The 56,189-nt window shown below is 62.1% G+C and carries 52 protein-coding genes, 1 tRNA gene and 1 riboswitch (2 of these 54 only partly in view); of the genes, 37 read left to right on the forward strand and 16 right to left on the reverse strand.

Annotated elements, in window-relative coordinates; translation table 11 throughout:
• Together AC0L2F_RS05260 and AC0L2F_RS05265 are read left to right on the forward strand one after the other, a co-directional pair.
• Positions 1–1,189: the 3' portion of a sensor histidine kinase gene (locus AC0L2F_RS05260; protein WP_473247724.1), read on the forward strand. 905 nt of this gene lie to the left of the window's left edge; 1,189 of the gene's 2,094 nt are visible here — the last part of the coding sequence; its start codon lies beyond the left edge, outside the window; its stop codon occupies positions 1,187–1,189.
• Positions 1,161–1,835, forward strand: coding sequence for a response regulator (locus tag AC0L2F_RS05265; protein ID WP_473247725.1), 675 nt, complete (start codon positions 1,161–1,163; stop codon positions 1,833–1,835). Before AC0L2F_RS05260 ends, AC0L2F_RS05265 begins: the two co-directional genes overlap by 29 nt.
• A 692-nt stretch (positions 1,836–2,527) precedes the next feature.
• On the opposite strand, the gene AC0L2F_RS05270 is transcribed toward AC0L2F_RS05265, so the two are convergent.
• The gene (locus tag AC0L2F_RS05270) at positions 2,528–2,758 is read right to left on the reverse strand and encodes a hypothetical protein (RefSeq protein WP_085351187.1); all 231 of its coding nucleotides are present in this window, start codon (positions 2,756–2,758) and stop codon (positions 2,528–2,530) included.
• 325 nt (positions 2,759–3,083) lie between these two features.
• On the opposite strand from AC0L2F_RS05270, the gene AC0L2F_RS05275 reads away from it, so the two are divergent.
• Positions 3,084–4,334 (forward strand): cation:proton antiporter, encoded by a 1,251-nt coding sequence (locus AC0L2F_RS05275; RefSeq protein WP_473247726.1) that lies wholly within the window; start codon positions 3,084–3,086, stop codon positions 4,332–4,334.
• 57 nt (positions 4,335–4,391) lie between these two features.
• Here the strand turns inward: AC0L2F_RS05275 and AC0L2F_RS05280 are convergent, their stop codons facing one another.
• Positions 4,392–6,278, reverse strand: a complete 1,887-nt coding sequence (locus tag AC0L2F_RS05280) for a chloride channel protein (RefSeq protein WP_473247727.1) — start codon at positions 6,276–6,278, stop codon at positions 4,392–4,394.
• A 31-nt stretch (positions 6,279–6,309) separates the two neighbouring features.
• On the reverse strand, positions 6,310–7,536 hold the full coding sequence (locus tag AC0L2F_RS05285) for an FAD-binding domain (protein ID WP_473247728.1): 1,227 nt from the start codon (positions 7,534–7,536) through the stop codon (positions 6,310–6,312).
• Positions 7,537–7,767: 231 nt separating this feature from the next.
• Here AC0L2F_RS05285 and AC0L2F_RS05290 point away from each other — a divergent pair, with 231 nt between their 5' ends.
• Together AC0L2F_RS05290 and AC0L2F_RS05295 are read left to right on the forward strand one after the other, a co-directional pair.
• Positions 7,768–8,808 (forward strand): AI-2E family transporter, encoded by a 1,041-nt coding sequence (locus tag AC0L2F_RS05290; protein ID WP_473247729.1) that lies wholly within the window; start codon positions 7,768–7,770, stop codon positions 8,806–8,808.
• Positions 8,809–8,976: 168 nt separating this feature from the next.
• Positions 8,977–9,486 carry a hypothetical protein gene (locus AC0L2F_RS05295; protein ID WP_473247730.1) on the forward strand — a complete coding sequence of 170 codons (510 nt, stop codon included), beginning with the start codon at positions 8,977–8,979 and terminating at the stop codon, positions 9,484–9,486.
• A gap of 200 nt (positions 9,487–9,686) precedes the next feature.
• Here AC0L2F_RS05295 and AC0L2F_RS05300 read toward each other — a convergent pair whose 3' ends face one another.
• The 4 genes from AC0L2F_RS05300 to fdhD all read right to left on the reverse strand — a co-directional run bounded on the left by AC0L2F_RS05300 (position 9,687) and on the right by fdhD (position 12,697).
• The gene (locus AC0L2F_RS05300) at positions 9,687–9,935 is read right to left on the reverse strand and encodes a zinc ribbon-containing protein (RefSeq protein ID WP_473247731.1); all 249 of its coding nucleotides are present in this window, start codon (positions 9,933–9,935) and stop codon (positions 9,687–9,689) included.
• Between the two features lie 10 nt (positions 9,936–9,945).
• Positions 9,946–10,668, reverse strand: coding sequence for a DUF4396 domain-containing protein (locus AC0L2F_RS05305; protein WP_473247732.1), 723 nt, complete (start codon positions 10,666–10,668; stop codon positions 9,946–9,948).
• A gap of 125 nt (positions 10,669–10,793) precedes the next feature.
• On the reverse strand, positions 10,794–11,570 hold the full coding sequence (locus tag AC0L2F_RS05310; protein WP_473247733.1) for a Crp/Fnr family transcriptional regulator: 777 nt from the start codon (positions 11,568–11,570) through the stop codon (positions 10,794–10,796).
• A gap of 293 nt (positions 11,571–11,863) precedes the next feature.
• Positions 11,864–12,697 carry a formate dehydrogenase accessory sulfurtransferase FdhD gene (gene fdhD, locus AC0L2F_RS05315; protein ID WP_473247734.1) on the reverse strand — a complete coding sequence of 278 codons (834 nt, stop codon included), beginning with the start codon at positions 12,695–12,697 and terminating at the stop codon, positions 11,864–11,866.
• A 317-nt stretch (positions 12,698–13,014) separates the two neighbouring features.
• Between fdhD and AC0L2F_RS05320 the strand changes: the two genes are divergently transcribed.
• The 13 genes from AC0L2F_RS05320 to AC0L2F_RS05380 are packed head-to-tail and all read left to right on the forward strand — an operon-like array spanning position 13,015 to position 27,011.
• Positions 13,015–15,309, forward strand: coding sequence for an FdhF/YdeP family oxidoreductase (locus AC0L2F_RS05320; RefSeq protein ID WP_473247807.1), 2,295 nt, complete (start codon positions 13,015–13,017; stop codon positions 15,307–15,309).
• 27 nt (positions 15,310–15,336) lie between these two features.
• The gene (locus tag AC0L2F_RS05325) at positions 15,337–15,990 is read left to right on the forward strand and encodes a cytochrome c3 family protein (RefSeq protein ID WP_473247736.1); all 654 of its coding nucleotides are present in this window, start codon (positions 15,337–15,339) and stop codon (positions 15,988–15,990) included.
• Positions 15,978–18,833 carry a 4Fe-4S dicluster domain-containing protein gene (locus tag AC0L2F_RS05330; RefSeq protein ID WP_473247737.1) on the forward strand — a complete coding sequence of 952 codons (2,856 nt, stop codon included), beginning with the start codon at positions 15,978–15,980 and terminating at the stop codon, positions 18,831–18,833. The genes AC0L2F_RS05325 and AC0L2F_RS05330 overlap by 13 nt, the downstream gene beginning before the upstream one ends.
• The gene (nrfD, locus tag AC0L2F_RS05335) at positions 18,830–20,197 is read left to right on the forward strand and encodes an NrfD/PsrC family molybdoenzyme membrane anchor subunit (protein WP_473247738.1); all 1,368 of its coding nucleotides are present in this window, start codon (positions 18,830–18,832) and stop codon (positions 20,195–20,197) included. Before AC0L2F_RS05330 ends, nrfD begins: the two co-directional genes overlap by 4 nt.
• A complete protein-coding gene (locus tag AC0L2F_RS05340) occupies positions 20,194–20,712 on the forward strand; it encodes a DUF3341 domain-containing protein (protein ID WP_473247739.1) in 519 nt (172 codons plus the stop codon). Before nrfD ends, AC0L2F_RS05340 begins: the two co-directional genes overlap by 4 nt.
• Positions 20,709–21,239, forward strand: a complete 531-nt coding sequence (locus AC0L2F_RS05345) for a c-type cytochrome (protein WP_473247740.1) — start codon at positions 20,709–20,711, stop codon at positions 21,237–21,239. Before AC0L2F_RS05340 ends, AC0L2F_RS05345 begins: the two co-directional genes overlap by 4 nt.
• A complete protein-coding gene (locus tag AC0L2F_RS05350; RefSeq protein WP_473247741.1) occupies positions 21,236–22,306 on the forward strand; it encodes a hypothetical protein in 1,071 nt (356 codons plus the stop codon). The genes AC0L2F_RS05345 and AC0L2F_RS05350 overlap by 4 nt, the downstream gene beginning before the upstream one ends.
• Positions 22,296–22,700, forward strand: coding sequence for a hypothetical protein (locus AC0L2F_RS05355; RefSeq protein ID WP_007607455.1), 405 nt, complete (start codon positions 22,296–22,298; stop codon positions 22,698–22,700). The genes AC0L2F_RS05350 and AC0L2F_RS05355 overlap by 11 nt, the downstream gene beginning before the upstream one ends.
• Positions 22,697–23,470 (forward strand): SCO family protein, encoded by a 774-nt coding sequence (locus tag AC0L2F_RS05360; protein WP_473247742.1) that lies wholly within the window; start codon positions 22,697–22,699, stop codon positions 23,468–23,470. The genes AC0L2F_RS05355 and AC0L2F_RS05360 overlap by 4 nt, the downstream gene beginning before the upstream one ends.
• Positions 23,467–24,408 carry a cytochrome c oxidase subunit II gene (gene coxB, locus AC0L2F_RS05365; protein WP_473247743.1) on the forward strand — a complete coding sequence of 314 codons (942 nt, stop codon included), beginning with the start codon at positions 23,467–23,469 and terminating at the stop codon, positions 24,406–24,408. The genes AC0L2F_RS05360 and coxB overlap by 4 nt, the downstream gene beginning before the upstream one ends.
• Positions 24,401–26,074, forward strand: a complete 1,674-nt coding sequence (locus AC0L2F_RS05370; RefSeq protein WP_354161796.1) for a cytochrome c oxidase subunit I — start codon at positions 24,401–24,403, stop codon at positions 26,072–26,074. Before coxB ends, AC0L2F_RS05370 begins: the two co-directional genes overlap by 8 nt.
• A complete protein-coding gene (locus tag AC0L2F_RS05375; protein WP_473247744.1) occupies positions 26,071–26,715 on the forward strand; it encodes a cytochrome c oxidase subunit 3 family protein in 645 nt (214 codons plus the stop codon). Before AC0L2F_RS05370 ends, AC0L2F_RS05375 begins: the two co-directional genes overlap by 4 nt.
• Entirely contained in the window at positions 26,712–27,011 is a 300-nt protein-coding gene (locus AC0L2F_RS05380; RefSeq protein WP_473247745.1) for a cytochrome C oxidase subunit IV family protein, read from the forward strand. The genes AC0L2F_RS05375 and AC0L2F_RS05380 overlap by 4 nt, the downstream gene beginning before the upstream one ends.
• Positions 27,012–27,174: 163 nt before the next feature.
• On the opposite strand, the gene AC0L2F_RS05385 is transcribed toward AC0L2F_RS05380, so the two are convergent.
• Positions 27,175–27,888, reverse strand: a complete 714-nt coding sequence (locus AC0L2F_RS05385; RefSeq protein ID WP_473247746.1) for a PRC-barrel domain-containing protein — start codon at positions 27,886–27,888, stop codon at positions 27,175–27,177.
• A gap of 370 nt (positions 27,889–28,258) precedes the next feature.
• Between AC0L2F_RS05385 and AC0L2F_RS05390 the strand changes: the two genes are divergently transcribed.
• Both AC0L2F_RS05390 and cax read left to right on the forward strand, forming a co-directional pair.
• Positions 28,259–29,071: a Crp/Fnr family transcriptional regulator gene (locus tag AC0L2F_RS05390; protein ID WP_473247747.1), complete on the forward strand. Its 813-nt coding sequence runs from the start codon at positions 28,259–28,261 to the stop codon at positions 29,069–29,071.
• Between the two features lie 251 nt (positions 29,072–29,322).
• Positions 29,323–30,438, forward strand: a complete 1,116-nt coding sequence (gene cax / locus AC0L2F_RS05395) for a calcium/proton exchanger (RefSeq protein WP_473247748.1) — start codon at positions 29,323–29,325, stop codon at positions 30,436–30,438.
• A 177-nt stretch (positions 30,439–30,615) separates the two neighbouring features.
• Here cax and AC0L2F_RS05400 read toward each other — a convergent pair whose 3' ends face one another.
• Positions 30,616–30,789 (reverse strand): DUF1328 domain-containing protein, encoded by a 174-nt coding sequence (locus tag AC0L2F_RS05400; RefSeq protein ID WP_007607434.1) that lies wholly within the window; start codon positions 30,787–30,789, stop codon positions 30,616–30,618.
• A gap of 217 nt (positions 30,790–31,006) precedes the next feature.
• A complete protein-coding gene (locus AC0L2F_RS05405; RefSeq protein WP_473247749.1) occupies positions 31,007–31,384 on the reverse strand; it encodes a response regulator in 378 nt (125 codons plus the stop codon).
• 361 nt (positions 31,385–31,745) lie between these two features.
• On the opposite strand from AC0L2F_RS05405, the gene AC0L2F_RS05410 reads away from it, so the two are divergent.
• The 3 genes from AC0L2F_RS05410 to AC0L2F_RS05420 all read left to right on the forward strand — a co-directional run bounded on the left by AC0L2F_RS05410 (position 31,746) and on the right by AC0L2F_RS05420 (position 34,324).
• On the forward strand, positions 31,746–32,030 hold the full coding sequence (locus AC0L2F_RS05410) for a BA14K family protein (protein WP_338014054.1): 285 nt from the start codon (positions 31,746–31,748) through the stop codon (positions 32,028–32,030).
• Between the two features lie 74 nt (positions 32,031–32,104).
• Positions 32,105–32,857: a PRC-barrel domain-containing protein gene (locus AC0L2F_RS05415; protein WP_473247750.1), complete on the forward strand. Its 753-nt coding sequence runs from the start codon at positions 32,105–32,107 to the stop codon at positions 32,855–32,857.
• A gap of 84 nt (positions 32,858–32,941) precedes the next feature.
• Positions 32,942–34,324: a DUF2254 domain-containing protein gene (locus AC0L2F_RS05420; RefSeq protein WP_473247751.1), complete on the forward strand. Its 1,383-nt coding sequence runs from the start codon at positions 32,942–32,944 to the stop codon at positions 34,322–34,324.
• Here the strand turns inward: AC0L2F_RS05420 and AC0L2F_RS05425 are convergent.
• Positions 34,287–34,430, reverse strand: a complete 144-nt coding sequence (locus AC0L2F_RS05425; protein ID WP_083843223.1) for a YhjD/YihY/BrkB family envelope integrity protein — start codon at positions 34,428–34,430, stop codon at positions 34,287–34,289. The genes AC0L2F_RS05420 and AC0L2F_RS05425 overlap by 38 nt on opposite strands.
• 212 nt (positions 34,431–34,642) lie before the next feature.
• On the opposite strand from AC0L2F_RS05425, the gene AC0L2F_RS05430 reads away from it, so the two are divergent.
• A complete protein-coding gene (locus AC0L2F_RS05430) occupies positions 34,643–37,045 on the forward strand; it encodes a membrane-bound PQQ-dependent dehydrogenase, glucose/quinate/shikimate family (RefSeq protein WP_473247752.1) in 2,403 nt (800 codons plus the stop codon).
• Positions 37,046–37,371: 326 nt separating this feature from the next.
• Here AC0L2F_RS05430 and AC0L2F_RS05435 read toward each other — a convergent pair.
• Positions 37,372–37,446: transfer RNA gene (locus AC0L2F_RS05435), tRNA-Gln, on the reverse strand.
• Positions 37,447–37,698: 252 nt separating this feature from the next.
• Here AC0L2F_RS05435 and AC0L2F_RS05440 point away from each other — a divergent pair.
• Positions 37,699–39,477: an acyl-CoA dehydrogenase gene (locus AC0L2F_RS05440; RefSeq protein WP_007607419.1), complete on the forward strand. Its 1,779-nt coding sequence runs from the start codon at positions 37,699–37,701 to the stop codon at positions 39,475–39,477.
• 134 nt (positions 39,478–39,611) lie between these two features.
• On the opposite strand, the gene AC0L2F_RS05445 is transcribed toward AC0L2F_RS05440, so the two are convergent.
• Complete coding sequence (locus AC0L2F_RS05445) at positions 39,612–40,853, reverse strand: MFS transporter (protein WP_473247753.1); 1,242 nt, start codon at positions 40,851–40,853, stop codon at positions 39,612–39,614.
• A gap of 245 nt (positions 40,854–41,098) precedes the next feature.
• Here AC0L2F_RS05445 and AC0L2F_RS05450 point away from each other — a divergent pair, with 245 nt between their 5' ends.
• From AC0L2F_RS05450 to AC0L2F_RS05490, 9 genes are all read left to right on the forward strand, one after another.
• Entirely contained in the window at positions 41,099–41,860 is a 762-nt protein-coding gene (locus AC0L2F_RS05450) for an enoyl-CoA hydratase-related protein (RefSeq protein ID WP_063993361.1), read from the forward strand.
• A gap of 79 nt (positions 41,861–41,939) precedes the next feature.
• Positions 41,940–43,598: a bifunctional metallophosphatase/5'-nucleotidase gene (locus tag AC0L2F_RS05455; protein ID WP_063993362.1), complete on the forward strand. Its 1,659-nt coding sequence runs from the start codon at positions 41,940–41,942 to the stop codon at positions 43,596–43,598.
• 135 nt (positions 43,599–43,733) lie between these two features.
• Positions 43,734–44,663 (forward strand): histone deacetylase family protein, encoded by a 930-nt coding sequence (locus AC0L2F_RS05460; RefSeq protein ID WP_007607412.1) that lies wholly within the window; start codon positions 43,734–43,736, stop codon positions 44,661–44,663.
• A gap of 73 nt (positions 44,664–44,736) precedes the next feature.
• Complete coding sequence (locus AC0L2F_RS05465; RefSeq protein WP_007594646.1) at positions 44,737–44,988, forward strand: exodeoxyribonuclease VII small subunit; 252 nt, start codon at positions 44,737–44,739, stop codon at positions 44,986–44,988.
• Positions 44,989–45,591: 603 nt separating this feature from the next.
• On the forward strand, positions 45,592–47,520 hold the full coding sequence (gene dxs / locus AC0L2F_RS05470; RefSeq protein WP_007607410.1) for a 1-deoxy-D-xylulose-5-phosphate synthase: 1,929 nt from the start codon (positions 45,592–45,594) through the stop codon (positions 47,518–47,520).
• A 32-nt stretch (positions 47,521–47,552) separates the two neighbouring features.
• Positions 47,553–48,107 (forward strand): nucleoside 2-deoxyribosyltransferase, encoded by a 555-nt coding sequence (locus AC0L2F_RS05475; protein ID WP_063993363.1) that lies wholly within the window; start codon positions 47,553–47,555, stop codon positions 48,105–48,107.
• 27 nt (positions 48,108–48,134) lie between these two features.
• Entirely contained in the window at positions 48,135–48,869 is a 735-nt protein-coding gene (locus AC0L2F_RS05480; RefSeq protein WP_063993364.1) for a TlyA family RNA methyltransferase, read from the forward strand.
• The gene (locus AC0L2F_RS05485) at positions 48,862–50,109 is read left to right on the forward strand and encodes a class I SAM-dependent RNA methyltransferase (RefSeq protein ID WP_473247754.1); all 1,248 of its coding nucleotides are present in this window, start codon (positions 48,862–48,864) and stop codon (positions 50,107–50,109) included. Before AC0L2F_RS05480 ends, AC0L2F_RS05485 begins: the two co-directional genes overlap by 8 nt.
• A gap of 110 nt (positions 50,110–50,219) precedes the next feature.
• Positions 50,220–51,278, forward strand: coding sequence for an Acg family FMN-binding oxidoreductase (locus AC0L2F_RS05490; protein ID WP_473247755.1), 1,059 nt, complete (start codon positions 50,220–50,222; stop codon positions 51,276–51,278).
• Between the two features lie 6 nt (positions 51,279–51,284).
• On the opposite strand, the gene AC0L2F_RS05495 is transcribed toward AC0L2F_RS05490, so the two are convergent.
• Positions 51,285–51,887, reverse strand: a complete 603-nt coding sequence (locus AC0L2F_RS05495) for a hypothetical protein (RefSeq protein ID WP_473247756.1) — start codon at positions 51,885–51,887, stop codon at positions 51,285–51,287.
• Positions 51,888–52,054: 167 nt separating this feature from the next.
• Here AC0L2F_RS05495 and AC0L2F_RS05500 point away from each other — a divergent pair, with 167 nt between their 5' ends.
• Positions 52,055–53,113, forward strand: coding sequence for a class I SAM-dependent methyltransferase (locus AC0L2F_RS05500; protein ID WP_473247757.1), 1,059 nt, complete (start codon positions 52,055–52,057; stop codon positions 53,111–53,113).
• 37 nt (positions 53,114–53,150) lie between these two features.
• Positions 53,151–53,315 carry a hypothetical protein gene (locus tag AC0L2F_RS05505; protein ID WP_473247758.1) on the forward strand — a complete coding sequence of 55 codons (165 nt, stop codon included), beginning with the start codon at positions 53,151–53,153 and terminating at the stop codon, positions 53,313–53,315.
• 12 nt (positions 53,316–53,327) lie between these two features.
• Here AC0L2F_RS05505 and AC0L2F_RS05510 read toward each other — a convergent pair whose 3' ends face one another.
• Both AC0L2F_RS05510 and AC0L2F_RS05515 read right to left on the reverse strand, forming a co-directional pair.
• Complete coding sequence (locus AC0L2F_RS05510) at positions 53,328–53,960, reverse strand: hypothetical protein (protein WP_007607396.1); 633 nt, start codon at positions 53,958–53,960, stop codon at positions 53,328–53,330.
• 176 nt (positions 53,961–54,136) lie between these two features.
• Positions 54,137–55,006, reverse strand: coding sequence for a DUF1194 domain-containing protein (locus AC0L2F_RS05515; RefSeq protein WP_473247759.1), 870 nt, complete (start codon positions 55,004–55,006; stop codon positions 54,137–54,139).
• 284 nt (positions 55,007–55,290) lie between these two features.
• Positions 55,291–55,368: riboswitch (Fluoride riboswitch) on the forward strand.
• Positions 55,369–55,491: 123 nt separating this feature from the next.
• Here AC0L2F_RS05515 and AC0L2F_RS05520 point away from each other — a divergent pair.
• A protein-coding gene (locus AC0L2F_RS05520; RefSeq protein WP_473247760.1) for an MFS transporter crosses the window boundary here: on the forward strand, positions 55,492–56,189 show its 5' portion. 514 nt of this gene lie beyond the right edge of the window; the window shows 698 of its 1,212 coding nt (coding positions 1–698); its start codon is at positions 55,492–55,494; the stop codon falls past the right edge of the window.

The raw sequence follows: 56,189 nt of genomic DNA on the forward strand, positions 1-56,189 counted from the left end.
TGGGGTATTGAGCTTCGTCTTGGCTCTGACTTTGGCCTGGTACACCATACGCGACATTTCGCTTCGCCGGCGCGAGCAAGAGGCGCAGGCGGCATTGGCACTCAGCGCAAGTGAAGAGCGACGGAGGCTGACGATCGATGCCGCAGATCTCGGCGTGTTCAGCTGTGATTTTTCGACGAGAGAAGCGCTTGTATCGCCCCGCGCACGAGAATTGCTCCAGATCGAGGGGGCGCGCTCCGAAGGCGATACGAGCGTTCCGATCGACCGGATGCTGAGCAGCATTGATCCCGCCGACCAGCAAAAGTTTGAGGCTTCGTTGCTGAGTTGCCGTTCGGGAAACGTCGCGATTGCTGATTTCCGCACTGCGGCCCCTCGTAGCAGGTGGTTACGGGCCAGCGGACGGCTGTCTCGACTCGACGAAAACAACCTAGACGTCGTGTATGGCGTCATTCTGGATATCGACGAGACCAAGCGAGCTGAGCTGGAGCGACAGCAACTGCTTCGACGTCTTTCCGAAGCGGAAGAAAATGAACGCCGTAGAATCGCAAGAGAGCTTCACGATCAGATCGGCCAGACGGTCACAGGTCTCCTTCTCGGTCTAAAGAACCTGGAGCCGCTTCTTGGCGCGAGCCCGAGACGCAAGCTCGGATTGGAGAGGCTCAATTGGCTGCAAGGACTCGCGAGAGGGATTGGGCGCGATATCCATCAAATCGCCTCTGACCTGCGCCCGACTGCCCTTGACGACCTGGGCCTTTACAAGGCGCTGGAGGCATTCTGCGCAGAGATCCAGCGCAGGTTCGGGATCAGCGTCGATTTTCAGCCTCTGGGCAGAAGAGATCGTCTCGGCCAGGACGTCGAAATCGCGGTCTACCGCGCCGTCCAGGAGGCCGTGAACAACGTGGTCAAACACGCGCAAGCTCGAAACGTCAGCGTGGTCATCGACCGACGCACAGCTGAGCTTAGGATCGTGGTCGAAGACGACGGGAACGGCTTCGACTTTCAGGAATTCTCGCAGGGTGAGAGCCGCCACGCAAAATTGGGCCTGTCCGTCATCGAGGAGCGCCTCACGCTGCTCGGTGGATCTTTGGCGATCGAATCTGAACCCGGCCACGGCACCTCTCTTTTCATGAGAATACCGGTGCCAATAGAGGAGATGGGCTATGTGCCCGATCCGGATCACGTTGACTGACGATCATCCGCTTGTTCTGGCCGGAATGAAGGCGTTGCTTCAGGATGTGCAGGACATTGAGATCGTCGGGGAAGCAACGGATGGACAGGCCGCCCTTGATGTCATTCGCAAGGCCACACCGGATATTGCCATCCTGGACATTTCACTGCCCGGTATCAGTGGCCTTGAAGTTGCTCGCACCCTGGCGACGCAGCTTCCTCAAGTTCGTCTTCTGGCGCTGACCGTGCACGAGGATCACGCCTACGTTCAACCGATGCTGCAAGCGGGAGCTCGCGGCTATCTGCTGAAGCGCTCTGCGGCCGACGAGCTCGAGCGCGCAGTTCGCGCGATCGCTGGAGGTGGTTTGTATCTGGATCCTGCAATTGCGGAGAAAGCACTTCCATCCGCGCAGGGCGCCCACTCGTCTTCCGGCGCTTCCACAGCCGGCGAGCTGACACCGCGCGAGAGTGAGGTTCTCAGATTCATCGCACAAGGCTTCAGCAACAAGGAAATTGCCAATCAGCTAAGCATCAGCATCAAGACCGTCGAAACTTACAAGGCCAGGGCGGTCGAAAAGCTCGGACTGTTCACGCGTGCCGACATCGTGCGCTACGGCGTGGCCCTTGGCTGGTTGAGCCATTCGGGAAAGAGTGCGGATCAAGTTTGAGCGGGAAATAGGTGGGCCAAACGGCCCCGCGTGGCATGAGGACGTCAGGATTATCCCGACAAGCCCCGCTCATCTCCTGACTGCCCGATGGGACGCCGTCCATTATCTTCCATGAAGCGGACGAGAGAACCAACGCGAATCGCCGGCCGGAACACCGTTCTTTCCGGCTTCTGCATTCCGCACGTATTGGACGGATCATGGTTGTTTGGAGGCATACATGAGAAATGTACTTTTCCGAGGACGTCCCGGTCGCCAGCTCTTTGCACAGTATGAGAAACTGCCCGGGCTCGCCACTCGGACGAGCTCGCGGCTAGATGCCCGCACGGCGAGAACCGCGGGCATTTGCCTCGCTTGCATCTACCTCACCTGTCTCCTGTTCTCGGCATACGCGATTGCTTGACGGCAATAGGCGTGTGGCAACCGACATCGAGGAATGACGGGGTCGGATTCATCGTCCCGATCCTTTGCAGGAACTCGTTTGATCATGGATACAGTCGTGGTGCTCCTGATCCTCGGTATGTTGTTCACGGCTCTTTGTGTCGCGGCGCTGGAGATCGCGGCACGTCGATTTTCCCGGACTCTTGAGCGTCAGCTTCCGATGTAGTGTGCCGCGCACCCATCTCACTGCGCGATGAGGATTGCTGTTATGCAAGGTGGGGGCCGCCTCGATTGACGGCCCTCCAAGTTTGCGCCTATCGGCAGACGCGCACGTGCTTGACGATACGCCGACCATGATAGCCGCGCTTGACTACGGTCCGCACGGTGCAGACCCTCCGATGATGATGATAGTGATAGCCAGCCTGCATCGTCTCGGATGTTGCCGCGGCGCCGACCGGTGGCGCCATCATCGCATTGGCAGGAACCAAGAACTGAGTGCCCGCAAGCAAAGCAGCGGCCGCAAATCCATAGGCGATTTTCTTCATAGTTTTTCCTTGTCGTACGCCCCCTCCGCACTTCTAGGTCGGTCCAATGAATGCGGAGTGAACGGCGATACTGACAATCGTCGTCGCGATCTTTCGCCGCAGATGCGGAAAATGGATAGCTGCCCCCGCCGCCGAGAGGTGCTTGGAATTGAGGCTTATCCCAATCCGCTTAGATGTCCCGCAGGAACTGCCGAAGTTGCTTTTTGCTTATTCACGTCTCAAAAGTCGCTATCTCGAACGCACTACCCTCACCGGCTAGAGCGAACAGCGGCCTTAACGGAAGGGAGTGAACAGGCACTCTCGCCAGAGCACATGGGAGCCTGCCGTGCTTTCGCTGATGGATATTGCTGCCGTACTGCTCACATTGTCTGCCGCCTTCGGCTGGCTCAATCACAAGTTCTTGCCGCTCTCCCGCAGCGTAGGTCTTCTTTTGATGAGTGTCCTGACGTCGCTGCTGATGATCGGTCTGGATGCAGCGGTTCCGACGGCTCATCTGCTAAACCAACTTGCCGACGGACTCCGACAGATCGACTTTACCGAAGTCGTCGTCAATGGAATGCTTGCATTTCTGCTGTTCGCCGGCGCGTTGCACGTAGATCTGGACACACTCAGAAGCCGCTCCATTCCGGTATTTATTCTGGCCGTTCTCGGCACCTCGATCTCGACCGTCCTCGTAGGCCTGATGTTCTGGTTCGTCTGCGGCCTTGTGAACCTACCCGTATCGTTGGCTTGGGCATTCGTGTTCGGCGCATTGATCAGCCCGACTGACCCCGTTGCTGTCCTGAGTACGCTTCGCAACACCAAAGTGCCGAAAGAGCTGCAGATCGAGACGGAAGGCGAGGCATTGTTCAACGACGGCGTCGGGATTGTTCTGTTCACGATCATGCTTCGCTTTGCGAGCACCGGAGACGGCGCTCAGGTTTCGACTGCCGATGTCGCTGAGTTACTCGTTCGCGAAGCTGGTGGCGGAATAGTGCTGGGCTTGTTGACTGGCTATGTTGCGTATCGCGCGATGCGGCTCATCGACGACTACGCCATAGAGGTACTGATCTCTCTCGCGCTCGTCACCGGAACATACGCACTTGCGTTACATCTGCACGTCAGCGGGCCGCTCTCCATGGTCGCCGCAGGCCTCCTCATCGGCGACCGAGGACCGCGATATGCGATGAGCGAGCGGACACAAGGATATCTCTTCGCGCTCTGGACCCTCGTCGACGAAATCCTCAATTCCGTCCTTTTTCTGCTTATCGGGCTCGAGACCTTGATACTGCGCTTTGATCTTCGCAGCCTTGGCCTGGCGGCAGCGTCAATTCCAGTCGTTCTCTTCGCCCGGTTTGTCTCCGTTTCAGTCCAACCGTTTTTGTTCGGATGGACTCAGCTGCTTTCCCTGCGCAACGCGCCCTTTCTCACCTGGGCGGGCGTTCGAGGCGGGATTTCAGTTGCACTCGCGCTATCAGTGCCGGATAGCCCGGCCAAGGCCGCCATGCTCGCCTCAACCTATGCGGTCGTCCTGTTCAGCATCATCATTCAAGGCTCGACTCTAGGCTGGGTGGCAAAGCGGACTGTCGGACAATAGGTCTCGTCTCCAATGACCCTCCAAGCGCAGGCGACAAGCGTCTCATTTTTGCACTGATCAATCCTCATAGCTGTCGATGACGGCATCGGCGATCACGCGTTTGGTGAGGACGCCAACGATATCGTTCACGCGTGGGCGCGAGGCAGAGCGGACAACAATTGCCGCGCCGGCCCGATGGCGCTTCAACCTGGCAAACACCAAGCTCAAAAGGTCCTGATCGCGGCAAATGACCATTCGCCGCTCGACGAATTGCTCGACCATGAGAGCTGGGTTCGATTGCGACTCCGCCCATAAGCCGGAACGTGGTGGGATCAGCCCGACAATCCGGCCTTCGCGCTCAACCACGATAGGAAGTGCATCATCGATATCTTCCGCAGCCATGGCCTGTTTTAGTGTCGTTCCTACTCCGGCGACGATAAAGCGCCTCTCCATGATGTCCTGGGCCTGCTTCACCAGATAGAGGTTGATATGCCGCTCCTTCGGAATGCGGTGCCCGCGGTGGCGCAGCTTGATCGTGTAGATCGTCTCGTTGACGAGTGCACGCCGGACGCCTGCAGCCAACGCCACCGCAACGATCACCGGAACGATGATTGCGTAATCGCGGGTCATCTCGAAGACCATCACGATCGCCGTCATGACGCCGCCCGTACCTGCACCGACGATGGCCGCCATTCCAATGATCGCGGCCGAAGATGGCGTTAGCCCTGAATGAGGCAGGATTGGATTGGTTGCAGCGGCAAAGGCGGCCCCCAGCGTGGCGCCAAGGTAAAGCGATGGCGAGAAGATCCCGCCCGACGCCCCGCAGCCGAGGCTGACCGTCGTTGCCAACAGCTTCAGCACGAACAGCAGCGCCAGTAACCCCGCCGCCGTCATCTTGTGGTCCAGTATCTCCTGAATGACGGAGTAGCCGACGCCGTCGACGTAGGAGTGGCCAAAGGCATGGGTGAGCACCACCATCATCAGGCCGATTGACGACATGCCGATGATATTTTGAACATACTCGTTGCCAGACAGCTTCGGAAACCCGTCTTCCATGAAGACGAGCAGACGGATAAACGCCCAGGCTGCCGCTCCAGACAACAAGCCAAGCAGGACAAATGCGAGAGCTTCCTGCGCATTGAAGGATGCGACCATGCTGAATTGCACATCCGGAACCGAAAAGGCCGGGTCCGGACCGATCAGGATGCGCCCGATCGTCGTCGCAGCCCCCGTGGCCACGACGACTGGGAGGAATGTCCGGTTTGAAACTTCCGGCAGAAGAATTTCCAGAGCAAACAGCACGCCGCCCAGCGGAGTATTGAAGGTTGCGGCAATGCCCGCGCCCGCGCCCGCGGACAGCAGCGTGATCCTCTGCCGGGTCGAAAGCCCGACGAATTGAGCAAAGGCTGAGCCAAGGGCTGAGCCTATCTGAATGATAGGGCCTTCGCGCCCGACGGCGGCGCCGCTTCCGATCGATATTGCGGACGCCAGCGCCTTTATCAAAGCTACCGAACCCCGAATTTTGCCGCGCTTGTAGAATATGGCGTCCATCACTTCGGGTACGCCATGTCCCTTTGCTTCTGGAGCGAACCGCCGGACGAGAAAAACGACGATGAGGCCGCCGATCACAGGCGCAAGAAGAACAAAGTCGCCGAAAGGACTGGGGCCCTCACTGACGTTTGCGTCGTAAACGACGCTCAGCCTGCCATTGTAAGACAAGTTGTGCACGAGGCCGATCAGCGCGCGAAAGCCGACGGCGCCAAGTCCGGTCATGACGCCAATCACCAAGGCGAGCGCGCAAAGCACGAGAAGGCTGACCTTCCGCTCTTCAGCAAACGGCTTGATGCTGCTGCCGATCGGGGCTTTTCGCGTGCCGTAAGTCAGGACCGAGGGCATTTGACCACTATTGCGCACAGACAACGATATGAACTCTGGTTCCGAAAGGCGGTTCCTGCCGAGAAGCACGGCGACAATCCGCGCCCATCGAGCCTCCACGTCACCGCCATTGGACGCCCTTAGTGGTTGCCCGTCGATTCATGGTGCCCATCCAACGGTAGTCAGGAAGCTCCAGTTCGTCGGCGATGTCCCGCCCAATTGCGAGCCTCGCCAGCCCCGGTATCGAGAAACTTCTGACCACGACGTTGCGGAAGAGCATTCCCACACGCGTTCTCGGCGCCAGCGCCCCGGCAAAGCGCTCCGCACCCCGCTGTTTCCGGCCTATATAGCTCTTCAGCCGCGCCTCGTATCCCGCAAACGCCTCCAAATATCGTCCACCGGACATGGCGAGTTCACCGGCCAAGACATAAGCTGAAATCATCGCCAGCGCCGATCCCTGCCCTGCCAGGAGCGAGACGCAGAAGGCGGCATCACCAATGAGCGCCACCCGACCTCGTGACCAGCTCGGCATCCTGATCTGACTGACGACGTCGAAATAGAGTTCACCGGCGCGATCCAGTTCGGCGAGCATCTGATCGCATTCCCAGCCATCTCCGCCATAGATTTCACGAAGGAGCGCCTTTTGCGAGGCCGGCGTTTCCGGCAAAACTGAGTGATGCTCGGCAAATACCAAGAGAAACAAGGTGCGATCATCACGCAGCGTGAAGCGGCCTACCATGCGGCCCGGTTGACCGTAGATCAGGTACACATCCTCGTCGCGCGGTCGATAGCCGTGAGCTTCGAAGGCAGCCACGATATACCCCAGACGCCGCTCGAAGTGAGCCTGTGGTCCAAAGACCAGATTGCGCACGGCTGAATGCAGGCCGTCTGCCCCGACGAGAAGGTCGAACCTCCGCCTGCCGCCGTGCTTCAGTTGGACTTCGACGCAATCTGGTTTCTCTTCGACGAGAATGATCTCGTCTCCGAAAATGGCTTCGACGCCGCTGGTCCGTTCGAACAGCATGCGCGAGAGGTCACTGCGCTGAAGAGTAACGTATCGTCCATTCGTCAACTCGGAGAAGACGTCGGTACCGAAGCCGGCCAGCCGACGGCCAGCTTCATCTACGATCCGAAACTCTCGGGCGTAGTAGCCGTCGCGATTGATCTCCGGCATCAATCCCATCCGTTCAGCGATGGTGTAGCCGAGCCCCCAAAAATCGATGACATAGCCTCCGCTCCGTAGAGCGGAGGCGCGCTCGAGGAGCGTCGGCTGGAAGCCGGCTGCTTTCAACCAATAGGCAAGCGCGGGTCCGGCAATTCCAACCCCGGAGATTAGAACGCTGTTCATGCCATCTCCTCAGAAACGAACGACGATCAACAACACGATGCCCGAGCTCGCTCTGGTGCTTCGGCGGTCTTCGGACGAGAATTAGTCGCTTGCGTACAAGAACATTTGAGGCCGCAACAGAGTATTACATACATCGCGACGCGATCGCCGCGATGATGTTCCGAGTAGTCGCGCCTGCGCAACTTCAATGTCGAGCTTCGGAATCTGGACTGTTCCGACAAAGGAGACGAATTGGAAGACAAGTTGACTGTTCATGTGAGGCATATCGAGCGCACCCTTCGTGTAAGCGCAATCGCTCTATTTCTCGCGCTCTCGGTCTGGCTGCTTCGAGACATACTGTTGCTCTTGTTCAGCGCCGTGGTCATCGCTTGCGTTTTGCGGGGCGCCAGCAACGCGGTCCGTCGGGTAACGCGCCTCGGGCCATACACGTCCTTGATTTCCGTCATTCTTGTGACAGGGCTCGCACTCGGTGCGCTGCTGTGGTGGCGCGGCAGCGCCATTTTCATCCAGGCCGACGAGATCAGCCAGCAACTGAGAACCCAACTGGCACGAATCTGGAGCGAACTGCAAAACAGCTCGTGGGGTTCGATTTTGGCTCAACAGTTGCAGATCGCCGGAAAGTCTCTGCGCACTGGCCTGACAGGCTACGTCACCGGCGTCGTTGGCTCCGTTCTCGGCATAGGTGGCACTCTCGTCGTGACGGCGGCGACAGCGATATTCCTCGCTGCGTCGCCCCAATTGTATCTCGAAGGCTCGCTTCGTTTGCTTCCAATGGCCTGGCGACCTCGCGGCCGAGAAGTTGCCGGAGAGCTCGGCGCTACGCTTAGGCTCTGGTTTCTTGGTCAACTCGTCGACATGCTGATCGTTGGTCTGCTCCTCGGACTGGGCCTTCTCCTCACCGGCTCGCCCTTGCCACTATCACTGGCCCTGCTGGCGGCCCTTCTGAACTTCGTGCCATACATCGGGGCACTTGCAGGCGCAGTGCCGGCGATCCTCGTGGCTCTGGCACAGTCTCCTGCCCTTGCCGCTTGGGTCGCTCTCTTGTTTTTGACGATCCAGCTGTTGGAGGGAAATGTCATCGCACCATGGATTCAGAAACGAACTGTCTCGCTGCCACCCGCCCTGACGATACTTTCCCAAACGATCCTTGGCACTCTCTTTGGTTTGATCGGACTGATCGTTGCCACGCCCTTGATCGCCGTTCTGCTCGTTGCTGTCCGCATGATCTATGTCGAAGGCTTCCTGGAGCGCGAGAGTAAACAGGCTGCCTAGTTCAGGAACACTGCTGAAAAGGTGCGGAGGCCACGGAGTTGGTACGGTGTCGTACACTCGCGTGTCTGACCGGCAATCGGCGCGACATAGTGTCCCGAACCCTTGACCCGAGAAACCAAGATTGCAGGCTGATGTTGAGACCGCATTCTGAAATTACAGGAGCCACAGATGCGGAGACTCACACTTGCCCTTTCTCTCACCGGCCTGATCGCAATTTCTCCTGTCAGCAGTAGCCAGGCTGCGCCTCTGACACCGCTCTCGGCAGCCGCGAGCTCCACGCAGCACACGTCGGCAGTGCAGGATAATCTGACCCAGGTTCGATGGCGTGGCGGCTGGGGAATCGGCGCCGGCCTGCTGGCAGGAGCCTTGATCGGCTCAGCCTTTGCGACCCCGTATTATGAGGAATATCCGCCGTACTATGGCTACAGATACCCCTACGGCTATGGTGGGTACTATCCGGCTTACTCCTATACACCTTACTGGGGCGGCTATGGTTGGAGACCGCGGCCATACGCCTGGGGCCCGCGCCCCTGGCGCTATAGCTACGGCTGGTCCGCGCCGAGACCGTGGGGATATACGGTCCGGCGCGCGCAACCTTGGCGTCATAGCTACGGCTGGGCGCCGCGGCACTATCGGCACCACCATCACGGCGTGATCCGTGCGCACCATCGGTGGTGACGCGCTGCGCGTGTAGCAAAGTGCCCGGCGCATTCAGTCATTGGAGAACCGCGCCGGGCGACGACGAATATTTCGTTGGAGAAGCCGCTAGATGGCGGAATTTCTGCAGGACGTACGTCAGCCGTTCGAAAGACTTCGAGAGGCGATCACGGTGCAAGATTGGCTGTGTTGACGTCCTGCTTCCGAGTGAAGGTTGGCACCTACGGCTCGTTCCGCCGGGTGTCGAAGCTCGTGCTTCCACAATGCGGGCATTTCGGAATCTTGTGTCCTTTTGTGACGTGAGTGGCCTGATGACATCGCTCACACCTGAAGTCTCCAGTCTCTTGGGCTGTCTCACCTGCATGCGCCGCCATGATACTTCTCCCTGTTGAGCGCGGGGCGCCCCATTTGGTCCAAGCGTCGCGAGCGAAGAGAGTTGCTAATTGTGTTCGGGGTCGCCAAAGCAGCACCCTCTTGCCCCTACATGCGTTCTTTCACGCCGGCCTCTATAAGCCACCAATTCACTGGGTAGCTCGTGAAAAAGCCCGCAAGCATCGCGATCTGCATCATGAACCAAAACTCCGGCATCGACGGCTCGAGCCTCACCCCGAACAGATTCCTGAAGATTGCGAACTGCGCGACTGACATGAAGCCGTACATGCCGATTTGCCAGGCGGTCAGGGAGAGAGTGTCTGCCTTCACGGCCTGAACAACGCCCGCGCCTGGCGACAAGTCGCGCATCGGCTTGATCGTGAAGTACTGGAACGCGACGCCGAGCACGAAGGCGAATAGGTAATCCACCACCCAGATCGCGAACATCTTCTCTGAAAACAGGCTCTTCCATCCCGCCCAGATCGCAATCACCGGAAACGCGAGCGCAAGGCTCTCGGCGATGATGTCCCCGAGTGTACATCCGGCGCCACAGTGCATGGCACCTTTCGCGACCATGACGGGAAACGGTGTCTTCCTCTTGCTGTCGGAGTGCTTGTTCTGCTCAGTCGCATCCCGGGCCGCAAGCCGGCCGAACCGGTAGTACAGCCACAACGTCAGTACGGTGCCGAACAGACCGTTCACTGGCCAGACGACATTCATGATCCACATACGCTGTGGATGGCGGGTGAGGTCGATCGCGATGATGACCGCGCAGACAAATCCGACAGCCAGACAAGCCAGCGCGATATCTCTTAGCCAAATTGGTATCATGGCTCCTCCGTTTTCTCGGAGAAGAAACGTTGTGAAGATCGCCTTCGTTCAAATCGAGATTGGTGGTTTCCCACGATCATCTCGGGGCGGAGCGCTTGGAGAATTGGCTATTCCACATTCAATTCTCACGCACGCAAGCGACGGCCGATCTGCCGATCGTACTCGCGCTGTATCAATCCAGAGCACGAACAGGCGGAATGCTCCAGCTGGGCCCGGTCGACCAGAGTTATCGCTGCTCGGGTGTTGCGGATGATGCCGGCCTGTTCGAACGTCTCGAGACATTCGCTGACACTGGCCCGACGGATCCCGAGTAATTGAGCTAAAACAGCATGCGTGATCGGCAGTTCTCCAGAGTCCATTGCGTTTGCCGCGACCAGAAGCCAGCGGGCAAGTCGCTGCTTGACGGAATGGAGCGAGTTGCAGGCTCCCACCTGTGACGTTTGAAACAAGACAAGATTGATGTAGGAGAGGATCACTCCACGGAGGGTCCCAAGATCGTCAAGCGCGGCGAGAAAAGCCGGCGTCGGAATTCGTAGTGCCGCTCCGCCCACCTGAACGACCCGACGGTGCGGCGGCATCGGATCCTCCGGCGCCAAAACGCAGGGCGCGCCGATCATTCCCTCGGAGCCCACCAGCCAAGCCTCCACGAAGCGCCCGGCCTCGACCTTGGCTGAGACCGATACGAGACCACTGCCAAGAAAGTAGACATATTCCATCGGCAAGCGCCAATGATGAAGGACCTGACGCGGCTTGAGTTCGACATGCGTCCCGATCGACTGGAGTACTGTGAGCTCGGTTTTTGGGATGCAACGCAGCAGCTTGTTCCGTGCAGCCAAGGGGCCAACGCGGCCTCCAGGCGCAATTGATGTCGGAACTAGGCCTGTCGCCTGGCCGTCCTGCATTGCTGCGCTCCCCGCAATCTCCGAGGATCGATCGGAACGGTCCGCGGGTCTGCGGAGAGTACGCACTCGGGGCATCGGCGGTTCCTTTTTCAGGACTACTCCTATTCTCCGTTCCATCATCCTGATTTGAGGCCTTCTCCTCGAACCGAAGGGCGGCTCGGACCGACGCGCTGGAGGGCTTCGGACGTTCCGACCCAAACAGTTGAGTGATGCGATGTCGGTACGAGACCGAACGAAGGCACACGACGTTCTCTGGGACAGAGCTGGGTTGCCAAGGTCTTGCGGAAAGCAAGTCAGAGCCGGCCCAGCGCAGCGGAACCCAACTCCTCTCCAAAGATCAGTCGGCCGGCGTGGCTAAATATTTCGTAGCCATCGTCGCGCGCGACCGCGACGAGCGTCACGCCGGCACGCTCAGCGGTCTCGATCGCCAGCGAAGTCGGTGCGGAGACGGCGATGAGCAACGGCACGCCCATTCGTGCCGTCTTCTGAACCAGTTCGACGGAGACCCGACTGGTCATGAGGACAGCCCCCCGTGACATTTCGAGGCCGGCTCTGGCCGCCGCACCAGCGAGTTTGTCCAGCGCATTGTGGCGTCCGACATCTTCCCTTACCAATCGGATGTCATGGCCGTCCCAGAAGGCCGCAGCGTGCATTGCGCCCGTCGCCTGGTTATGAGGCTGGAGCGGTCGCAAGGAGCGCATCGCCTCCAGAATGTCGACCGGGCGAAACCCGCCTTCACTGACTACGCGCGTCGGCCGCGGGCAAGCCTGTTCCAAGCTCTCAATTCCGCACAGGCCGCAGCCGACCGGCCCGACCATCGCCCTCCGCCTGTTGGCGAGGAGATCACCATAGGAGTCGTCGAGCCAGATCCGTACTTCGCAGCCGAGCTCGAGCTCGACGACTTCGATGCTGATGATGTCTTCGCCATGCTCCACAATGCCCTCGCTCAAGCTGAAGCCTACGCCGAAATCCAGGAGGTCAACGGGAGAGGCCATCATCACCGCGTAAGTCGAGCCGTTGTACGTGAGCGCTATCGGCCGTTCCTCTGCGACCTTGCGTGAGGATGGAAGCGGGCGACGCCCGCGCCACACCAGCTCTGGTTTGTCGCGCGTACAACGATCCTGCATATCCGGCTCCGAGGTTGGCTTCTGGCAACCTCAACCATTGGGCCGCGTTCCCTGGCCATCATCCATTGTCGGAGCCCGCTCCCGCTGTTCAACATCGCGCGATCAAAACCATTCCCTTGGTACGCCACCGCGCACAGATTTCCTGAGCGGAGAATGCGTGCGTCGCCCGTCCGTCGATGGTCTTGCAGGTGCTGGGTTTTTTCACGCGCTTGCCGCTCAAGCCGCCGTCCCGCCGAGAAGCGGCTGCTCAGGAACCCGCGCGGGGAACATACGTTGCCGATGCACAGGCTGGCCGGTTCCCGAAGAGAAGCAAGATCATGGCGCGACCCAACAAAGCTGGTGACCACACTCCCGACACGGTTGAATACGACGGCCCAGCTGGCGGATGGGGGTCCCTGAAAGGAATAGCGCGGATCTTCGGCAAGGAGTGGGATTCGCCCGCGGCCTTGAACACCCTTCGTCGGCAGAACAAGCCGAAAGGCTTCATGTGCGTTTCCTGCTCATGGGCCAAACCTGCGGATTATCATGCCTTCGAATTCTGCGAGAACGGCGCCAAGGCAACGCTCTGGGAGCTAACGTCGCGCCGCTGTACGCCGGAGTTCTTTGCCGAGCATACCCTAACCGAGTTGTTGTCATGGAGCGACTATGACCTCGAGCAGCAGGGGCGCCTGACACATCCACTGCGTTATCACAGTACCACTGACAAGTACGTGCCGTGCTCCTGGGACGAGGCATTTCATGCCATCGGCTCGCGATTGAAGGCGCTCGATCCGAAATCGGCTGTGTTCTATTCGTCGGGGCGCGCCAGCCTCGAGACCTCCTACCTCTATGCCCTGTTCGCGCGGGTTTATGGCAACAACAACCTGCCAGACAGCTCCAACATGTGCCACGAGACGACGTCCGTCGCGCTCAAGAAGCTGATCGGCGCGGGCGTGGGGACTGTGGTCTTCGACGATCTCAGCAACTGTGACGCCATGTTCTTTTTCGGCCAGAATACCGGGTCGAACAGTCCGCGCTTTCTGCATCCCCTACAGGACGCTGCCAAGCGCGGCGTCCAGATCATTACGTTCAACCCCGTCCGCGAGAAGGGTCTCGAAGTCTTCATCAATCCGCAGAATCCGACGGAGATGCTGACCGGCAAGACCACACAAATCAGCAGCCAGTACCATCAAGTGAAGGTGGGTGGCGACATCGCGGTCATTGTCGGAATCTGCAAGCACGTCTTCGCGGCGGACGATGCCGCCAAGCAGGAGGGCAAACGTGTGATCGACGCTCCCTTCGTCGAGCAGCACACACATGGTTTCGAAGAGTTCGAAGCCAAGGTCCGGGCGACGTCCTGGGACGACATTGAAAGCGCATCTGGTCTCAGCCAATCGGTCATCGAGGGGGCCGCGCAGGTCTACGTCGAGGCAGACCGCGTGATCGGTATCTACGGCATGGGGCTGACCCAGCACGTACACGGCTTCCAAAACGTGGCGATGCTCGTCAACATGCTGCTTCTAAAGGGAAACATCGGGCGGGACGGCACCGGCATCTCGCCCGTGCGTGGGCATTCGAACGTGCAGGGTCAGCGCACCGTGGGCATCTCGGAAAAGCCCGAACTGGTTCCGCTCGACAAGTACGCCAAGCAGTTCGGGTTCGAACCGCCGCGCGAGAAGGGCATGAACACCGTTGAGACCTGCGAGGGCGTTCTCGCCGGCAAGGTCAAGGCGTTCATCGGGCTTGGCGGCAATTTCGTCCGTGCCATTCCCGAAAGGTCCAGGATGGAAGCGGCCTGGCGCGGGCTGGAGCTGACGGTCCAGATTGCCACCAAGCTCAACCGCAGCCACCTCGTGCACGGCAAGGCCGCCTATCTGCTGCCGTGCCTCGGCCGAACCGAAGAAGATGTGCAGGCGAGCGGCCAGCAGGCCGTCACCATGGAGGATACGTTCAGCTGTATCCAGGGTTCGATCGGGTTGCGCAAGCCCGCCAGCGAGCACTTGAGATCCGAGGTGGCGATCGTCGCGGGTCTGGCCAAAGCAACCCTGAACCCCAATCCCAAACTGAAATGGGATGAATGGGTCGGCAACTACGATCTCATCCGTGACGAGATTGCCGAGACCTATCCGGACGAATTCCACGACTTCAATGCGCGGATGTTCACGCCGGGCGGGTTCTATCGTGGCAATTCAGCCCGCGAACGGATTTGGAAGACCGAGAGCGGCAAGGCAGAGTTTACAGCGCCCGAAACCCTCACCTCGACCGGCTTTTCCGATGCGCCCGGCCGCTTCCGGCTGCTCACGATGCGCAGCAACGACCAGTTCAATACGACGATCTACGGCTACAGCGATCGGATGCGAGGCATTGAGGGTACACGGGACGTATTGCTGATGAATCCCGACGAAATCGCACGCGCCGGACTTCAGGAAGGTCAAATGGTTTCCCTCGTCAGCGACGCAGAGGATGGCATCCTGCGCGAGGTGGGTCCTCTCAAGGTGACCCCGTTCAAACTGCCGGATGGCTGCGTCGGGGCCTACTATCCGGAAATGAACCCCCTGATCCCGCTGTCGCACCACGACATCCATTCGAAGACGCCGGCCGCTAAATCGGTGCCGGTCCGAATCCGCGCGTGAGCGATGGCGCGGAAGGGGGGCCGATGAATGCAGCTTTTCCGCCCCGGCGCGAACACGATTGCGACGGTGATGATCGCGGCAATTGGAGCAGCGCCGGTGCTTGCAGTTGGGTTGTCCTATGAGGTGATGCGATCCCCTTACGTGACCAACCAGAACATCACGCGGAATCAGTCGGTGCCGTTCAGTCATGAGCATCACGTGTCGGGCCTCGGTCTCGACTGCCGCCACTGCCACACCTCTGTAGAGAAGGCGCGCTTTGCCGGCATCCCGCCGACCGAGACCTGCATGACCTGCCACTCCCAAATCTGGACCAATGCGCAGATGCTGGCGCCGGTGCGCGAGAGTCTGGCCAAAAACAAGCCGCTGGCATGGCAGCGCGTCCACCGCCTCCCCGACTACGTTTATTTCGATCACTCGGTCCACGTCGCAAAAGGTGTCGGATGCACCACCTGTCATGGCGACGTCGGAGGCATGCCGCTGATGCGCCAGGCCGCGCCGCTGACGATGCAATGGTGTCTCGATTGCCACCGCTCTCCTGAACGTTACCTGCGTCCTCGCGAGGCGGTTTTCGATCCGAACTGGCAGACCCCGAAGAACCAGGCCGAGGTCGGGCCCAAGCTTGCCGCAGGCTATCACATCGACACAGGTCATTTGACGGACTGCACGATATGCCACCGCTGAAGGAATTGCCGACGCGGCCCGATCCTGCCGGGCGCAGCAAGCTCAATCGCCGTCAGGCGCTCAGCTTGCTGGCGACCGGCATGGCCGGTGGACTCGCGGCCTGCAGCAAACCCGACGAGCAGATCCTGCCTTATGTCAGGATGCCGGAGCGCATCGTTCCCGGCGAACCGCTGAAATTTGCGACGACGCTCGCGTTGGCGGGGATCGGTCGCGGCGTGATCGTGACTTCGATCGACGGCAGGCCGATCAAGGTGGAGGGCAACCCGCGTCATCCGGGCAGCCTGGGTGCCACCGACGTTTTCGCTGAAGCAGCCGTTCTTTCGCTTTACGATCCCGACCGCTCGCGCACGATCCTGCACGATGGCGCGATTGCGCCGCGCGAAGCGTTGAACCGAGCGCTGGTGACCGAACTCTCCGAGGCCCGCAGCAGCCAGGGTAAAGGCCTGCGCTTGTTGACCGGGCGCACCACCTCCCCGACTCTGCTGCGCCAGATCGACGAATTGCTTGAGGCGTTCCCGGCCGCATCGTGGCACGCTTACGATCCAACGGACGACGAGAACGCGCGACAAGGCGCGCAGCTCGCTTATGGCCAGCCTGTGAGCAGCATTGCCGATTTCGCAAAGGCCCGCGTGATCGTCGCGCTCGATGCCGATCCGCTCGGGCATGGCCCCGATCAGATTCGGATTGGCCGCGGTTACGCAACCGGCCGCGGCGACGCGAATGCCTTCTCGCGTCTCTATTGTCTTGAGAGCGCACTCACGCTCACCGGAGCAAAGGCGGACGAACGTCTGGCGCTTCGTCCCGAGGCAATCGAGCGGTTCGCAGCGATCCTCGCGCGGGAGTTCGGCGCGACGACCGGCGCAACCGAACTTCCGGAGCGCGAGCGCCTGCTGCTTCAGAAGATCACGGTCGACTTGAACTCGCACAAGGGTGGGGCGCTCGTCATCGCGGGCCCGGCAATGTCCAGGGAAGTCCACGCATTGGTGCATTGGATCAATACCAAGCTCAATGCGCCCATTCGGCTCATCGATCCCGTTGATCGTACGCCTTCCGGCAAGCAGGCGGGATCGCTCGAACAGCTCGCAGGCGATCTCGATGCCGGACGCGTGCGTCAGCTCGTGATGATCGGCGGCAATCCCGCTTATGATGCACCAGCCGATTTGCAGTTCGAGGTGCGGGCGCAAAAAGCGACATTCCGCCTGCATATGGGCGAGTACGCGGACGAAACCGCGGCTATCGCGAACTGGCATGTCCCGCAGAGACATCGTCTCGAAACGTGGTCGGATCTGCGAGCCAGCGACGGGACGGCCAGCATCGTCCAGCCTCTGATCAAGCCGCTCTACGAGAGCTTCAGCGAGCACGAGCTTCTCGCCTGGCTGAGCGGGGAAGAGGACGCAAGTTCTCACGAGCTGGTGCGGCAGACCTGGCAAGGCATGGCTTCTGCCGATTTCGAGGCGTGGTGGCGGCGCGTGCTGCACGACGGCCTCATTGCAGGAAGCGGTGCCACTGCTGTTTCGGCGGCTGCTCCGCTTCTGCCGCCGCTCGCGGACGCCGAGCCTCACGATCTGTGGGATGACGAGATCCGTCTAGTTCTGCGCCCAGATCCTTGCCTGTGGGACGGCTCATACGCCAACAACGCCTGGCTGCAGGAGTGTCCGAAACCGCTCAGCAAGCAAGTCTGGGGCAATGCGCTGGCGCTGCATCCGGATGAGGCAATCCGCCTCGGTCTCACATCCGGGGACGTCGTTACGGTCGCCGCGAACGGCCGATCGATCGAGGTGCCCGTGCTGACTGACCCCGGGATGGCCATGGGCGTCGGCGCGCTCGCGCTTGGTGGGGGGCGGCAAAAGGCCGGCGCGATCGGCAACGGCGTCGGCGCCAGTGCCTACACGATCCGAACCTCCGATAATAGTTGGCGCCTTCCGCAAGTTGCGATCAAGCGGACAGGACGCCGGGAGCCGATTCTCACGACGCAGAACGTCGTTCGCACGCCAGAGGACGTCCGCGAGCTCTATCCACAATACCGGCTCGGGCAATCCCCGCCCCCGTCGGCAAATCCCGATCCTCCAAGCCTAATGCCCCCGGCCGTGAAGTCGGGCGACGGCCATGCCTGGGCGATGGTGATCGACACATCGGTTTGTATCGGTTGCAATGCCTGCGTGCTCTCTTGCCAGGCCGAGAACAGCATTCCCGTGGTGGGGCCGGAGCAGGTGGCCATGGGACGCGACATGCACTGGATGCGCGTCGATGCCTATGATCATGGCGCGCCGGATAGCCCGCAACTCGGCTTTCAGCCCGTGCCGTGCATGCATTGCGAGCACGCCCCGTGCGAGCCTGTCTGTCCTGTCGCCGCATCCGTTCACGACAGTGAGGGCCTCAACGCGCAGGTCTATAATCGCTGCATCGGCACCCGCTTCTGCGAGGCGAACTGCCCTTACAAGGTTCGGCGCTTCAACTTCTTCGGTTATGCCGACGGTGAGGAATACGGCAATCTCGGCGCGGAATCCTATCGCGGCCAGAAGAACCCGGAGGTGACCGTACGTGCCCGCGGCGTCATGGAAAAATGCACCTACTGTGTCCAGCGTATCAGCGGCGCACGTCGCGCCTCGGAACGCGAGAACCGGCCGCTCGGTCCACACGAGGTGCAGACAGCCTGTCAGAACGCATGCCCGACCCGCGCCATCAGCTTCGGAGACCTGAACCAGGCTGACGCAGAGATCAACCACAGGAAAGCCGACCCGCGCCACTATGCCTTGCTCGGTCACCTCGGCACGCGGCCGCGCACCACCTATCTTGCCGACGTGCGCAATCCCGCACCTTCGGAGCCGGAGAGGCGGACATGAGCGAAGTTCTTCTTCCCCAGCATCCCCCGGCGCACCGCTGGATCTCGGCAGCGCGGGCAGGAGACGCCGCAGTCACCCAGGCCGTAACTGATCCGCTCTTCACCGGGTTCGGGAAAGCATGGTGGCTGGCCCTGCTAATCACCCTGCCGTTCGTGCTCTGGCTGTTCGTTGCAATCGCCTGGCTGTTCTACGAGGGCATCGGCATATGGGGCATCAACTCCACCATCGTCTGGGGGGTCGCGATCGCCAACTATGTCTGGTGGATCGGAATCGGCAATGCCGGCACGTTGATTTCGGCGATGCTGCTGTTGACTCGACAAAGATGGCGCGCCTCGATCAATCGCTTCGCGGAAGCCATGACGCTGCTTGCGGTCGCGATCGCCGGGCTGATGCCCATCGTTCACCTCGGTCGACCAATCTACGCCTATTGGCTCGCCCCATATCCGAACACCATGGCGCTTTGGCCGCAATGGCGCAGTGCCCTGGTGTGGGACTTCTGGGCCATCGTCAGCTACCTGCTGTTCTCCATTCTGTTCTGGTATGTCAGCCTGATCCCCGACCTTGCGACCATGCGCGACCGCACGCCCCGCCGTGCCGGCCAACTGCTCTACGGCGCATTTGCGCTGGGATGGCGCGGCTCGTCGCGTGAGTGGTCGCGGATGCAGACACTGCATACCACGATGGCCGCCCTCGGCGTGCCTTTGGTCTGCTCGGTGCACTCGATCGTCGGTCTCGACTTCGCGGCGAGCCTGATGCCCGGTTGGCAGGAGAGCATCTTCCCACCCTACTTCGTCGTCGGCGCAATGTACTCCGGATTCGCGATGGTCGTGGTGCTGGCGGCGGCGATCCGCTGCGGCCTCAGCCTTCAGGCTATTATCACCCGCCGCCACTTCGACGTGATGGCCCGCATCCTGCTGATGGCCTCCATCGTCATGTTCTATTCTTATGCGACGGAATGGTTCATGGGCTGGTACGGCGGCGAGCATGCCGACCGTGAGGTGGTACGATTCGAGTTCACTGGAACTTACGCGCCGCTGTACTGGGCCTTGCTGGCCTGCAACTGCCTCATCCCGCAGTTGCTGTGGTGGCCCTTTGCGCGACGGTCGCTGTTCATTCTGGTTCCTGTAGCCATTGCGATCAACATAGGCATGTGGCTCGAGCGCATTCTCATCGTCTGGAACACGCTTTCACACGGGTACATGCCATCCCTGTGGCGGACGTTTCACTTCACGTTCTGGGACTGGAGCTTTCTTGTCACGCCGCTCGGCCTTTTCGCCTTCCTGTTCCTGATCTTGGTGAGGCTCGTCCCGAGCATATCAATGTTCGACGTGCGCGAGCTCGCCCATCAGGAGGCCGCGGCATGACGGCCAAGCTTGTGGCGGAATTCCTCGACGGTGAAGCGCTGAAGGCGGCCCTGCAGCGCGTGCGTACCGCGGGACACGCCGCACTCGAAGCATTCACCCCGTATCCGATCGATGGGCTCGCCGAACAGCTTGGGCAGGACCGATCCGCAATTCGCGGCGCGATGCTCGCCGGCGGCCTCGGAACTGCAGCATTCGCCTTCGCACTGCAATGGTACAGCGCCGTGATCGACTATCCCATCAACAGCGGCGGCCGGCCACTGAACTCCTGGCAGGTGTTCCTGCTGGTGCCGTTTGAGGTCGGTATCCTCGCGGCGGCGCTCGCCGGCGTCATCACCTTTCTTTGGTCGTGCCGCCTGCCTCGTCTGCACGATGCAATGTTCGAGATTCCGGGCTTCGAACGCGCAACGCAGGACCGCTACTTCCTGCTGGCCGCTTCTGACGGCGACCCGAATGAGCTGAGGACAGTCCTCCGCGACGCCGGCGCCGTGGCGGTCACGGAGCTGAGCACGCCATGACCGCCCGCGCGCTGCCATGGCTGTTGTTGCTATCATCGGCGCTCGCCGGCTGTGGCGATCATTCCATGTCTCAGCAGTATCGCTATGGGACGTTCTCGAAGGCTGGGCTGTTCAAGGATGGCACCGAAGCCCAGGCCTTACCGCAAGGGGTCGTTGCACAGGGCGATCTCGACCGTTTGCAGCAGATCACCAAGCCGCCCGCGGTCGACATGGCGCTGCTGGCCCGCGGCCGCGAGCGCTACAACATATATTGCTCCCCGTGTCATGGCTTCTCCGGCCACGGCGATGGCATGATCGTGCAGCGTGGCTTTCCCGCACCCCCCTCCTACCATTCCGCGCGCCTCCGCTCGGCCGATGCTCAGCACTTTTTCGACGTGATCACCCATGGCTACGGCGTGATGTATTCCTACGCTGCGCGCGTCGAGCCGCGCGACCGCTGGGCCATCATCGCCTATATCCGCGCGCTGCAGCAGTCGCAACGAACCGACGTCGCCGACTTCCCGGAGCTGAGGAGCAAGCTACCGTGACCGCCGTGCTCCGCAGCCCTGCCCTTAGAGCAATCGGGACGCCGCGAACCGCAGCGGGCCTCGTGTTGATCTTGCTCGCATCTGGCCTCATGCTCGCGGCCGGGAGACTCCGCCCTTATCCGAGCCTGCTCCAGGGCTGGCTCTTGGGATTTGCGATCTGGAGCTGCGCACCCATCGGCAGCATGACGCTCCTGCTGATTCATCGCTTGACCGGCGGCCGCTGGGGCTTTGCGGCCGGACCGGTGCTGCGACCCCTGGCAGTCATGGTGCCCCTCGTCGCCATCGCCTTCATCCCCGTTCTCGCCGGACTGACTGACATCTACCCCTGGGCCGCGGGCGCCAGCCAGATCAAGCCCGACATCGCGCGCTGGTACCTCGACCAGCCATGGTTTGTCCTGCGTGCCGTGATTGCATTGATCGGATGGTCCGTGCTCGGAGTGACTTTCGCTCTCGGACTGGGTGGGCGGCTACTGGCCGGGCTGGGACTTGCGTTCTTCGGCTTCACCATCAGCATGGTTGCGGTCGATTGGTTCCTCTCCGTCGAACCGCATTACGTCTCCACCGCCTTCGCCTCCATGATAACGATACAGCAGCTGCTCGCCGCGCTGGCCGTTGTCGCCGTGCTTGCAACGTCGAATGCCGATGGCAAAGCGCTGAGCGATATCGGCGGCCTTTTGATCGCAACGCTGCTGGGAGTCGTCTACCTCGAATACATGACATATGTGGTGGCCTGGTACGGCGATCTGCCTCACAAGGCCGAGTGGTTCCTGAGGCGCAGCACGGACGCATGGACGGGCATTCTGTTCGTGACATTCGTCACCGGAGCCGTTCTTCCATTCGCGTTGTTGCTGTTCGAGGGCGTGCGCGTCAGCCCTGCAGGCTTGCGCATCGTCGGCCTTTTGCTGCTCTTCGGGACCGTCATGCATTTCGCTTGGCTGCTAGTGCCCGCATTTTCGGCGCAAGCTCCTGTTGCACTCACGGCTCTGGGCGCTCTCCTTACCTTGACGATAGGTTCTGTCCTCTTTGGGCAGGGCATCGCATCCGCGGAGGTGCGCCATGCCGAATGAGGAGATGGGCAGCCGCGCGCTTCCGCAACCGGCCGGCATTCACAACCGTGCCGTTCTCGTCGTCGTGGGTAGCTTCCTGCTCTTCGTGGGTGCCGCGATTGCGGGAATGCTGCTGTTCCTGAATACGCAAGCGCCGGGCGCATTCACCCCGCGCGCAGAGCGCCGGTTTCCCTCGCCCGAGCTCCAGACCTTTCCGGAGGCCGACCTGACCCGGTTCGAGGCCGCGCAGCGTGCCAGGCTCACCGCTTATGCCTGGGTCGATCGCGACCACAACATCGCCAGCATCCCGATCGATGAGGCGATGCAGCTCGTCGCCGGACGGGGCGATCAAGCTTATGACGCCCTTCAACCTACGCCTGCCCCTCCGCCCGGTGCAAGTGGGGGCAATCCATGAGGCAGGCCATCGTTGTGTTGGCGCTTGCGCTCTGGCCGGGGCTCGCGCATGCCGGTTTGACCGAGCAGCAGATCGGGCGCGTCGGCTTCGATCCTCCTCAGGGCGCGCGCGTTCCGTTATCGCTGCAGTTCAGCGCAGTCGGCGGCCACACCGTCACCCTTCGCGATGCGATCGACGGACGTCCGACCCTGCTCCTTCCAGCGGACTTCACCTGCAGGCAGATTTGCGGGCCGGCGCTGACAATCGCAAGCTCAGCGCTGCAGCAAACCGGGCTTGTCGCAGGACGCGACTACAGCCTTGTCGTTGTCGGAATCGATCCGCGCGACACCATTGACGACGCCCGCCGCTTTACCCAGGGGCAGATCGGGGGCGCGGGAACATCGGTCCTGTCAGGACCGAAGGAGACCGTTGCCGCGCTGCTCGGTGCAATCGGCTACCATACCGAAATCGACGACAAGCATGACGCGATTGCGCATCCGGCAGCCTTCGTCACGCTCGCGCCCGACGGACGGGTCGTCCGCGCGCTGTCCAGCCTCGCGCTGCAGCCCGTTGATATTCGCCTCGCTCTGTTGGAAGCCGGTGACGGTCGGATCGGCGGACTTTCCGGCCGCGTCGCGCTGCTCTGCTACGGATTTGACGCGGTGCACGGCATCTACACCGGCAGGATCACCGTCATTCTGCAGATTGTCGGGGCCTCCACGGTTGCCATCATGGCCGCCTTCATCGGACTGATGCTGGTCCGCAGCAGAGGTCGCGGAGCGTCGGCATGAACTCGCTGTTCAGGCTGCCGGAAGCGAGCACGCACGCCGTCACGGTGGACCACATCTTCTATCTGTTGCTCGTCCTGTCCGGCGCGACCGTGGTCCTCGTGTTCGGCCTCATCCTGCTGTTTGCTGTCCGGTACCGCCGCGGATCAGCTGCCAAGCGCGGCCCGATGCCTGAGATTCTCAGCCGCGAGTTCGAAATCGGCTGGACCGTCGCGACGTTGCTGACGTTCGCCTTCCTATTCTGGTGGGCATCTTCTGCTGACCTCAGCAGCCTTGCCGCGCCCACGGGAGCACTTGAAATTCACGTCGTCGCCAAGCAGTGGATGTGGAAGACGCAGCATTCAAACGGCGCGCGTGAGATCAATGCCCTGCACGTGCCGCTGGATAAACCAGTCCATCTCCTGATGAGCTCGCAGGACGTGATCCATTCCTTCTTCGTCCCCGCGTTCCGGGTCAAGAAGGACGTGCTGCCCGGACGGGACACCGATCTCTGGTTCCAGGCCAGCAAAACCGGCACCTTTCCACTGCTCTGCGCTGAATATTGCGGCACCAACCATTCCATGATGCGCGGCAAGATCGTGGTCATGCGGCAGGATGACTATGCCAAATGGCTGGTGCAGCAGCCGGAGGGCGACGACCTTGCTCATGAGGGCGCCAGGCTGTTCGTATCGCGGGGATGCTCGGGCTGCCATGCCGGCTCCTCGAACGTCCACGCGCCGCGCCTGGCGGGTCTTTACGGCCGCGCCGTGCAGCTGGCGGATGGACGCACCGTTTCCGCGGACGATGCCTACATCCGCGATTCGATCCTGCAGCCGAAACGCGACGTCGTGGCCGGGTTCGAGCCGATCATGCCGAGCTTCAAAGGGCTGCTCGACGACGGAGAGATCCAGAGCCTGACCGCCTATATCCGCTCGCTCAGGGAGGAGCAGCAAAATGACTGACGCCCTGCTCGCCGGAGAGCTGCCGCTGCCGCCGCGCCCCGACTATCTGCGCCACGGCTCGACGATCTCGTCCTGGCTTGCCACGACAGACCACAAGCGCATTGCAATCCTTTACGCGATCACCATCACGTTCTTCTTTTTTCTGGGAGGCGCCGCAATCACCGCTGTTCGGCTCGAGCTGTTCCAGCCGAACGGATGGCTGTTGACGTCGGACACCTACAACAAGCTGTTCTCGTTCCACGGGATCATCATGGTCTGGTTCTTCCTGGTGCCGTCGATCCCGAATACGTTCGGCAATTTCCTGCTGCCGCTGATGATCGGGGCGCCTGACGTCGCCTTTCCGCGCCTCAACCTCTTCAGCTGGTATTTGACCGTCGCTGCCGGCGCTTTCACCGTTTATGCCCTTGTCGCCGGTGGCGTCGACACCGGCTGGACGTTCTATACGCCTTATTCGTCGATGTTCTCCAACACCCACGTCTTCGCGGCCGCCGCCGGCGTGTTCGTCGTCGGCTTCGCCAGCATCGCCACCGGCGTGAACTTCATCGCGACCACCCACATGCTGCGCGCTCCCGGCATGACCTGGTTCCGGCTGCCGCTGTTCGTCTGGGCGATCTACGCGACGTCGCTGATCATGGTGCTTGCCACCCCGGTGCTCGCCATCTCGCTCCTGCTCGTGATCGCGGAGCGCGTGCTGGGCTTGCCGATATTCGATCCGGCTCGCGGCGGCGATCCGATCCTGTTCCAGCACCTGTTCTGGTTCTACTCGCACCCGGCGGTTTACATCATGGTGCTGCCGGCAATGGGCGTCGTGTCCGAAATCATCCCATGCTTCGCGAGGCGGCGGATTTTCGGATACGACTTCATGGTCTATGCGATGCTTGCGATTGCGGGCGTCGGGTTCTTCGTCTGGGGCCACCACATGTTCGTCTCCGGTCAGTCGGCCCTGGCCAGCCTGGTGTTCTCCTTCCTGTCCTTCATCATCGCCGTGCCGTCGGCAATCAAAGTTTTCAACTGGACCGCTTCGCTGTATCGCGGTCAGATCAGCTTCGAATCGCCGATGCTGTATGCGCTTGGCTTCGTCGGTCTGTTTACGACCGGCGGGCTCTCCGGGCTGTTCCTCGCCTCGATCCCGGTGGACATCCATGTCACCGACACCTACTTCGTCGTCGCGCACTTCCACTACATCATGGTGGGCGGCTCGGTATCCGCCTTCTTCGCCGGGCTTCACTTCTGGTGGCCCAAGGTCACGGGGAAGCTCTATCCGGAGAGCTGGGCAAAGTTCGCGGCCATCCTGATGTATGCCGGATTCAACATGACATTCCTGCCGCAATTCTTTGCCGGGTACCTCGGCATGCCGCGCCGCTATCATACTTATCCGGCGGAGTTTCAGATCTACAATGTCATGTCGTCTGCCGGAGCAGCGGTCCTCGCCATCGCCTACTTGTTGCCTCTGGGATATCTCACCTGGTCCCTGTTCTACGGCGGAAACGCCGCGAAGAATCCTTGGGGCGCGACAGGCCTGGAGTGGACCACGGGTTCTCCGCCTCCCCCGAAGAATTTTGACAGGCAGCCCCGCGTAGATCGCGGACCCTATGATTACCACGCCGAAGGTATGTCGGCCGGAACCGATCCTCCCGAAATGCAAAACGCAAGAGAAACGCGATGAGCGACGAAAGCGCACTGCTGAGAGAACCCTGGTCGAATTTCGGCCGGCAGCGCGAGGCAGGTAAGTTCGGCATCTGGGTCTTCCTCGCCAGCGAAACGCTGTTCTTTGGAGCCTTGATGCTGACCTACACGGTTTGTCGAGTCGAGCATCCGGAGGCGTTCGCTGTAGCCGGGAGGGAGACAAATATCTGGTACGGCACACTTAACACCGCCGTGCTGTTGACGAGCAGCCTCACTATGGCGATAGCTTCGCAAGCGTCCGAAGCGTCTGCACCACTGCGGCGGCTCGTCCTCGCGTGCCTCATGCTCACCGCGATGCTCGGGCTCGCGTTCATCGTCATCAAGGGCTTCGAGTACAAGGAGGACATTGACAAGCAGCTCGTGCCGGGAGCCGGGTTTGCATTGTCTCAGCCCGGAGCGCAGCTGTTTTACGGATTTTATTGGCTGGTCACGGGCGTCCACGCGATCCACCTTTCCATCGGGATTGCTCTCGTGAGCCGCTTGTTCTGGGTGCTGCTCCGGCGCCAACTTCCGGCCAAAGACAATCCCGAAATCGAGGTCACAGCCCTCTACTGGCATCTAGTCGATATCGTATGGATCTTCCTCTATCCGCTGATCTATTTGCCGGGGCGCGCATCATGAGCAGGCCGGGCGAATCAGGTGGTATTGTGCGCCGCCTATGGGCGAGGAACCTCTTGATCTGGGCAGCGCTCCTCGCACTCCTCGTGCTCAGCCTCGTCGCCGCCTATGTTCCCATGGGCCGAATGACAACAGCCAGCGGCATCATCATTGCGGGGGTGAAATCGACCCTCGTCGTCTTGCTCTTCATGGAACTCGCCTCAGCGAAGCCGCTGGTCCGGATCGCGGCGATCTCGGGGCTTGTTTTCGTGATCGCGATGTTCGCATTGACCTTCGCTGATGTTCTCGCACGCATCTGACGCACGGGAGCAAAGCGCTCCGATGCAGCCACGTTCGAACGCAAGCTTCGGAGAGGAGAACTTTCGCTGCGCTCAAAGGCGTGACTGCACCGGTTCGCTCGTGAAGCCGCGCGCCTCTCTCATGAGGCACACCGCCGCGGACCATTAGGCGGACGTTGGTTGTTCACGAGTTCTGAAACTCTTTCATATCGAGCCGCAGTCCGGCTTTGTTTGCTTGCTCTGCCGTTACGTAAGGCAGACCATAATAGCTTAGCTTCGGGCTCCACCGCCCCGTTTGACCCGGGTACGGAAAGGCATACGTCCCTCCGCCAACGGACGCCTCGCGGGATATCACAACGGCCGCGAGCTTTCCCCCGCTGTCGAAAACGAGATCGGAGACATAGCCATAGCCTTGTCCTGCCTGCAGCCGCGCATAGTCTCCGATGACCTTGGAGACCGAGAATTCGTGCGGCTCTGCTTGCGCCTCATCAGGGTCAACGAAGAGGCCGTATTCTCGCGACCTCAAATCGGAAAAGTTGGCCACGATAGCTCCTTCATGAAGCGGGCGCAGCACCCGGTTGAAGGGAATCCGGGAGATGAACTCCGGCTCATCCTTCGTTCTGAAGCCTTCGACGAGCAAAGAATCAATCTGCCCGTCGTCTGCCAAGGTCACGTTCCGGACGGCTCCCAAATACTCACCTTTCAGCGAGAACACCGCGCTCCCAAGCAGTCGCGACGCACGGTATCCATTATAGACCGTGTTGACGAACTGCTGTGACTGCGCCGACTGTTCCGTCGTAGCCTGCGTCGCCGTCTCTGCCCATGCGGGACCCAACAGCACGGAGGTCGAGATTGTACCTGCGACAATTGCAAGGGTGATCCTGCTCTTTAGGCCCATACAGTGCTCCTGCGATCCTTCGTGCCAACGTCATGATTGATCGTATAATCGTTTCCGATGTGCGAAGTTCTGGCCGCCCGTCAAGCGAATGGTCCGCTGCCGTGCCAAGAAGAAAGTGCAGCGACCAATCGGGTACCCGGCCCGCCCTTGGGAAACGCACCGCAGATCCACGCGTGCACATTCAGGCAAGGCTATTACATGCCTAGGCCGACGTACTTCATTAATTGCTCGCGATCAGAGGCAAGCTCACGATCCAGGCCTTGAGGACCAGGTCAGGTTTCTCCTGACGAGTCTTCACCTTCAGCCCGACTGTGAGGAGGCAGGCGCACGCCCCACATCTTGGTGGATAGCCGTTCCAAGGAGCCGCGAAATGCTGAGCAACGAACTCGAAAACGTCCTGCCAACGCACGGTCGGACACCATCTCTCGCGCCGTCACGAGAGCGCGATCAAGCGCCGCACGCGAACCACGCCACGAACGATCTGGTGCGCCGCCTTCCACACTCATCACGCAGCCGGCTAGTCGAACTCTGCGACGAAGTAACGCTGCGGCCGAGACAAATGTTGCAGGAACGTAATGTGCTGTTGCAAAATGCTTATTTTCTTGAAAATGGCGCGGCCTCGCTGACGGCCAGAGCCGGAGACTGCCTCCCGGTCGAGATACAGACTGTCGGAGCAAAGGATTTCATCGGCATTCCCCTGATCCTTGGCATGCGCGTTTCCCCTCACCGTTGCATGGTTCAGGTTCCCGGTAGAGCCTTGCGCATCGAGGCTGATGCTTTGATTGAGCTGGTGAGGGGCGATGTCGAGATCCAGAAGCTGTTGCTGCGGTACGTGCAGGCCACCCTGATCCAAAGCTCGCAGCTCGCTGCATGTAACTCGCGTCACAGTCTGCAGCAACGACTGGCTCGGTGGCTTCTCGTTGCAGAGGATAAATTGTTCTCCCGCGAAATCCCGCTCACGCATCGATGCATTGCACAGGCCCTTGGGGTTCGGCGCGCAGGTATCACGTCGACAATGGGCGAAATGGAAGCGCGAGGCATCATCAAGCAAGGCCGCGCTCAAGTCGAGATTCTGGATCAATCGCAACTCGAGCAATTGTCCTGCAACTGCTCTCGCGTGATTTTATCTGCACATGAGAACTCTCTCAATGCAGCCAATGCTCGACAAGCAAGCAACTCATGATTGATGGCGCGAAGAAATGAGGGCTTGGGCGTCGCAATGCGTTTGCCTTGTCCGGTTGCGTACCGAGTTCGGGCCGGCGCAGCGAACGCTGCGTATCTTACCTCGTTAGTCGTCACGAGCTGCCCGGGAATCGAAATGCGAAGAGCTTTGTGGGTGCAGAAGCCACGCTCCGTCGGCGGCGGAATGGCCCGATGTGCCCGCTAAAATCGAAGTAGCGAGCCTTGCGGGATCGCCAGGAGCCAGTCGCCAGCTTGCCGAAGTCCAACGTCTCCAGAGCAACGACTATCTTTGGGCAGTACGGTACCATCGCGCGCGTTGCGCCGCTGGTGTTCGTTCTGCTCACCCCGATGGGCGAGTATGTTTTTCACCTTTCTCCGATCTGGATATTCGGATCCGGCGTTCTCGCAATAGCTGTACTCGCTGAATGGATTCGCGTAGCAACCGACCAGCTATCCTCCCACACCGGTCCTGCCATAGGCGGTCTCCTGACCGTCAGTCTTGGAAGCTTGGCCGAGCTCATTCTTGCGCTATTTGTTCTCGCGCGCGGCCATGTCGAGGTGGTCCATGCCCAGATCACCGGGTCCATAGCGGCGACCTGCTTGCTGGGGTTGGGTCTGGCCATCGTCGCCGGCGGGTTCAATCGCGAGCGCCAAAGCTTCACCCAGGCGCGCGCTGGGTTGTTGTCGAGCATGCTCGTTCTGTCGGTGATCGCTCTCATTCTGCCGGCAGTGTTCGACTACACGGGTCGCAGCATCCGTCATGTCAATAACGTGAATGCCTCCGATGAGCTACTTAGCCTGGCTGTGTCCGTGGTGCTGCTAATTCTCTACTCCGGAAATCTTGTCTTCACCCTCGTTACCCACCGGAATGTCTTCGCGACCAATGAGGAGGCTTCGGCTAAATCGGCGTGGTCGGCAACCACATGCCTGATCGTGTTACTGGCGTGCACCGGCGCGGCGGCCCTGCAGAGCGAATTTGTGTCCGGCGCTCTGACGGAAGCGGCCAAATCAACGGGTGTGACACCACTCTTTCTTGGCGTCGTCGTGCTTGCTCTTGTGGGCACCAGCTCGGACATTTTTGCGGCTGTTTGGTTCGCTCGGCGCGACAGGATGGGACTCGTGATGACGCTCTGCATTGGATCCGCCATTCAGATTGCGCTGGTTGTTGCTCCGCTTCTCGTCATTTTCTCCAGGGTGATCGGCAAGCCGATGACCCTTGTCTTCCAAAATCCCGTCGACCTCTTTTCAATCGCCGGCACTGCGTTCATCGTGAATGCCATCACCAGAGACGCCGAGACCACCTGGTTCGAGGGCGTACTGCTCATTGGAGTTTACCTCGTGCTGGCCCTTGCATACTTTTTTTCTTGAAGTGCAAAGCCGAGATGAGCTCAACAGCGGCAACCGTTGGAACTCCAAAGTAGTTGCGTGTTGACAGATCGGAGGCGCCGCCGGCCATCGCCCCGGCGCCTCTCCAAGATCTAAGTGGGACGCCTTCGGAGCAGACCCTCGCGATTGCTGGACGTGCCGAGCGCCCGTTGATCAGCGCTAAAGAATCACCTCCCCCGCAAAGAAGGCGAGGAGCACGAACACCAGAAAAATCGCAACGGCCGCGAAAAACAGCCACTTGGCGATGGTGGATGCACCAGCGGCGATTCCGCTGAACCCGAGCAATCCGGCTACGATCGATATCACAAAGAAGATCAACGCCCACTTCAGCATGCCAAGCTCCTACGGCCCTCTTTACAGTCGAGGTATGCACAAGTCCGGTTCGGAAGCACACCCACTTCGAAGGTGCTCCCGGGCTTGCCTAGCGACAATCGTTCTGGGCATTCGGCGTTCCGATCAGAACGTTTTATGCCCGGCAGAAGGTCGGCGCGCCTGCGTACGCGCTACGTCAGACGCCAAGCCACAACGCTATGGGCCCCTGTCGCGGCAATTACGGACCAACGCCATACCAGTCCCGCGGCAAGCCGTGCACAAGCGCATGCCAACACAAGCGATCAACCACGTCACGAATTGGAATCGGCTTTTCAACCACGTACCGGGCAAATCGGCTGGGTATGACTTCGCGGCTGTATCCCGTGTAGATCAGGAAGGGGATGCTTCTGTTCAAGAGGAGATCTGCGAATTCGAACGAGGCCCGCCCGTGCAGGTCGACGTCAAGAAGCGCCGCATCGATAGCTGCGCTCGCAGCTGCATGGAAAGCTGGGCTTAGCTCTGCAAACGGGCCGATTGGTTGATGACCGCTGCGCCGGATCTCCACCGCGAGATCGTCGGCGATGAAGTATTCGTCTTCGATTATGACTATTCGCATTGGGACTCCAATGACCTTGCGGCAAGCCCTACGAGTCTTCGCCTATCGTATGGATGATGCCGCGGTGATCAACCCGGAGCCGGATTGCAGACCGCATAAGTTGGTCCGCTGCCGCACGGGGCCAGTGGTGCTTTGACCGGAGCCTTGCTGCTGCAGGAAGCAGGTGCTCCCGGCGGGGGTACACATATGTACCAACTGTCTCTGCAACGGCACCGCAGCTCGCGCATTTTCTTCAGGTAACGAAAGCCGCGGAGATGAGTTTATGAAAGCAAACAGATGGTACGTTGCCGTCGCCGTATTGGCGCTCGCGATTCCGGTCGGAACTACTGCGCAAGCCGCACCGATGTTGGCTGCGAGCGGGATGGCCAAGAACCACGCAAGCCTGGTGGAAGTTCAATGGAGGCATGGCCGCCACCACGGTTGGCATCGTCATCACTGGCGTGACGGATACCGGCACCGATATAGCCGCGGCTGGGGTCCAGCGTTAGGTGGCTTCGTGGCAGGTGCGGCGATTGGAAGCGCCGTCGCCAACAGCCGGGCGCAAGCTGCCGAGAACAACGCCTACTGCTCCCAGCGATACAAGTCGTACGACCCGAGCTCCGGGACCTACATGGGATACGACGGCATCCGGCATCCATGCCCCTGAGCAAGACGGCGTTCTGCCGGCGCGGGCCATTACGAACGCCATCAACTTTTGAACTCGAGCAAGGAGAACCATACATGAAAGCGACCTCATTCCTGGCGGCGGCAGCTCTTGTCGGCGCATCATCGCTTGCGATGGCGCAAAGCGCTCCGCAAGCTACCGGCCCCGTGGACCATAGCGCCGTGCAGAACTCGAGCCGCAATCAGTCGGCTGACCAACGCACTGAAAACAGCATGGCAAACAAGGGGGGCAACAAGGTAGACGCGGTCCAGTCCGACCCTGGTCAGGCGAGCACTCGGCAACAGATGGTCAACGACCTGCAACAGGCAGGTTTCACCAACGTCAAGGTACGGCCGCAGTCGTTCCTGGTGGAGGCCAGGGATCGATCAGGAAATCCGGTGACAATGTTCGTTGGTCCAAATACGTTTGCCGAGGTGAAAACGGTCGGCGCTAACGCGCAGAAGTCGTCTTCGAATTCAAACTCATCCAGCAACAGCGCTAACGCAACTTCGGACCGCCCGGGCGGAGCCTTCACGTCGGTGCCGCCGAAGGACGGCCTGAGCTCGCAGTTGATGGGTCTGCAAGTGTACAACAACGCCAAACAGGACATTGGCACGATCAAGGACGTCGCGCTGAACGAGAACGGCATCGACGGCTATGTCCTCTCGGTGGGAGGGTTCCTGGGCCTTGGCGACCACTACGTTGCAGTGCGGCCTTCGGCAATCAATCTGAAGTTCGATCATGCGGCCAACAAGTGGACCGCGACCATGGACACGACGGCCGACCAGTTGAAGTCGGCGCCGGAATTCAAGTACCCCAGCAACGGGTAATCTTCTGAGGTGGAGCGGTTGGGCGGAACCGCTCCACCTCCCGGCTGTTGGTTCCAGATTCGATGTGGTTATGCGGCTCAAAATATGCTCGCCCGCGCTGAGAAACTGCTGGCTGACCTTGGCGAGACATTCTGGCTGGTGCCTATGGTCATGGTGCTTTGCAGCCTGATCGGCGCCTTCACCCTCGTTCATATTGACCAGAGCAACACGGTCTACCTCTCAAATCTACAGAGTTGGATGTACGACGGCGGCGCGACCGGCGCTCGCACCCTTCTCGGCACCGTAGCCGGCGCGACGATCGGTGTCGCGGGAACCGTGTTCTCGATCACCATTGCCGCGTTGTCTCTCGCTGCAGGTCAGATGGGGCCGAGACTGCTGCGCAATTTCACTCGCGATCGCGGCAATCAACTCACGCTGGGGATGCTGCTCGGCACCTTCTGTTACGCTCTCGTCGTGCTGAGAAGCATCCGGACAGAGCCCGAGGGGGGCTTCGTCCCTCATCTATCATTAAGCGTTGGAATTCTGCTCGCATTGGCTTGCGTGGCGACGCTCGTCTACTTCGTCGGTCACGTCGCCGGCCGGATCAACGTTGAAACTGTCGTCGAACTCGTCAGTGAAGACCTCCGCAGCGCTACACGCCAGCTAACGGTCCAGGATCCGCAGCCGAAGCCTCCGCCGGGCGAGTACTGGATCGGCTCCCTGCCTCTGAAGGACTCGCGGCGCGGTTATCTGCAGCATCTGGACGAAGAGGGCCTGGCCACCTGGGCGGCCAAGCATAGAGCCACCATTCGGCTGTTGATCGGCCCCGGCGACTATGTTTTTCCGGGGGCGACCGTCGCTCTGGTTAATCCTCCCGTCGACGGTGCCGAAGCGGCTATCCGGAATGCGACGGCGCTGGGCGCAACAAGCAGCATCGCTTCCGATCTGCGCTTTGCCGTTCGCCAACTCGTCGAAGTCGCGGTGAGGGCACTTTCGCCCGGCATCAACGATCCACACACCGCGCTCTCGGTCCTGGATCGACTGGGTGCGGCGCTCTGCGATCTCGTACCCCTGCATCTGCCATCAGGAGTGTCGATCAGAGGAAGTCAGCCGGTGCTGGTGGTGCCGCATGTGCAATACGATCAACTGCTCGGGACGATGTTTCATATGATCCGGCAAAGCGCAGGCGCCCAGCCTGCAATTTCGATCCGAATGATTGAGGTGATGACACAAGTCGCAAGCTCCGAGCGCGACCCCACCCGGCTCGCGGCGCTCTCCCACCACGCCGACCTCGTCCTTGCAGACGCTCGTCGCCTGATTGCCGCTCGCAGCGACAGGGAGGATGTCGAACGCCGACATCAGCTGTTTACTCTGATGGTCCGAGCAGGTCCGATGGGGCAATTCACCGAACAGATCTTGCCTCTGCCGGGTGACGATGAGCCGCCAAAGGCTATCGCTGAGACAGTCGCCTTCCGATCTCAGCGTTAAGTTCGGCGCCCGCCAGGACGGAATAGGCGGCGACCCAGAGCCATATCATCAACACGGCAACTGCGCCGAGCGATCCGCAGGTCTTTGTGATAGGCAGCGAACACATACGTTGAGAATGCGTATGACCCCGAAATCAAGATAGCCGAGCAGAAACGAATTGCCCATCTGTTCGGGCTGCTGAGGGTCGCTTGAGCTCATCGCCTCCCCGAGCCAACGGCGCTCCGTGGTCCGGAAGCGTACGTGCAAATGCAGGAACCAAAGCGGCGGACGCACTCTTGGATCTGGAGCAAAGTAATCAACAGATGACGAGTAACCGGCATGGCTCAGAGATATCGCGCAGCAGATTGGGCGGCATTCGCTCTCGGAGGAGTCATGGTTCTCATCGGCCTCGTGCTCGGAGCCGGCGGAGCATGGCTGCTTTGGTTGGGAGGCTCCTTCTATTATCTGCCCAGCGGAATCGTCCTGATCCTCTCGGGTCTCCTGTTGGCCCGCCGGCGCGTTGAAGGCGCATGGCTTTACCTTGTTCTCTTCCTGCTCACCCTCGCCTGGGCGTTCTGGGAAGTTGGCGCTAACGGTTGGGCCTTGGTGCCGCGGACCGTCGGACCGGCCATTTTGCTGATCGCCGTCCTGGCGCTCACGCCACGGCTTCGGCCCATTCGCCACCAGTATGAAGCTGCGGCGACAATCGCTGCGGGGCTTGTACTGCTGGTAGCCACAACTGTGTTGATGTCCGGGGCTTTTCGGCCGGCAAGCGCCGCTCCTCGCGTCATGCCATCTCCGACCGTCGCGATGGCCGACCCTTCCTCTCTCAAGGCAGGCGCAGATTGGCCTGCGTATGGCGGCAGCTACAGCGCGCGCCGCTATTCGCCGCTCGACGAGATCAACTCGACGAACGTCGCCAAGCTCACGAAGGTCTGGACCTTTCACACGGGCGACTTGCCTACCAAGAATACAAAGGGCACATACGGCGCAGAGAACACGCCGCTGAAGGTGGGGGATAACCTCTACGTCTGCACGCCCAAGAACATCGTTATCGCCGTCGACGCCAAGACCGGCAAGCAGATCTGGCGATTTGACCCGCGCGTTCCGGACGAGTTCATTCCGTATACCGCAGCTTGCAGAGGCCTTGCATATTACGAACTCTCCAATGCCGATCAGGGCGCGGCCTGTGCCAGCCGCATCATCGAAGGTACGCTTGACGCACGCCTGATCGCAATCGATGCGAAGACCGGCAAGCGCTGCGAGGCATTCGGACATGACGGACAGGTCGACACCGCGAGGGGCATCGGCCGGCACGATCCCGGCATGTTCGCGATTACCTCGGCGCCGACGATCGTTCGCGGCGTCATTGTTATCGGGCATGAAGTGCTCGATGGGCAAAAGCGGGACGCGCCCTCGGGTGTGATTCAGGGATACGACGCGCAGACGGGGGCGTTGCGTTGGGCCTGGGACATGGTCAAGCCGGATGCAAGCGCGCCGCCGGCGGTTGGACAAACCTATACCAGGGGCACGCCCAACATGTGGACGACCGCCTCCGGCGACGAGGAGCTGGGACTCGTCTATCTGCCGCTTGGGGTTTCGGCCGTGGACTATTGGAGCAGCAGTCGCTCGGACCGCGAGAAGGAGTTCGCGACATCGCTGGTCGCGCTCGATGTCACGACCGGCAAGCCTGCCTGGCATTTCCAGACCGTGCACAATGATGTCTGGGACTACGATCTCGGCTCTCAAGCGACGCTGATCGACTTCCCGACGGACAATGGCGCGCCGGTGCCGGCGCTGGTGTTGCCGAGCAAGCGCGGCGACATTTTCGTGCTCGACCGCCGCACGGGCAAGCCGCTCGTCGGCGTCGAAGAGAGGCCGGTGCCGCAAGGCGGCGTTGAGCCGGCGCAGCGCGCCAAGACGCAGCCATTCTCGCTTTACCACACGCTGCGAAAGGCCGATCTCACCGAGCGCGACATGTGGGGCATGTCGCCCATCGACCAGATGATCTGCCGTATCCAGTTTCGTCAGGCGAGCTATAAGGGCATCTTCACGCCACCCACGGCCAGCCCGCACTGGATTGAATATCCAGGCTATAATGGCGGCTCCGATTGGGGCGGCATCGCCATCGATCCCGTTCGCGACGTCATCGTTGCCAATTACAACGACATGCCGAATTACAATCGGCTGGTGCCGCGCGACGAGGCCAATCGTCTCGGTTGGGCGCCGCGGGACCAGGCGCGCGGCGAAATCGGCGGGCAGGAAGGCGCGGGCGATCCGCAGCTCGGTTCCCCATATGCGATCAACGTCAATGCCGGCTGGCGGCTGCCGGGCACCGGATTGTTGTGCAAGCAGCCGCCCTATGGCGGAATTCGCGCCATCGATCTGAAGACCGGAAGGACGCTGTGGGATCGTCCGTTGGGTGAAGCCCGCACGAACGGCCCGTTCGGGATCCCTTCGATGCTGCCGATCAGGATCGGGACGCCAAATAATGGCGGTGCCGTCGTGACCGCCGGCGGGCTTATCTTCGTCGCAGCGACGACCGACAATCTGATCCGTGCCATCGACATCAAGACCGGAAAAACCGTCTGGAAGGACGTGCTTCCTGCCGGCGGCCAGGCCACGCCGATCACCTATGAGGCTGGCGGCCGCCAGTACCTGGTCATCATGGCCGGCGGTCATCATTTCATGGAGACGCCGATCGGTGATTCCCTGGTGGCGTACGCCTTACCGGCTAAGTAGTGCTACCCGTTGTGAGCTTTCAGAAAAACGTGGGGACACGCAGCGACGTTCCGAGCGTGTGAGCCGGCACTTGGAAACGAAAGCGCGCTCTTGGTAGCAGCATCCGATTTGTTCGCCGGGGTACTCTATCCTACGATGACGACGTAGCGGACCTGCGCCGGCCCGTCTCCCGAGTAATATGTTGGGATGAAAGCGACGGAGGGCATCGTGCTGTACGACGCGATCTCGTTCGGACCGGACCGAGCTCAGAATCTGTATTTCCAAACGGCCCTGAAAACCTTGGCGGAAATAGGCTGCTTATGAAGCGAACTCAACAGCTTACGTGCTGGCTGGGGCGGGAGGGATCGAACCTCCGAATGGCGGAATCAAAATCCGCTGCCTTACCGCTTGGCTACGCCCCATCAGGCCCTCGGGAACGGCGGCGACAGGAGCGTCCGCGGATTCCCTCGAGTGGTGCCGGTCTATAGGGAGAGACGCGGCATTTCAACCGCCCGGAGGAGCAAAATACCACAGGCGCCGGTGGCGACGCGCCATGCCTGATAGGGCGTTACGCCCGCCGCTTCCGATGGGCGTTCCGCCCCCCTCCTGACAGTTGAGACCTCCCCCATTTCATGGGAATACGGCGGCAAGAACTGTTTCCCCGGGAGTGAGCCATGACCTACCGCGCGCCGATCTCTGACATGCTGCTGTCGCTGAACCACGGCGCCGGCCTGAAGGCTGCCATGGAGGCCGGCCATTACGGCGATTTCGACGGCGATATCGTGAGCGCCGTGCTGGAGGAAGCCGGCAAGTTCGCGACCGACGTGCTGGCGCCGCTGAACAAGGTCGGCGACGAGCACGGCATCAAGCTCAGCGACGGCAAGGTCACGACCGCGCCGGGCTGGCCGGATGCCTATAAGCGCTGGACCGAGGGCGGGTGGAACGCGGTTTCCGGGCCCGAGGATTTTGGCGGTCAGGGCCTGCCGCTAGCGATCAACGCCGCCTGCACCGAGATCTGGAGCGCCGCCAACGTCGCCTTCGGCCTCTGCCCGTTGCTGACGGCATCGGCGATGGAGGCGCTGGACGCGCATGGCAGCGACGCGTTGAAGAAGATCTATCTCGAGAAGCTCGTCTCCGGCGAATGGACCGGCACGATGCAGTTGACCGAGCCGCAGGCCGGCTCCGATGTCGGCGCACTGCGCACCCGCGCCGAGAAGCAGGCCGACGGCACCTATCGCATCAAGGGGACGAAGATCTTCATCACCTATGGCGAGCACGACATGACCGACAACATCGTGCATTTCGTGCTGGCGCGCCTGCCGGACGCGCCCGCCGGCACCAAGGGGATATCGCTGTTCCTGGTGCCCAAATTCATGGTCAACGAAGACGGCTCGCTGGGTGCGCGCAACGACATCTTCGCCTCCGGCGTCGAGCACAAGCTCGGTATGCATGCCTCCCCCACCTGCACCATGACCATGGGGGATCATGGCGGCGCGATCGGCTTCCTGGTCGGCGAAGAGAACCAGGGCATGCGCTGCATGTTCACGATGATGAACCAGGCCCGCCTCGGCGTCGGCCTCGAAGGCGTCGGTGTTGCCGACCGCGCCTATCAGCAGGCCTTGTCGTACGCACAAGAGCGCAAGCAGGGCCGCGCCCTCGGCAAGAAGGGTGACGGCTCCGATGCGATCTTCGTGCATCCCGACGTCAAGCGCATGCTGATGCGGATGCGGGCGCAGACCGCGGCGGCGCGCACCATCTGCTATGCGACCGCGGTGGCGATCGACATCTCGACACGCGCCAGAGATCCGAAGGTCCGCGCCGATGCTGCCGCGCGCGCGGCGCTGTTGACGCCGATGGCCAAGGGCTATTCCACCGATATCGGCAACGAGGTCGCCTATCTCGGCGTGCAGGTGCATGGCGGCATGGGCTTCATCGAGGAGACCGGCGCGGCGCAGCACTATCGCGACGCCCGCATCACCGCGATCTACGAGGGCACCAACGGCATCCAGGCCATCGACCTCGTCACGCGAAAGCTCGCGGCCAACGGCGGCGCGTCGGTGTGGGCGCTGCTCGACGAGCTCTCCGCAATCGTGAAGCAGGTCGAAGCCTCCAACGATCCCGCTTTCGGCACCACCGGCGTGAAACTGCGCGAGGCACTGGAGGCGCTGACGCGCACCAGCAAATGGCTGCTGGAGCGGGTTGCGTCCGCGCCGAACGAGGCGCTTGCCGGAGCAACGCCGTATCTGCAACAGTTCGGCGCCACGCTCGGCGGCTGCATGCTGGCATCCGAAGCGCTCGCCGCGAAATCCGATGGCATCACGGATGCCGCGCGCTACGTCTCGCTGGCGCGCTTCTTCGCCGAGAACATCGCCGTGCAGGCCGGCGCGCTCGAGCGCACCGTGACGGAGAGCGCGGAGTCGGTCGCTGCTGCGGATGCGGTGCTGTTGGGGTAAGGCCGCATATGCGCGCCACACATTCAGTGTCGTCCGGCGAAGGCCGGGACGACACCAGATTTTTTACTCGCGCCTCCCCGCTCGCAGATCGTAGCGGGAACGGCCAGCCCGGATTGCGCTGCGCTCCATCCGGGCTACGAAGCCGCGAGCTTCGTACGTTTCCCCGGCCGCCATAGTACGACGCTCGCCGCCACTAGGTCGAGCATCACGCACATCGCAAACGCGCTCGTGTAGTCGCCGGTCACGCTGCGCACGAGACCGACGATGCCGGGGCCGAAGGCGCTGACGATGCCGCTGATCGACGTGCCCAGTCCCATCGCGGCGGCGAAGGCGCTTGCGCCGATCTCGCGCTGGATGATCAAGGGCGGAAACGTGATCATGTTGCCGATCGAGAAACCGTAGACGGCGCAGCACACGAGCAGCACGGTCGGGTTCGTGCTTTCCAGAAGCACGAACAGCGCCGCCGCCTGGCTGGTCATCGATGCCGCGCAGGCGAGCCGCGGATCGAGCCGGTCCACGAACAGGCCGAGCGACAGGCGCCCGACCACCGCCATCGCCGCCATGATGGTGACGGCAAGACCCGCACTGGCGCGGCCGATCAGCGGTTCGAGGAACGTCACCTGGTGGATGATGAATCCCATCTGCGCCAGCAGCGCGACCGCGATCGGCAGCACCATGGTCCAGAACGCCGAATTGGCGAGCAGCGTCTTGCGCGAGTGAACCGCAGGCACGGCGGTGCCGCCATCGAATGAATCCCCGCCCGGCGTTGGCGGCATTTCCGTCGGCCAGCCGGTGAAGATGACCACCACCGGCAGCACCAGCACCACCATCGCCAGCGTGGCCGCCAGCATCGCGGAACGAAAGCCGATGCTGCCGCTCAGCGACAGCAGCAGCGGCACGAGCACGATGCCGCCGCAGGTCGCGCCATTGTAGGCGAGGCTGAGCGCGAGCCCGCGGCGCCGTTCGAACCAGGAGTTCAGCACGGTGGCGATCACCACCGTGCCCATGCCGGTCCAGCCGACCGACATCAGCGCATAGGCGAGATAGAGCTGCCAGGGCGTCTGCAGCAGCGCCAGCAGCACCGTCGAAGCGCCGAGCGCCGAGAGGCCGCACAGGATCAGCGACCGCAGCCCGATGCGGGCGAGCAGATCGTCGGTGAAGATGACGAGCACAGCAGTCAGGAGAAAGGAGAAGGTGCTGGCCGCGGAGACCAGCGTGCCCGGCCAGCCATGGGCGCGCTGGAGTTCGGCGAGATAGACGCCCTGACCGTATAGGCCGAAGCCGAACATGAAGAAGGCCATCAGGAAGCAGGCCAGCACGACGCGCCAGCCGCGATAGTGCAGCGAGGATTCGTCAACACGAGTGGCGGCAATCATCAATCGGGCAATCCGCCAAATGGAACGGCGCGAGGCGATCGTGCACCACAACCAGGGGTTTTTCAATCGAAAATGGGTAGCTAATTATTGCAACGCGTAACACAGCAGCGGCCGATGCGCCCGTCTCGCGCGAATTCGGTCCCCAAAAGGTCGAGCCAGCGCATTGGCACGCCTGCAAGATGATGTAGGCTGACGTTTCGCGAGTCTAGCCAATGTCAGTATCGCGGCGACCGCAGGGGCCTCTCATGTCGAATGGCAACATCATCGTCACCGAAGAGCGCGGAACGCGCGTAATCACCCTGCGCCGTCCGAGCAAGAAGAACGCGATCACGCAGGACATGTATCGGGAGATGAGCCGCGCGATCGACACCGCGCAGAACAATCCCGAGATTCGCTGCATGATCATCACCGGGGGCTCCGGCGTGTTCACCGCCGGCGACGACATCGACGATTTCATGCACGCCGACACGTCGCGCCCCGAGACGCTGTCCGACGGCGCCAAGTTTCTCTATTCGCTCGCCCTCAACGCCAAGCCGGTGATCGCGGCCGTGGACGGCGCGTCGATCGGCATGGGCACCGTGATGCTGTTCCATTGCGACTATGTGCTGGCCTCGAACGCGGCAACCTTCTCCGCGCCCTACATCCATCTCGGGCTCGTGCCGGTCGGTGCGTCCAGCCTCTTGATGCCGAACACGATGGGCTACCAGCGCGCCTTCGCCATGCTGGTGATGGGACGGACTTTTACGGCCGCTGAAGCGCATGCCGCCGGCTTCGTCAACACCGTGGTCTCGCCGGGTCATACCGAGGTCGAGGCGCGCAAGGTGGCGCGCGATATCTGCAGGCTCCCCGCCGAAGCGGTCGCGATCTCGCGCAAACTGCTGCGCGTCGCATCCGAGGAGCTCACCCGCCGCATCGACCAGGAGGCCCATTTGTTCGGCGAGCGGTTGAAGTCGGAAGAAGCCACCGCCGCATTCAACGCGTTTGCGAACAGGAAGAAGAAAAAGTAGGGTGCCGTCCGGCGCATCGCCGCGGAATGACGGCGAGAACTTTCGTGAAATCTTCGCGCGGAGCGACTAGTCTGGTTCCATGCGACATGTTCTCCGCCTGACCGTCTTCGCGCTTGCGCTCGCCGCCCTGCCCGCGTCCGCCCAAACCGCCGCACCCGTCGAGCTGCGCATCCTCGCGATCAATGATTTCCACGGCAATCTGCGCTCGCCACCTGGCGGCATCCGGATCAGCGATCCCGAGGACAGGTCCAGGAAGGTGATGGTGGCGGCCGGCGGTGCCGAATACATGGCGACGCTGGTGAAGCAGCTGCGCGAGGGCCACAAGAACACGATCTTCGTCGCCGCCGGCGACCTGATCGGCGCGAGCCCGTTCCTGTCGGCGATGTTCCACGACGAGCCTTCGATCGAGTCGCTCTCGATGATGGGGCTCGCGATCACCTCGGTCGGCAATCACGAATTCGACGAGGGCAAGACCGAGCTCCTGCGGATGCAGAACGGGGGCTGTCATCCGGTCGACGGCTGCCAGGGGCCCCATCCCTTCCAGGGCGCCAAATTCCATTATCTCGCGGCGTCCACCATCGAGACCGCGACCGGCAGGAGCGTGCTGCCGCCTTACGAGATCAGGGAATTCGAGGGCATCCCCATCGCCTTCATCGGGCTGACCTTGAAGGAGACCGCGGGCATCGTATCGCCCGCGGGCATCACCGGCCTCGAATTCCGCGACGAAGCCGAGACGGTGAACGCGCTGGTGCCGCAGCTGAAGGCGCGCGGGGTCGAGGCGATCGTGGTGCTGATCCACCAGGGCGGCGAGCCGGCCGGCGACTACAATGAATGCCCTGCCATCACGGGGCCGATCGTCGACATCGTGAAAAAATTCGATCGCGCCGTCGACGTCGTCGTCAGCGGCCACACCCATCGTGCTTATGTCTGCGATATTGACGGGCGGCTCGTCACCAGCGGCGACAAATACGGTACCCTGGTCACCGCGATCGACCTCAAGCTCGATCCGGCAACGCGCGACGTCGTCCGCGCCAGGGCCGAGAACGTCCTCGTCGCCAATGCCTCGCTGCCTAGGGATCCCGAGCAGACCGCACTGATCGATGCCTACGACAAGCTTTCGGCGCCGATCGCCAATCGCCCGGCTGGATCGGTGACGCAGACGCTGTCACGCGTGCCGAACGAGGCCGGCGAAAGCCCGCTCGGCGACGTCATTGCGGACGCGCAGCTCGCCGCGACCAGAGATGCCAAGGACGGCAGCGCCGTCATCGCGCTCACCAATCCCGGCGGCATCCGCACCGACATCGTTCCAAAGGAGAACGGCGCGATCACCTTCGGCGACGTTTTCGCCAGCCAGCCGTTCCGCAACCGGCTCGTCACCATGACGCTCACGGGCAGCCAGCTCAAGGACATGCTGGAGCAGCAATGGCTCGACCCGAAGCGGCCGCGGATTCTCCAGGTCTCGAACGGGTTCAGTTACGCCTGGGATGCGGCGAAGCCATTCGGCGAGCGCGTGATCACCGAGAAGATGACGCTCAATGGCAGACTGGTCGAAGCCGGAAGCGGCTACCGCGTCACCCTCAACGATTACCTCGCAGTCGGTGGCGACGGCTTTACGGTCGCCAAACAAGGCACGGGGCCGCAATATGGCGGCTACGACGCTGACGCGCTGTTCGCGTTCTTCAGGGCGCACGGACCGATCGGGCCGCTGCCGCTGAGCCGCATCCTGCGCGTGAATTGATCCGGATCAAACGGGCCGGCTCGGGACCACCCTTTGCCATTCCCGGGGGAACGCATAGATTGGGTTTTGTATTTGCGTTTTGGCGCCGGATGCGCCAAGCGACGTCGAGAGCCCGCATTCCATGAGGCCGAACTGATGAGTACGCTTCTCCTCTCCCACAAGGCCTGCCTCGACCACGTCACGCCGCCGGGACACCCTGAAAGGCCGGACCGCCTGCGCGCGGTGGAGGAGGCGCTGTCGCATGAGCGCTTCCAGTTCCTGGTGCGTGACCAGGCGCCGGAGGGCGATCTCGACCTCGTCACGCTCTGCCACAACGAGCACTACGTCACGGAGCTGCGCCACATCGCGCCGACCAGCGGACTGGTCTATATCGATGGCGACACCTCGATGTCGCCGGGCACATGGGAAGCGGTGATGCGCGGCGTCGGCGGCGCGGTCGCGGCGACCGAAGCGGTGATGGCGGGCGAGCATCGCAACGCCTTTGTCGCGGTGCGCCCGCCCGGCCACCACGCCGAGATCGGCAAGCCGATGGGCTTCTGTTTCTTCGACAACGTCGCCATCGCCGCGCGCCACGCGCAGCGCAAATACGGCATCAAGCGCGCGGCCATCGTCGATTTCGACGTGCATCACGGCAACGGCACGCAGGACATCTTCTGGTCGGACCCGACCGTGATGTATTGCTCGACGCACCAGATGCCGCTGTTTCCGGGCACCGGCGCCAAGAGTGAGCGCGGCGACCACGACACCATCGTCAACGCGCCGCTCGCCTCCGAGGACGGCGGGCCGGAATTCCGCATCGCGTTCGAGAATTTGATCCTGCCGCAACTCGAAAAATTCAGCCCGGAGCTGCTCGTCATCTCTGCCGGCTTCGACGCGCATTATCGCGATCCGCTGGCGTCGCTGAATTTGCGCGCGGAGGATTATGCCTGGGTGACGCGCAAGCTGATGGACCTTGCCGACAAGACCGCCGGGGGGCGCGTTGTTTCTGTGCTCGAGGGCGGCTACGACCTGCAAGGACTGAAAGAATCTGTTACGGCGCATGTCGGCGCCCTGATGGGCGCCTGACACACCCGCCACATTGCGCCCGCAAAACTTTGCTTTCTGCGACGTGAAGCGAATCGGGCAATCGGAAACTTATATGGCCGAAAATACCCAAATCGACATCTCCAGGCTGACCTTCGAACGCGCCATCGAGGAGCTCGAAACCATCGTGAAACGGCTCGAGGACGGCAAGGTGCCGCTCGAGGAATCCGTGACGATCTACGAGCGCGGCGAGGCCCTGAAGCGCCGCTGCGAGGAGTTGCTGCGCCAGGCCGAGGCGCGCGTCGACAAGATCACCACCGATGCCAGCGGCCAGGCCACCGGCACCGCGCCGCTCGACGTCCAGTAAGGGCCGCCTCCAAAGCCGCCTATCTCACGCAGCGGGCACCGGCAATTTTTCATGATCGCACGCCGCAGTCGGCGTTGTTGCTGCTGCTGCTTGATTCCAGGGAACCGGCGCTCTGGCGATCACGGAACCTCCCTCAGAGGGGCCCCTCGCCCTCCTGAATCCGTCTAGAAATAGCCTCCCCACGCGAAAAACCTTGCCGAGGAACTGGGCAAGCTTGGAACCCTTCGGCTGGCGCCAGGATTAACCACTCTGGCCCGCGGGTTGCAGGTGCATGCCCGTAATCGGCGGAGCGGGTTGGCTTTGGCCCAAGCTTTGGTGTAAAGCTGCGCGGAGTGTGGCTTTTTGTAAGCCTTGCGTGGGCACTGATTACCGACGACAAGCGCTTCAAACTGCTGATGAATTGGCTGGGATGGACGAAGCCGATCTAAGTGACAGGGATCACAGAGACTGAACCGGAGAGCACTTAAGCTCACCTAAGCTTGAAGACGGGGCTTTGCCCCATGCAGGTGGCTCCGACGGTTTAAGGACTCGCGCTGCGCCGATATTGTGCAAACCCATCGCGCACCGGAACGATCTTCCGGCGCTGACAAATTGGAAATCGCCGTGAACGCATATAGTAAAACGCCGCTTCTCGACACCATCCGGACGCCGGACGACCTGCGCAAGCTCAAGGTCGAGCAGGTTCGCCAGGTCGCCGACGAGCTGCGTCAGGAGACCATCGATGCCGTCTCGGTGACCGGCGGTCACTTCGGCGCAGGCCTCGGCGTGGTCGAGCTCACCACTGCGATCCATTACGTTTTCGACACCCCGCGCGACCGGCTGATCTGGGACGTCGGCCACCAGGCCTATCCGCACAAGATCCTCACCGGCCGGCGCGATCGCATCCGCACGCTGCGCACCGGCGGCGGCCTGTCCGGCTTCACCAAGCGCAGCGAGAGCGATTACGATCCGTTCGGCGCCGCGCATTCCTCGACCTCGATCTCCGCCGGCCTCGGCATGGCGGTCGCGCGCGACCTCTCCGGCGGCAAGAACAACGTTATCGCCGTGATCGGTGACGGCGCGATGTCGGCGGGCATGGCCTACGAGGCCATGAACAATGCGGGGGCGATGAACTCGCGCCTGATCGTCATCCTCAACGACAACGACATGTCGATCGCGCCGCCGGTCGGCGCGATGAGCGCCTATCTGTCGCGGCTCTACTCGGGCAAGACCTATCGCACGCTGCGCGATGTGGCCAAGCAGATCAACCAGCGCCTGCCCAAGATCCTCGCCAACCGCGCCAATCGCGTCGAAGAATATTCCCGCGGCTTCATGATGGACGGCGGCACGCTGTTCGAGGAGCTCGGCTTCTATTACGTGGGCCCGATCGACGGCCACAACCTCGACCATCTCCTGCCCGTGCTGAAGAACGTGCGCGACATGGAGACCGGCCCGATCCTGCTCCACGTCGTGACGCAGAAGGGCAAGGGCTACGGCCCGGCGGAAGCCTCCGCCGACAAGTACCACGCGGTGGTCAAGTTCGACGTCGCGACCGGCACCCAGGCCAAGTCCAAGCCGAACGCGCCGGCCTATCAGAACGTGTTCGGCCAGAGCCTCGTCAAGGAAGCGGAGAAGGACGACAAGATCGTCGCCATCACCGCGGCGATGCCGTCCGGCACCGGCGTCGACATCTTCAACAAGGCGTTCCCGGACCGCACCTTCGACGTCGGCATTGCCGAGCAGCACGCAGTGACGTTCGCCGCCGGCCTCGCCACCGAAGGCTACAAGCCGTTCTGCGCGATCTACTCGACCTTCCTGCAGCGCGGCTACGACCAGATCGTGCATGACGTTGCGATCCAGAGCCTGCCGGTTCGCTTCGCCATCGACCGCGCCGGCCTCGTCGGCGCCGACGGTGCAACCCATGCCGGCTCGTTCGACAACGCCTATCTCGGCTGTCTGCCGAACATGGTGATCATGGCCGCGGCCGACGAAGCCGAGCTGGTGCACATGGTCGCAACCCAGGTCGCAATCAACGATCGTCCGAGCTCGCTGCGCTATCCGCGCGGCGAAGGCCGCGGCATCGAGATGCCCGAAGTTGGCGTTCCGCTCGAGATCGGCAAGGGCCGCATCGTCCGCCAGGGCAGCAAGATCGCCCTGCTCTCCTTCGGCACGCGCCTCGCCGAATGCGAGAAGGCCGCGGACGAGCTCGCAGCCCACGGCCTTTCGACCACGATCGCGGATGCGCGCTTCATGAAGCCGCTGGACACCGAGCTCGTGCTCAAGCTCGCGCGCGACCACGAGATCCTGATCACGATCGAGGAAGGCTCGGTCGGCGGTTTCGGCTCGCATGTCGCGCAGTACCTCACCGATCAGGGCGCGCTCGACAGCGGCCTGGTGCGGTTCCGCACCATGGTGCTGCCCGACGTGTTCCAGGACCACGACACGCCGGCGGCGATGTACGGTCGTGCCGGTCTCGACGCCAAGGGCATCGTCGCCAAGGTGTTCGAAGCGCTCGGCAAGGACGTCAAGGCCGAGACGGTCAAGCTCGCCTGACAGCGAGCTTCGACCTTCCGCGAAACAGCTCGATGAAGATCTATCTGGCAGGCCCCGACGTGTTCCTGCCAGATGCAGTCGAGATCGGCCGGCGGAAGGTCGCGATCTGTGCCGCAAACGGCCTCACCGGCCTCTATCCCCTCGACAACGAGATCGACCTCGCCGCTCCCGACGCCTCGCGGCAGATCTTTTGCGGCAACGAGGCGATGATGGACACGGCCGATGCGATCATTGCCAACCTTACGCCGTTCCGCGGCGCTGGCTCCGATCCCGGCACCGTCTACGAGCTCGGCTACATGGCCGGCCGCCGCAAGTTTTGCCTGGCCTATTCCAATGACGGCGCCGCCTATGCCGACCGTGTCGGCCGCTTCATGGACGTGACGTCCGAGGATGGGCGGCTGGTCGACGGGCAGGGACTGACGGTCGAGGATTTTGGCCTCGTCGACAATCTCATGATGATCCACGCGCTGGAGCTGCATGGCTGCCCGCTGGTGACGCCGGCGCAGATGCCGATCGACGTGTGGCACGATCTGGCCGCGTTCGAGGCTTGCGTCCGGATGGCGGCCGCGCGATTGATCGCTACATAAGCGCCTCAGGCGTCTTTCGGAGAGATTATGTCCCCTGCCCGCAAGCGCGCGGATATTCTGCTGGTCGAGCGCGGCCTGTTCGAGAGCCGGGCGCGGGCGCGCGCGGCGATCGAGGCCGGGCTCGTCACGGCCGACGACAAGCAGGTGGCAAAGCCATCGGAGACCATCGCCGAGGACGCCGTGATCCAGGCCGAGCCCGCGCACCCCTACGTCTCCCGCGGCGGCGTCAAGCTCGCCGGCGCGCTGGAGCGCTACCCGATCGAGATCGAGGATCATGTCTGCCTCGATGTCGGTGCGTCCACCGGCGGATTCACCGAGGTGCTGCTGGCGAACGGCGCGAGCCTCGTCTTTGCCGTCGATGTCGGCACCTGTCAGCTGCATCCCTCGCTGCGCGGTCACTCCAAGATCGTGTCGATGGAAGAGACCGACATCCGCGCCTATGACGGCAAGCGCCTGCCAGCGCGGCCCGATGTCGTCGTAATCGACGTCAGCTTCATCTCGCTCAAGACGGTGCTGCCCGTGGCGCTGTCGCTGGCGGCCGCGCCGATGAGTCTGCTGGCGCTGATCAAGCCGCAATTCGAAGCGGACCGGAAGCACAACAAGAAGGGCATCATCCGCGACGCCGCCGTGCACCGCGAGATCTGCGACGACGTCGCCGCCTTTGCGGCCTCGCTCGGCTGCACCGATATCGAGGTGTTCCCATCGGCGATCACCGGCGGCGACGGCAATATCGAATTCTTCCTGGGCGCGCGCCGTGGTTGAGCGCATGGCAATCGATCACGTCGGCCATCGCGGCGACGGCGTCTCGCTCGACGCCGGCGATGCCATCTATGTGCCCTACACGCTCGGCGGCGAGACCGTCGAGGTCGATCATGTCGTCGGCAATCATCCCGACCGCCGCAAGCTGCTGGCGGTGGATGTCGCCAGCCCCGAGCGCGTCGCGCCGTTCTGTCCGCATTTCGGCGTCTGTGGCGGCTGCGCAATCCAGCACTGGGCGGTCGAACCGTATCACGCCTGGAAGCGCGGCATCGTGGTCGAGACCCTGGCCCAGGCCGGTATCGACTGCGAGGTGGCGTCGCTGGTCGATGCCCACGGTGCGGGACGCAGGCGCATGACGCTGCACGGCCGGTTCGGCACCCATGACATCCTCAAGGTTGGCTTCTCGGCTGCCAGCTCGCACGACGTCATCCCGATCGATCGCTGCCCGATCCTCGATCCCGGGCTCGAGGGTGCGCTCGATGCCGGCTGGGCGCTCGCCGAGCTGCTGACGTCCAAAATGCCGGTGACGAAACCGCTGGACATCCAGGTCACCGCGACCGCCAACGGTCTCGACATCGACGTGCGCGGCTCCGGCCCGTTGCCAATGTCACTCGTGACGGCGCTGTCGCGCGTCGCCGAGCAGCACCGCCTGGCGCGGCTGACACGGCACGGCGAACTGGTGCTGCAACGCCTGCCACCGACCCTGCAGATGGGCCGCGCCGAGGTGACGCTGCCGCCGGGCTCGTTCCTGCAGGCGACCGTCGCCGGTGAAGAGACGCTTGCGTCGCTGGTCGCGGAGCGCATCGGCAAGGCCAAGAACGTTCTCGATCTCTTCTGCGGTGTCGGACCGTTTGCGTTGCGGCTCGCCGAAAAGGCCCGCGTCACCGCCCATGACAACGACGCCGGCGCCATTGCAGCGCTCGCAAAGGCCGCGCGCACACCAGGGCTCAAGCCGATCAAGGCCGAGCCGCGCGACCTGTTCCGCCGTCCCCTGGTGGCGCCGGAGCTGCGCGATTTCGACGCCGTCGTGTTCGACCCGCCGCGCCAGGGCGCGCAGGCGCAGGCCTTGAAGCTCGCCGCGAGCAAGGTGCCTGTGGTGGTCGCGGTCTCCTGCAACGTCGCGACATTTGCCCGCGACGCGCGGCTGCTGATCGATGGCGGCTACAAGATGGATGCCGTGGTGCCGGTCGACCAATTCCGGCACACGCCGCATGTCGAGCTGGTGGCGCGGTTTGTGAGATAAGCGCGTCCCTCCCGACCTTGATGCCGGTCAACCGACCGGCTCTGCCGTTGCGCTAAGCTCGCGCGGGAATGGCCGCGGAGCGGATGATGGCGATCGACCGACGACAATTCATGACCAATACGTTCGGCCTTTCCGCGGCGACGCTCACGGCCAGTCCCGCGCAGGCCTCGAACGGGAGCTATGAGGACGCGGTGCAGGCGGCCCGGGCACCGCTGCGATCGTCCCCGAGAGACCGCGAGCTCGTGCGTTTTGCGACACTCGCGGCCAACAGCCACAACACCCAGCCCTGGATTTTTTCCGCCCATGATAATGTCATCGTGATCAGGCCAGACGTCGCACGCCGCTGTCCCGCAGTCGACCCGGACGATCACCACCTCTTCGTCAGCCTCGGCTGCGCCGCCGAAAATCTCGCGCTTGCGGCGGCAACGCTGGGCTGGCGCGCAAACCAGACGGTCGACGGCGGCCGGATCGTGATCGCACTCGACCAAGCTCCGCCTGCCGCATCGGCGCTGGCGGCCGCAATTCCAGTCAGGCAATGCACCCGTGCGGCATTCGACGGCAAGCCGGTCGCGCCCGAGATGTTGCGCCAGCTCGAGGACGCCTGTCGCGAGCCGAACGTGTCGGCAATCCTGCTGACCGAACGCGCAGCCATCGCCAAAGTCACCGACTATGTGCTCGAAGGCAATTCCGCACAAATGCGCGACAAGGCCTTCATGAGCGAACTCGTGAGCTGGATGCGCTTCAACGAGGCGGATGCGGTCGCGTCCATGGACGGGCTATTCTCGCGCGCGTCAGGCAGCCCGTCACTGCCGGCATGGGTCGCGCGGCCGCTGCTGAAGCTCGTCTTCACCGAGCAGGGCGAGAACAGAAAGTACCGCGAGGAGCTCGACAGCTCCGCGGGGGTCCTCGTGCTTGCCGCCGACCGCAGCGACACATCGCAGTGGATCGCGGTCGGACGCGCTTGCCAGCGGTTCGGTTTGCAGGCGACCGCACTGGGGCTGAAATATTCCTTCGTCAACCAGCCGGTCGAGGTGCCGACACTGAGATCGCAATTCGCAGCCTCACTCGGACTCGGTGAGCGGCGTCCCGACATTGTGATCCGTTTCGGAGCCGGACCGAATTTGCCGAAATCGCTGAGGCGCGGCCCGGAGCTGGTGATGCGCGGATGATGCAGTCTAGCGCCGAAGGCCGCCCAGGGCCGGCGACTCGCCGGGCAATATCGACGAGTTGATGTCGCTGTCCATGCGCCCGGATTGCTGTTGGGTGAAGCCGGCGCCGAACGACAGGCTGAGGTTGGAGGTCGGCTTGAACTCGACACCCGCGAATGCGCCATAGCCGGGCGAGGCGCTGGAGGTGAGCGGCGCAAGCGAGCTGCCAATGCCGCCGCCGTATTTCAGGGTGTCGAATCCGGCAAAGAACGTGACGGGCATGCCGCCCGCGGTCTTGGTGTTGTAGCCGAACTGCGTGCTGTCGTAGGAGAGCGCGCTGAAATTGCCGCTCAGTCCGGCCGGGCTGAGGCCGCTCCAATTGAGATTGCCATGCTGGCTGCCGACAAAGAAGCCGTTCGCAAAATTGCTGCGGCCGCTTGCGTCGCCGCCATTGAAGCTCGGGACATTGCCGTAGCTGTCGGCGCTCTGGCCGGCAACGCCGCCGAAGCCGAAAGGTCCGCCGGGGATCCAATATTGCAGGGGTGCGGCTTGCGCATGAGCCGGCGCTTCGCCGAGGCAGAGCAGGGCAAGAAAAACCGCGAGACCGCAAAAGCGGGTAAGCCTGGACATCCAAATAACCGTCGAAAACCTTGCGAATTATACCCACCAGGCATCATGAATGCCAGCATCGCGACACCAATCTTCCCTTGAGTTCCGGGATCACGTTTTCCTGTCAATTGAACTTCCCGCATGCCCGATTGACCCACCTGAGGGGGCGCGTCAGCACGGAGGCTGTCATGGAGGTCAATTCCGACAGGTTGAATGCCTTTATGGGCAAGATGGTCACCGAATTCGGGGCGGCGATGAATGCGTCGCTGGTCCTGCTCGGGGACAAGCTCGGTCTCTACCGTACCCTTGCCGCCAAGGGACCGATGAACTCGTCCGAGCTCGCAAGCGCCACCGGGACCGCGGAGCGCTACGTCCGCGAATGGCTCGCGAGCCAAGCGGCGTCCGGCTACATCGAATACGATTCCGCTTCGGCAAAATTCTCGATGCTGCCGGAGCAGGCGATGGCGCTTGCCGACGAGAACAGTCCGGTGTTCCTCGGCGCGTTTGGCAATGTCATTGCCTCGGCTTTTCTCGACGAGCCGAAGGTCTCGGACGCATTCAAATCCGGCAAGGGCGTCGGGTGGAACCGGCGCAGCGAATGCCTGTTCTGCGGCACTGCCCGCTTTTTCCGGACCGGGTACATGCATCATCTGGTGCAGGAATGGCTGCCCTCGCTCGACGGCGTCGTAGACAAGCTGAAGCGCGGCGCCAAGGTCGCCGATGTCGGCTGCGGGCACGGCGTCTCGACACGGCTGATGGCGGAAGCCTTCCCGAACTCCCGCTTCTACGGCTTCGACTATCACGAGGGTTCGATCAAGGCCGCGCGAAAGGCGGCCACCGAAGCCAGATTGGGCGACCGGGTAAGCTTCGCTGTTCATTCCGCCAAGACCTATCCGGCCGAGGGCTATGATCTCGTCTGCTTCTTCGATTGCCTGCATGACATGGGCGACCCCGTCGGCGCCATCGGCCACGTGCGCGAGACCATGGCAAAGGACGGCACCTGCATGCTGGTCGAGCCGTTCGCAGGCGACCGCCTCGAGGACAATCTCAACCCGGTCGGGCGGGTCTATTATGCGGCGTCGACCATGATCTGCACGCCGGCCTCGCTCGACCAGGAGGTGGGCCTCGCACTGGGCGCGCAAGCGGGCGAGGCAAGGCTACGCAACGTCGCGCGAGAGGGCGGACTGACGCGCTTCCGCCGCGCCGCTGAAACGCCCTTCAATCTGATTCTGGAGGCGCGGATCTGATCTTCCTCATTCCGGCGCGTGGCTGCGGCATATGGTCATGCCGATGCTGCAGCCACGCCTGGCGCCGACATCCTTGCCTCGCTCGCGCCGCAACGTAAGCTGGCCGCCGCAAATGATCGGCAATGGCGCCCTCACGCGCGCTTGCGATGTCTTGCGTGAAATCGAGCGGCAATTGAAGGCGCTGATGCAATCTCGCAGCTAGCAGCCGTGACGGTTAGGCCGTCCTGTCCACCGTGGACGACGAATCCGCCGGCGGATATTTCGTCACGGGCACCACGAAGGACTTGTTGCGGACCTGGTAGATGATCTTGCCGTTCTGCCCGTCGTCGGTCGCAATCTGCGCCTGCCCGAACATGATGACGTTCTTGTAGACGGTGCCGGTGCCCTGACGGGTGACGCCATCGGTGGTGACGCTGACCTGCGCTTCGTTGCCGTTGACAGCGAGCACCCTGAAGCTCGCGCTCTTGCCATTGTCACTGGAATAGCCGCCCCAACTTCCCATCAGGCGGCTGTCGGAGGCCGGCGGCGCCTGCTTCTCGAGAGTCGCGGTCTGCTTGCCCGCGCCCGCAGATGACAACAGCACCAGACTCTTGCCGTCCTTTGTGCCGACCGTGACCGTGCCGAAGGTAAGAAGCGAACCTGCGACCTCGCCAAAACCGCGCTCCGTGCGCCCGTTATGGGTGTACTCGACCTGCGCCCGGGCACCGCGGATGTTCACGACCTTGAAGCTGACGGGCTGGTTGTTGCCCGCCCAATTGCCTTTCCACTCACCGAGCAGGGAGCTCTGGTGATACACCCGCTCGAGAGCGGGAGAAATCTGGCTGGTGCTCGACGTGACGATGGCCATTGGGTTGCTCGGCGGATTTGTCTGACAGGCCCGCTTCGTTCGCGCCCCGACAGGAACGTCAGAACAGTATCCGGAAAACAATTGGAAGCAGCCGATTAGGGCCACGCAACAGTTAACGCATGGTTAAAATTCCATCGCGGGCAAATGGGGCAAAAGGTCTCGTTAACTGGTGGCGCTCAGCGACCCCAGCGGTCTGACCAGATCTTCTCGCCGATCATGCAGTTCACACGCGGCTCCTTGTCCTTGTCCGCAACGTGCATCACGGGGCGCTCCGGCATACGGCCCGCAACCTCCATCAAGAGCTTGGTGCGGATGGCTTCCTTGAACTTGTCGCGGTCCTTGATCGTGATGACGAAGGAACCGGGGCCGCCGATGACGCAATCTTCATAATAGAAGTCGAGATTGTCGATATCCATGGTCGAATAGGACGGCTCCTTGACCATGATCGGCAGGCCGTTGATGACGATGCCCTTCTCGATCGCCGCGTCGCGCGCGATCGTGACCGGCGTGCCATTGTTGTTGGGACCGTCGCCGGAAATGTCGATCACGCGGCGCAGCCCCCGATAGGGATCCTCATCGAACAGCGGCATCGCGAAACTGATCGCGCCGGAGATCGAGGTGCGCGAGGCGCGCCGGATCGGCGTCTTCAGGATTTCGGCGGCGACGGCATCGGCGGTCTCCGGTCCGTCGATCAGGCGCCAGGGAATGATGATCTTCTGGTCGGTCGAGGCGGCCCACTCGAAATAGGTCACCGCAATGCGGCCGTTCGGGCCCAGCTTCAGCGCCTGCAGGAATTCCTTCGACTGGATCGCCTGCGCATAGCCTTCACGCTGAACCGCGAGCTCGTCCATGTCCATGGAGTAGGAGACGTCGACGGCGAGGATCAGCTCGACATCGACCGTCTGCGCGTCCCTGTCGGCTGCTTGCCGCTCCGGCTGAATTTTAGGCGACTCAAATTTGGGTCCTGGTGCCGCGATGCCCGCGACGTCCCCTCCGGCGAAGATGCCGGTCACCAGCACAGCCCCGATCGAGAACAGCAAGCGCATCGCAGCCTCCCGTCGTATGACGCGATGGTGACATGCAATCGCCTTGCCGCAAAGTCCGAAGATCGCCCGCGCTTCACATTCAGGTTAGGCATTTGCCAGTTAGGCATTTGCGGGCGGGAATTGCGAAGCACTACGCAAAGCTGCCGGCATGTTGCCGCGCTCGCGCCACTGACTGCGCGATCGTAAGCACCGGAATGCAATAGTGCGGTGCGCTCCCGGATTGACGGGCCACTGGACAGAGTACCTCGCCCACTTGTCCGGCGCGATTTCCATGTTAGGCTGGCGACACAGATGGGGATGGAGTCCCCCGACAACCGCCCGGCGGCCTGTGACCGTAGTGGGCTGATGACTCCTGCTAGAGGAGGGGCAATTTCGGGCCTCTGCCTTCGGCGGGAGCATGGACAACCCCGCCGCTGGCGGGTTTTTTGTTGCCTGGACGCGAAGGCAAGGAGCGGCCGAGGAGAGGCCGAGGAGAAGTCCTGGACGTGACGACGACAACACCGAATGCTGCACGTGCGGGGCTGCCCAGGGGGATCTGGGTGCTCGGTTTCGTCTCGATGCTGATGGATGTCTCTTCCGAGATGATCCACGCGCTGTTGCCGGTCTATCTCGTCACCGTGCTCGGTGCCTCCACACTCACGGTCGGCTTCATCGAGGGCATTGCAGAGGCGACCGCCTCGATCACGAAGATCTTCTCCGGCGCATTGTCCGACTGGCTCGGCCGGCGCAAATTGCTCGCCGCGCTCGGCTACGGACTGGCCGCGCTGACAAAACCGCTGTTCCCGCTTGCCCCCAGCGTCGAATGGCTGGTTGCCGCGCGCTTCATCGATCGCGTCGGCAAGGGCATTCGCGGCGCGCCGCGCGATGCGCTGATCGCCGATATCGCACCCATCGGCCTGCGTGGCGCGAGCTTCGGCCTGCGTCAGTCGCTCGACACCATCGGTGCGTTCGTCGGGCCGCTCGTGGCGATCGGCCTGATGTGGTGGACGACGGACAATTTTACGATGGTGTTCTGGGCGGCCGTGCTGCCGGGCTTCCTGTCGTTCGGACTGATCGCGTTCGCGGTGAGCGAGCCGGAGCCGGACCCAGGCCGGGAGCCCTCAAGGAATCCGCTGAACATCGCCGCGATGCGGCAGCTTGGATCCCTGTACTGGCGTGTGGTCGCGGTTGGCGTCGTGTTCAC

The organism is Bradyrhizobium sp. Ken64 (assembly GCF_055807555.1).

What these genes read in the sequence shown, in the direction of transcription:
- AC0L2F_RS05415 (WP_473247750.1), top strand. Translation starts at nt 32,105, where the DNA reads ATGAAAGCGACCTCATTCCTGGCGGCGGCAGCTCTTGTCGGCGCATCA.
- AC0L2F_RS05340 (WP_473247739.1), top strand. Translation starts at nt 20,194, where the DNA reads ATGACGGCCAAGCTTGTGGCGGAATTCCTCGACGGTGAAGCGCTGAAG.
- AC0L2F_RS05310 (WP_473247733.1), bottom strand. Translation starts at nt 11,570, where the DNA reads ATGCAGGACGGCCAGGCGACAGGCCTAGTTCCGACATCAATTGCGCCT.
- AC0L2F_RS05505 (WP_473247758.1), top strand. Translation starts at nt 53,151, where the DNA reads ATGCCGATGCTGCAGCCACGCCTGGCGCCGACATCCTTGCCTCGCTCG.
- AC0L2F_RS05510 (WP_007607396.1), bottom strand. Translation starts at nt 53,960, where the DNA reads ATGGCCATCGTCACGTCGAGCACCAGCCAGATTTCTCCCGCTCTCGAG.
- AC0L2F_RS05465 (WP_007594646.1), top strand. Translation starts at nt 44,737, where the DNA reads ATGGCCGAAAATACCCAAATCGACATCTCCAGGCTGACCTTCGAACGC.
- AC0L2F_RS05400 (WP_007607434.1), bottom strand. Translation starts at nt 30,789, where the DNA reads ATGCTGAAGTGGGCGTTGATCTTCTTTGTGATATCGATCGTAGCCGGA.
- AC0L2F_RS05285 (WP_473247728.1), bottom strand. Translation starts at nt 7,536, where the DNA reads ATGAACAGCGTTCTAATCTCCGGGGTTGGAATTGCCGGACCCGCGCTT.
- fdhD (WP_473247734.1), bottom strand. Translation starts at nt 12,697, where the DNA reads ATGCAGGATCGTTGTACGCGCGACAAACCAGAGCTGGTGTGGCGCGGG.
- AC0L2F_RS05355 (WP_007607455.1), top strand. Translation starts at nt 22,296, where the DNA reads ATGCCGAATGAGGAGATGGGCAGCCGCGCGCTTCCGCAACCGGCCGGC.
- AC0L2F_RS05430 (WP_473247752.1), top strand. Translation starts at nt 34,643, where the DNA reads ATGGCTCAGAGATATCGCGCAGCAGATTGGGCGGCATTCGCTCTCGGA.
- AC0L2F_RS05495 (WP_473247756.1), bottom strand. Translation starts at nt 51,887, where the DNA reads ATGTCCAGGCTTACCCGCTTTTGCGGTCTCGCGGTTTTTCTTGCCCTG.
- AC0L2F_RS05420 (WP_473247751.1), top strand. Translation starts at nt 32,942, where the DNA reads ATGCTCGCCCGCGCTGAGAAACTGCTGGCTGACCTTGGCGAGACATTC.
- AC0L2F_RS05305 (WP_473247732.1), bottom strand. Translation starts at nt 10,668, where the DNA reads ATGATACCAATTTGGCTAAGAGATATCGCGCTGGCTTGTCTGGCTGTC.
- AC0L2F_RS05490 (WP_473247755.1), top strand. Translation starts at nt 50,220, where the DNA reads ATGACCAATACGTTCGGCCTTTCCGCGGCGACGCTCACGGCCAGTCCC.
- AC0L2F_RS05445 (WP_473247753.1), bottom strand. Translation starts at nt 40,853, where the DNA reads ATGATTGCCGCCACTCGTGTTGACGAATCCTCGCTGCACTATCGCGGC.
- AC0L2F_RS05425 (WP_083843223.1), bottom strand. Translation starts at nt 34,430, where the DNA reads ATGTGTTCGCTGCCTATCACAAAGACCTGCGGATCGCTCGGCGCAGTT.
- AC0L2F_RS05460 (WP_007607412.1), top strand. Translation starts at nt 43,734, where the DNA reads ATGAGTACGCTTCTCCTCTCCCACAAGGCCTGCCTCGACCACGTCACG.
- AC0L2F_RS05345 (WP_473247740.1), top strand. Translation starts at nt 20,709, where the DNA reads ATGACCGCCCGCGCGCTGCCATGGCTGTTGTTGCTATCATCGGCGCTC.
- AC0L2F_RS05405 (WP_473247749.1), bottom strand. Translation starts at nt 31,384, where the DNA reads ATGCGAATAGTCATAATCGAAGACGAATACTTCATCGCCGACGATCTC.
- AC0L2F_RS05380 (WP_473247745.1), top strand. Translation starts at nt 26,712, where the DNA reads ATGAGCAGGCCGGGCGAATCAGGTGGTATTGTGCGCCGCCTATGGGCG.
- AC0L2F_RS05295 (WP_473247730.1), top strand. Translation starts at nt 8,977, where the DNA reads ATGCGGAGACTCACACTTGCCCTTTCTCTCACCGGCCTGATCGCAATT.
- AC0L2F_RS05390 (WP_473247747.1), top strand. Translation starts at nt 28,259, where the DNA reads ATGCTGAGCAACGAACTCGAAAACGTCCTGCCAACGCACGGTCGGACA.
- AC0L2F_RS05270 (WP_085351187.1), bottom strand. Translation starts at nt 2,758, where the DNA reads ATGAAGAAAATCGCCTATGGATTTGCGGCCGCTGCTTTGCTTGCGGGC.
- AC0L2F_RS05385 (WP_473247746.1), bottom strand. Translation starts at nt 27,888, where the DNA reads ATGGGCCTAAAGAGCAGGATCACCCTTGCAATTGTCGCAGGTACAATC.
- AC0L2F_RS05515 (WP_473247759.1), bottom strand. Translation starts at nt 55,006, where the DNA reads ATGCGCTTGCTGTTCTCGATCGGGGCTGTGCTGGTGACCGGCATCTTC.
- AC0L2F_RS05475 (WP_063993363.1), top strand. Translation starts at nt 47,553, where the DNA reads ATGAAGATCTATCTGGCAGGCCCCGACGTGTTCCTGCCAGATGCAGTC.
- AC0L2F_RS05410 (WP_338014054.1), top strand. Translation starts at nt 31,746, where the DNA reads ATGGCCAAGAACCACGCAAGCCTGGTGGAAGTTCAATGGAGGCATGGC.
- AC0L2F_RS05325 (WP_473247736.1), top strand. Translation starts at nt 15,337, where the DNA reads ATGCAGCTTTTCCGCCCCGGCGCGAACACGATTGCGACGGTGATGATC.
- coxB (WP_473247743.1), top strand. Translation starts at nt 23,467, where the DNA reads ATGAACTCGCTGTTCAGGCTGCCGGAAGCGAGCACGCACGCCGTCACG.
- AC0L2F_RS05375 (WP_473247744.1), top strand. Translation starts at nt 26,071, where the DNA reads ATGAGCGACGAAAGCGCACTGCTGAGAGAACCCTGGTCGAATTTCGGC.
- AC0L2F_RS05455 (WP_063993362.1), top strand. Translation starts at nt 41,940, where the DNA reads ATGCGACATGTTCTCCGCCTGACCGTCTTCGCGCTTGCGCTCGCCGCC.
- AC0L2F_RS05330 (WP_473247737.1), top strand. Translation starts at nt 15,978, where the DNA reads ATGCCACCGCTGAAGGAATTGCCGACGCGGCCCGATCCTGCCGGGCGC.
- AC0L2F_RS05320 (WP_473247807.1), top strand. Translation starts at nt 13,015, where the DNA reads ATGGCGCGACCCAACAAAGCTGGTGACCACACTCCCGACACGGTTGAA.
- AC0L2F_RS05360 (WP_473247742.1), top strand. Translation starts at nt 22,697, where the DNA reads ATGAGGCAGGCCATCGTTGTGTTGGCGCTTGCGCTCTGGCCGGGGCTC.
- AC0L2F_RS05370 (WP_354161796.1), top strand. Translation starts at nt 24,401, where the DNA reads ATGACTGACGCCCTGCTCGCCGGAGAGCTGCCGCTGCCGCCGCGCCCC.
- AC0L2F_RS05500 (WP_473247757.1), top strand. Translation starts at nt 52,055, where the DNA reads ATGGAGGTCAATTCCGACAGGTTGAATGCCTTTATGGGCAAGATGGTC.
- nrfD (WP_473247738.1), top strand. Translation starts at nt 18,830, where the DNA reads ATGAGCGAAGTTCTTCTTCCCCAGCATCCCCCGGCGCACCGCTGGATC.
- AC0L2F_RS05265 (WP_473247725.1), top strand. Translation starts at nt 1,161, where the DNA reads ATGTGCCCGATCCGGATCACGTTGACTGACGATCATCCGCTTGTTCTG.
- AC0L2F_RS05480 (WP_063993364.1), top strand. Translation starts at nt 48,135, where the DNA reads ATGTCCCCTGCCCGCAAGCGCGCGGATATTCTGCTGGTCGAGCGCGGC.
- AC0L2F_RS05450 (WP_063993361.1), top strand. Translation starts at nt 41,099, where the DNA reads ATGTCGAATGGCAACATCATCGTCACCGAAGAGCGCGGAACGCGCGTA.
- AC0L2F_RS05440 (WP_007607419.1), top strand. Translation starts at nt 37,699, where the DNA reads ATGACCTACCGCGCGCCGATCTCTGACATGCTGCTGTCGCTGAACCAC.